At 64.5% G+C, this 57,096-nt stretch carries 56 protein-coding genes and 2 pseudogenes (2 of these 58 running past the window's edge); 27 read left to right on the top strand and 31 right to left on the bottom strand.

Annotated features, from left to right (window positions below; all coding sequences use genetic code 11):
• The 6 genes from eccCa to ABQF30_RS15915 all read right to left on the bottom strand — a co-directional run.
• A protein-coding gene (eccCa, locus tag ABQF30_RS15890) for a type VII secretion protein EccCa (RefSeq protein ID WP_448465367.1) crosses the window boundary here: on the bottom strand, window positions 1–895 show its 5' end (the start). It extends 3,239 nt beyond the left edge of the window; the window shows 895 of its 4,134 coding nt (coding positions 1–895); its start codon is at window positions 893–895; its stop codon lies off the left edge, out of view.
• A gap of 2 nt (window positions 896–897) precedes the next feature.
• Entirely contained in the window at window positions 898–2,478 is a 1,581-nt protein-coding gene (gene eccB, locus ABQF30_RS15895; RefSeq protein WP_448465369.1) for a type VII secretion protein EccB, read from the bottom strand.
• Window positions 2,479–2,495: 17 nt separating this feature from the next.
• Window positions 2,496–4,406 carry an AAA family ATPase gene (locus tag ABQF30_RS15900; protein ID WP_448465371.1) on the bottom strand — a complete coding sequence of 637 codons (1,911 nt, stop codon included), beginning with the start codon at window positions 4,404–4,406 and terminating at the stop codon, window positions 2,496–2,498.
• A 21-nt stretch (window positions 4,407–4,427) separates the two neighbouring features.
• The gene (locus ABQF30_RS15905) at window positions 4,428–4,703 is read right to left on the bottom strand and encodes a hypothetical protein (RefSeq protein WP_448465373.1); all 276 of its coding nucleotides are present in this window, start codon (window positions 4,701–4,703) and stop codon (window positions 4,428–4,430) included.
• 132 nt (window positions 4,704–4,835) lie between these two features.
• Complete coding sequence (locus ABQF30_RS15910) at window positions 4,836–5,810, bottom strand: hypothetical protein (protein WP_448465375.1); 975 nt, start codon at window positions 5,808–5,810, stop codon at window positions 4,836–4,838.
• Complete coding sequence (locus ABQF30_RS15915; RefSeq protein ID WP_448465377.1) at window positions 5,807–8,092, bottom strand: hypothetical protein; 2,286 nt, start codon at window positions 8,090–8,092, stop codon at window positions 5,807–5,809. The genes ABQF30_RS15910 and ABQF30_RS15915 overlap by 4 nt, the downstream gene beginning before the upstream one ends.
• Window positions 8,093–8,875: 783 nt before the next feature.
• Between ABQF30_RS15915 and ABQF30_RS15920 the strand changes: the two genes are divergently transcribed.
• Window positions 8,876–10,324, top strand: coding sequence for an APC family permease (locus tag ABQF30_RS15920; protein WP_448465379.1), 1,449 nt, complete (start codon window positions 8,876–8,878; stop codon window positions 10,322–10,324).
• Window positions 10,325–10,409: 85 nt separating this feature from the next.
• Here the strand turns inward: ABQF30_RS15920 and ABQF30_RS15925 are convergent, their stop codons facing one another.
• The 17 genes from ABQF30_RS15925 to ABQF30_RS16005 form a co-directional block, all read right to left on the bottom strand.
• The gene (locus ABQF30_RS15925) at window positions 10,410–11,837 is read right to left on the bottom strand and encodes an FAD-dependent oxidoreductase (protein ID WP_448465381.1); all 1,428 of its coding nucleotides are present in this window, start codon (window positions 11,835–11,837) and stop codon (window positions 10,410–10,412) included.
• Window positions 11,834–13,006, bottom strand: a complete 1,173-nt coding sequence (locus tag ABQF30_RS15930) for an oxygenase MpaB family protein (protein WP_448465383.1) — start codon at window positions 13,004–13,006, stop codon at window positions 11,834–11,836. Before ABQF30_RS15930 ends, ABQF30_RS15925 begins: the two co-directional genes overlap by 4 nt.
• A 255-nt stretch (window positions 13,007–13,261) precedes the next feature.
• Entirely contained in the window at window positions 13,262–13,600 is a 339-nt protein-coding gene (locus ABQF30_RS15935) for a hypothetical protein (RefSeq protein ID WP_448465385.1), read from the bottom strand.
• A 30-nt stretch (window positions 13,601–13,630) separates the two neighbouring features.
• Window positions 13,631–15,106, bottom strand: a complete 1,476-nt coding sequence (locus ABQF30_RS15940; RefSeq protein ID WP_448465387.1) for an AfsR/SARP family transcriptional regulator — start codon at window positions 15,104–15,106, stop codon at window positions 13,631–13,633.
• A 34-nt stretch (window positions 15,107–15,140) separates the two neighbouring features.
• Window positions 15,141–15,500, bottom strand: coding sequence for a YbaB/EbfC family nucleoid-associated protein (locus tag ABQF30_RS15945; protein WP_448465389.1), 360 nt, complete (start codon window positions 15,498–15,500; stop codon window positions 15,141–15,143).
• Entirely contained in the window at window positions 15,497–15,868 is a 372-nt protein-coding gene (locus tag ABQF30_RS15950; protein ID WP_448465391.1) for a type VII secretion target, read from the bottom strand. The genes ABQF30_RS15945 and ABQF30_RS15950 overlap by 4 nt, the downstream gene beginning before the upstream one ends.
• A 41-nt stretch (window positions 15,869–15,909) precedes the next feature.
• Window positions 15,910–18,273 (bottom strand): hypothetical protein, encoded by a 2,364-nt coding sequence (locus ABQF30_RS15955; RefSeq protein WP_448465393.1) that lies wholly within the window; start codon window positions 18,271–18,273, stop codon window positions 15,910–15,912.
• Window positions 18,274–18,323: 50 nt separating this feature from the next.
• A complete protein-coding gene (locus ABQF30_RS15960; protein ID WP_448465395.1) occupies window positions 18,324–19,349 on the bottom strand; it encodes a C40 family peptidase in 1,026 nt (341 codons plus the stop codon).
• Between the two features lie 157 nt (window positions 19,350–19,506).
• Window positions 19,507–21,822, bottom strand: coding sequence for an FtsK/SpoIIIE domain-containing protein (locus ABQF30_RS15965; RefSeq protein ID WP_448465397.1), 2,316 nt, complete (start codon window positions 21,820–21,822; stop codon window positions 19,507–19,509).
• Window positions 21,823–21,862: 40 nt separating this feature from the next.
• Complete coding sequence (locus ABQF30_RS15970) at window positions 21,863–23,293, bottom strand: DUF4226 domain-containing protein (RefSeq protein WP_448465399.1); 1,431 nt, start codon at window positions 23,291–23,293, stop codon at window positions 21,863–21,865.
• Window positions 23,286–24,236, bottom strand: a complete 951-nt coding sequence (locus tag ABQF30_RS15975) for a C40 family peptidase (protein WP_448465401.1) — start codon at window positions 24,234–24,236, stop codon at window positions 23,286–23,288. Before ABQF30_RS15975 ends, ABQF30_RS15970 begins: the two co-directional genes overlap by 8 nt.
• Complete coding sequence (locus ABQF30_RS15980) at window positions 24,233–26,446, bottom strand: hypothetical protein (RefSeq protein ID WP_448465403.1); 2,214 nt, start codon at window positions 26,444–26,446, stop codon at window positions 24,233–24,235. The genes ABQF30_RS15975 and ABQF30_RS15980 overlap by 4 nt, the downstream gene beginning before the upstream one ends.
• A complete protein-coding gene (locus tag ABQF30_RS15985) occupies window positions 26,446–28,890 on the bottom strand; it encodes an ATP-binding protein (RefSeq protein ID WP_448465405.1) in 2,445 nt (814 codons plus the stop codon). The genes ABQF30_RS15980 and ABQF30_RS15985 overlap by 1 nt, the downstream gene beginning before the upstream one ends.
• Window positions 28,887–29,303 carry a hypothetical protein gene (locus ABQF30_RS15990; protein WP_448465407.1) on the bottom strand — a complete coding sequence of 139 codons (417 nt, stop codon included), beginning with the start codon at window positions 29,301–29,303 and terminating at the stop codon, window positions 28,887–28,889. Before ABQF30_RS15990 ends, ABQF30_RS15985 begins: the two co-directional genes overlap by 4 nt.
• 33 nt (window positions 29,304–29,336) lie before the next feature.
• Window positions 29,337–29,579 carry a hypothetical protein gene (locus ABQF30_RS15995; RefSeq protein ID WP_448465409.1) on the bottom strand — a complete coding sequence of 81 codons (243 nt, stop codon included), beginning with the start codon at window positions 29,577–29,579 and terminating at the stop codon, window positions 29,337–29,339.
• Between the two features lie 41 nt (window positions 29,580–29,620).
• Window positions 29,621–30,592: a conjugal transfer protein gene (locus ABQF30_RS16000; protein WP_448465411.1), complete on the bottom strand. Its 972-nt coding sequence runs from the start codon at window positions 30,590–30,592 to the stop codon at window positions 29,621–29,623.
• Window positions 30,593–30,605: 13 nt separating this feature from the next.
• Window positions 30,606–30,827: a hypothetical protein gene (locus ABQF30_RS16005; protein WP_448465413.1), complete on the bottom strand. Its 222-nt coding sequence runs from the start codon at window positions 30,825–30,827 to the stop codon at window positions 30,606–30,608.
• 377 nt (window positions 30,828–31,204) lie between these two features.
• Here ABQF30_RS16005 and ABQF30_RS16010 point away from each other — a divergent pair, with 377 nt between their 5' ends.
• The 6 genes from ABQF30_RS16010 to crp all read left to right on the top strand — a co-directional run bounded on the left by ABQF30_RS16010 (window position 31,205) and on the right by crp (window position 36,301).
• Window positions 31,205–31,999: a sigma factor-like helix-turn-helix DNA-binding protein gene (locus ABQF30_RS16010; RefSeq protein WP_448465415.1), complete on the top strand. Its 795-nt coding sequence runs from the start codon at window positions 31,205–31,207 to the stop codon at window positions 31,997–31,999.
• A 91-nt stretch (window positions 32,000–32,090) separates the two neighbouring features.
• Complete coding sequence (locus tag ABQF30_RS16015; protein WP_448465417.1) at window positions 32,091–33,227, top strand: hypothetical protein; 1,137 nt, start codon at window positions 32,091–32,093, stop codon at window positions 33,225–33,227.
• A 108-nt stretch (window positions 33,228–33,335) separates the two neighbouring features.
• A complete protein-coding gene (locus tag ABQF30_RS16020; protein WP_448465419.1) occupies window positions 33,336–33,584 on the top strand; it encodes a hypothetical protein in 249 nt (82 codons plus the stop codon).
• Window positions 33,585–33,672: 88 nt separating this feature from the next.
• On the top strand, window positions 33,673–34,875 hold the full coding sequence (locus tag ABQF30_RS16025; protein WP_448465421.1) for a sensor histidine kinase: 1,203 nt from the start codon (window positions 33,673–33,675) through the stop codon (window positions 34,873–34,875).
• Window positions 34,872–35,531, top strand: coding sequence for a response regulator transcription factor (locus ABQF30_RS16030; protein WP_448465423.1), 660 nt, complete (start codon window positions 34,872–34,874; stop codon window positions 35,529–35,531). The genes ABQF30_RS16025 and ABQF30_RS16030 overlap by 4 nt, the downstream gene beginning before the upstream one ends.
• Window positions 35,532–35,626: 95 nt before the next feature.
• Window positions 35,627–36,301 (top strand): cAMP-activated global transcriptional regulator CRP, encoded by a 675-nt coding sequence (gene crp, locus ABQF30_RS16035; protein WP_448465425.1) that lies wholly within the window; start codon window positions 35,627–35,629, stop codon window positions 36,299–36,301.
• Between the two features lie 3 nt (window positions 36,302–36,304).
• Here the strand turns inward: crp and ABQF30_RS16040 are convergent, their stop codons facing one another.
• Entirely contained in the window at window positions 36,305–37,141 is an 837-nt protein-coding gene (locus tag ABQF30_RS16040) for a class I SAM-dependent methyltransferase (protein WP_448465427.1), read from the bottom strand.
• Window positions 37,142–37,267: 126 nt separating this feature from the next.
• Here ABQF30_RS16040 and ABQF30_RS16045 point away from each other — a divergent pair, with 126 nt between their 5' ends.
• The 10 genes from ABQF30_RS16045 to ABQF30_RS16090 all read left to right on the top strand — a co-directional run bounded on the left by ABQF30_RS16045 (window position 37,268) and on the right by ABQF30_RS16090 (window position 45,979).
• Window positions 37,268–37,759: a MarR family winged helix-turn-helix transcriptional regulator gene (locus ABQF30_RS16045; protein WP_448465429.1), complete on the top strand. Its 492-nt coding sequence runs from the start codon at window positions 37,268–37,270 to the stop codon at window positions 37,757–37,759.
• A 16-nt stretch (window positions 37,760–37,775) separates the two neighbouring features.
• Window positions 37,776–38,192 (top strand): DUF5313 domain-containing protein, encoded by a 417-nt coding sequence (locus tag ABQF30_RS16050; RefSeq protein WP_448465431.1) that lies wholly within the window; start codon window positions 37,776–37,778, stop codon window positions 38,190–38,192.
• Window positions 38,193–38,255: 63 nt separating this feature from the next.
• A complete protein-coding gene (locus ABQF30_RS16055; RefSeq protein WP_448465433.1) occupies window positions 38,256–38,816 on the top strand; it encodes a type 1 glutamine amidotransferase domain-containing protein in 561 nt (186 codons plus the stop codon).
• Window positions 38,817–38,867: 51 nt separating this feature from the next.
• Window positions 38,868–40,079 carry an acyl-CoA dehydrogenase family protein gene (locus ABQF30_RS16060; protein WP_448465435.1) on the top strand — a complete coding sequence of 404 codons (1,212 nt, stop codon included), beginning with the start codon at window positions 38,868–38,870 and terminating at the stop codon, window positions 40,077–40,079.
• A gap of 38 nt (window positions 40,080–40,117) precedes the next feature.
• Window positions 40,118–40,318 carry a hypothetical protein gene (locus tag ABQF30_RS16065; protein WP_448465437.1) on the top strand — a complete coding sequence of 67 codons (201 nt, stop codon included), beginning with the start codon at window positions 40,118–40,120 and terminating at the stop codon, window positions 40,316–40,318.
• Window positions 40,319–40,499: 181 nt separating this feature from the next.
• On the top strand, window positions 40,500–41,249 hold the full coding sequence (locus ABQF30_RS16070; protein WP_448465439.1) for an SDR family oxidoreductase: 750 nt from the start codon (window positions 40,500–40,502) through the stop codon (window positions 41,247–41,249).
• A 94-nt stretch (window positions 41,250–41,343) separates the two neighbouring features.
• Window positions 41,344–44,802, top strand: a complete 3,459-nt coding sequence (locus ABQF30_RS16075; RefSeq protein ID WP_448465441.1) for a protein kinase domain-containing protein — start codon at window positions 41,344–41,346, stop codon at window positions 44,800–44,802.
• A 28-nt stretch (window positions 44,803–44,830) separates the two neighbouring features.
• A complete protein-coding gene (locus ABQF30_RS16080) occupies window positions 44,831–45,163 on the top strand; it encodes an MmcQ/YjbR family DNA-binding protein (protein ID WP_448465443.1) in 333 nt (110 codons plus the stop codon).
• Window positions 45,164–45,368: 205 nt separating this feature from the next.
• Entirely contained in the window at window positions 45,369–45,599 is a 231-nt protein-coding gene (locus ABQF30_RS16085) for a type II toxin-antitoxin system Phd/YefM family antitoxin (RefSeq protein ID WP_448465445.1), read from the top strand.
• Window positions 45,596–45,979 carry a type II toxin-antitoxin system VapC family toxin gene (locus ABQF30_RS16090; RefSeq protein ID WP_448465447.1) on the top strand — a complete coding sequence of 128 codons (384 nt, stop codon included), beginning with the start codon at window positions 45,596–45,598 and terminating at the stop codon, window positions 45,977–45,979. The genes ABQF30_RS16085 and ABQF30_RS16090 overlap by 4 nt, the downstream gene beginning before the upstream one ends.
• Before the next feature lie 18 nt (window positions 45,980–45,997).
• On the opposite strand, the gene ABQF30_RS16095 is transcribed toward ABQF30_RS16090, so the two are convergent.
• Window positions 45,998–47,020, bottom strand: a complete 1,023-nt coding sequence (locus ABQF30_RS16095; protein ID WP_448465449.1) for an alpha/beta fold hydrolase — start codon at window positions 47,018–47,020, stop codon at window positions 45,998–46,000.
• 153 nt (window positions 47,021–47,173) lie between these two features.
• Here ABQF30_RS16095 and ABQF30_RS16100 point away from each other — a divergent pair, with 153 nt between their 5' ends.
• Both ABQF30_RS16100 and thiD read left to right on the top strand, forming a co-directional pair.
• Window positions 47,174–47,581, top strand: coding sequence for a pyridoxamine 5'-phosphate oxidase family protein (locus ABQF30_RS16100; RefSeq protein WP_448465451.1), 408 nt, complete (start codon window positions 47,174–47,176; stop codon window positions 47,579–47,581).
• 30 nt (window positions 47,582–47,611) lie between these two features.
• Window positions 47,612–48,406 carry a bifunctional hydroxymethylpyrimidine kinase/phosphomethylpyrimidine kinase gene (thiD, locus tag ABQF30_RS16105; RefSeq protein WP_448465453.1) on the top strand — a complete coding sequence of 265 codons (795 nt, stop codon included), beginning with the start codon at window positions 47,612–47,614 and terminating at the stop codon, window positions 48,404–48,406.
• Window positions 48,407–48,430: 24 nt separating this feature from the next.
• On the opposite strand, the gene ABQF30_RS16110 is transcribed toward thiD, so the two are convergent.
• Together ABQF30_RS16110 and ABQF30_RS16115 are read right to left on the bottom strand one after the other, a co-directional pair.
• Complete coding sequence (locus ABQF30_RS16110) at window positions 48,431–48,991, bottom strand: RES family NAD+ phosphorylase (protein WP_448465455.1); 561 nt, start codon at window positions 48,989–48,991, stop codon at window positions 48,431–48,433.
• A 62-nt stretch (window positions 48,992–49,053) separates the two neighbouring features.
• Window positions 49,054–49,641, bottom strand: coding sequence for a helix-turn-helix domain-containing protein (locus ABQF30_RS16115; protein ID WP_448465457.1), 588 nt, complete (start codon window positions 49,639–49,641; stop codon window positions 49,054–49,056).
• A 62-nt stretch (window positions 49,642–49,703) separates the two neighbouring features.
• Between ABQF30_RS16115 and ABQF30_RS16120 the strand changes: the two genes are divergently transcribed.
• From ABQF30_RS16120 to ABQF30_RS16135, 4 genes are all read left to right on the top strand, one after another.
• Window positions 49,704–49,970, top strand: a complete 267-nt coding sequence (locus ABQF30_RS16120; RefSeq protein WP_448465459.1) for a YdeI/OmpD-associated family protein — start codon at window positions 49,704–49,706, stop codon at window positions 49,968–49,970.
• Between the two features lie 80 nt (window positions 49,971–50,050).
• The gene (locus ABQF30_RS16125) at window positions 50,051–50,623 is read left to right on the top strand and encodes a Uma2 family endonuclease (protein ID WP_448465461.1); all 573 of its coding nucleotides are present in this window, start codon (window positions 50,051–50,053) and stop codon (window positions 50,621–50,623) included.
• Window positions 50,624–50,697: 74 nt separating this feature from the next.
• Window positions 50,698–50,952 (top strand): type II toxin-antitoxin system VapB family antitoxin, encoded by a 255-nt coding sequence (locus tag ABQF30_RS16130; RefSeq protein ID WP_448465463.1) that lies wholly within the window; start codon window positions 50,698–50,700, stop codon window positions 50,950–50,952.
• The gene (locus ABQF30_RS16135) at window positions 50,952–51,356 is read left to right on the top strand and encodes a type II toxin-antitoxin system VapC family toxin (protein WP_448465465.1); all 405 of its coding nucleotides are present in this window, start codon (window positions 50,952–50,954) and stop codon (window positions 51,354–51,356) included. Before ABQF30_RS16130 ends, ABQF30_RS16135 begins: the two co-directional genes overlap by 1 nt.
• Window positions 51,357–51,365: 9 nt before the next feature.
• On the opposite strand, the gene sigJ is transcribed toward ABQF30_RS16135, so the two are convergent.
• The gene (sigJ, locus tag ABQF30_RS16140) at window positions 51,366–52,325 is read right to left on the bottom strand and encodes an RNA polymerase sigma factor SigJ (protein ID WP_448465467.1); all 960 of its coding nucleotides are present in this window, start codon (window positions 52,323–52,325) and stop codon (window positions 51,366–51,368) included.
• Between the two features lie 176 nt (window positions 52,326–52,501).
• On the opposite strand from sigJ, the gene ABQF30_RS16145 reads away from it, so the two are divergent.
• Window positions 52,502–53,377: an ester cyclase gene (locus tag ABQF30_RS16145; RefSeq protein WP_448465469.1), complete on the top strand. Its 876-nt coding sequence runs from the start codon at window positions 52,502–52,504 to the stop codon at window positions 53,375–53,377.
• 33 nt (window positions 53,378–53,410) lie between these two features.
• The gene (locus tag ABQF30_RS16150) at window positions 53,411–54,091 is read left to right on the top strand and encodes a class I SAM-dependent methyltransferase (protein ID WP_448465471.1); all 681 of its coding nucleotides are present in this window, start codon (window positions 53,411–53,413) and stop codon (window positions 54,089–54,091) included.
• A 58-nt stretch (window positions 54,092–54,149) separates the two neighbouring features.
• Here the strand turns inward: ABQF30_RS16150 and ABQF30_RS16155 are convergent.
• Together ABQF30_RS16155 and ABQF30_RS16160 are read right to left on the bottom strand one after the other, a co-directional pair.
• Window positions 54,150–54,578 (bottom strand): annotated as a pseudogene (locus ABQF30_RS16155) (acyl-CoA thioesterase); the annotation flags it as partial.
• Between the two features lie 18 nt (window positions 54,579–54,596).
• Window positions 54,597–54,751, bottom strand: a pseudogene (locus tag ABQF30_RS16160) (acetyl-CoA C-acetyltransferase); the annotation flags it as partial.
• Between the two features lie 242 nt (window positions 54,752–54,993).
• Here ABQF30_RS16160 and ABQF30_RS16165 point away from each other — a divergent pair.
• Entirely contained in the window at window positions 54,994–55,968 is a 975-nt protein-coding gene (locus ABQF30_RS16165) for an NAD(P)-dependent oxidoreductase (RefSeq protein ID WP_448465473.1), read from the top strand.
• Here the strand turns inward: ABQF30_RS16165 and ABQF30_RS16170 are convergent.
• A complete protein-coding gene (locus ABQF30_RS16170; RefSeq protein ID WP_448465475.1) occupies window positions 55,965–56,870 on the bottom strand; it encodes a LysR family transcriptional regulator in 906 nt (301 codons plus the stop codon). The genes ABQF30_RS16165 and ABQF30_RS16170 overlap by 4 nt on opposite strands.
• 136 nt (window positions 56,871–57,006) lie before the next feature.
• Here ABQF30_RS16170 and ABQF30_RS16175 point away from each other — a divergent pair, with 136 nt between their 5' ends.
• Window positions 57,007–57,096 carry the start of a 5-dehydro-4-deoxyglucarate dehydratase gene (locus ABQF30_RS16175; RefSeq protein ID WP_448465477.1) on the top strand. 822 nt of this gene lie beyond the right edge of the window, so 90 of the gene's 912 nt are visible here — the first part of the coding sequence; it begins with the start codon at window positions 57,007–57,009; the stop codon falls past the right edge of the window.

Here is a 57,096-nt window from a genome sequence, read left to right on the forward strand (position 1 = left end):
CGTCGGCGCCGACCCCTTTCGTCAGCGTCGACCAGTCGAAGTACGACATGCGTGCGCTGCCAAGCCGATCGAGTTCGAACGGATGTTGATTGTGCGGCAGCCATTTCAACCATGACCACTGCGCACCGTCGGGTTCATCGGTGAGCGCGACGATCGCGAGATTGTCAGGTCCGTGGGTCACCACCGCGTGCAACAACATTGCCCGCACCAAACCCAGCGCCACGTCGCGGTCTCCGGTGAAGCCGATCACCGGGAACCGCGATGCGGTCAATGCAACAGGCATACCACGCACAGTGGACTGGTGCCGCAGGAAGCGAACGGTGGTGACCCACGAAACCGGCTCGAGGAACTCCCCCGGCGGTGCCTCGGGCACCACGATGCGGGCGGCCAGCTCGACCTCGCCCAACCCGTACCGCAGGGCAGTGAATTCGTCGCTGGTCGGCATCACCTCCCACATTCGTTCCGTACCAATGAGACTCGGTAGCATCACCGGGTCCGGGTAGAAGTACTGCAGACCTTCGTGCATGCTCAGACCACGCGCGAAAGCCTTCTCGCGAGTCACGCTCAACGCTCGGGTCGAAGATTTGCGGTCGGCGAGCACCTGTGCCCGACTCGTGCCGCCGCCGCCTGCACCGTTGAGCGCCATCCCCCCCACGCCCAACAACATCATCATCGGGAACATGATGTACATCGGGTTGAACTGACGTCCGGTGCGCAGCATCAACGCCACCATGGCGATCACGACGACCACCATCATCACCGGCAAGCCGACCGTCCGCCACTTCGGCTGTGGTTCGCCTTCGTCGATCTCGTTCGGAGGTGGGACATCGATCTCGTCGCGGGCAATGCGCGGCGGAGTCGGCCTGTTGGGCGGCCGGAAGAACGAGACGCGCATCGCTACCTCACTGCTTCGGGGTCGATTCCGGCGACGAGCTGATCCGGTGGCACACCGTCGTGTCGGATCAGGGCGTCGCGCTGTGAGAGTGTGGGTCCGATGGCGAACAACGACACCACCACCCAGGGTGCGCGCACGGGGTTGTGCAGACCCAATGAGGACAGTGTCTTCTCTCCATTGGCCCCCGCGCTGTCCAGTCCGAATCGAACGCCGTTGTCGGACAGCCAGAAATAGCTTCCACGGTTGCGAGAATCCGGTGCCGCCCCGGTCACTTGAACGAACCGGCCGGTGGTGGTCGGCATCGACGTGCGGTCTGCGGTGGCGCCGTCCGAGTAGGGCGCCGTCACCAGAGGCACCATCGCGTCCTGGCGTTGCGGTGTCAGTGGAAGCGACCGGCCGGTGAGCACTTCGGTGCTCGCAGTGGGGTCGTCCCGATCGTGCGACCATGACCAGCAGGTCACGGGACTATGCGTGGGCGGCACCAGGTGCACGGCCGCAGCCGGGTAGTAGTCGACGGACAGCTGTCGTGACTTCGGGTAGTCGGCCAGCTCGTCGGGCCCGATCTCAGCCGGTTCGGTGCCTGCCTGACGATTTGCAGCGCGGATCATGGTCGCCGCCGTCACCCCCACCTGTTGGACTCCGTCGGAGAGCACCACGTAATAGCTTGATTCACCGTTGAGTTCGGCAACCTTGAGAATTGTGCCGACCTCGAGTCGGCGCTGAGAGGCAAACCTGGGCACCGTACCGACTTCGGCGATCACCGGCACAATCAACGGCGGCTCGGCCGGCAACGCATTGAACAGGCCCTGGGATATCGGCAGCACGCCGTGGTCGGTGCGCAACCCCAGCGCATCGGCGACCACGGCATCGGTGGGGTCGACTGCCGCGCGGACCACCACGCCGTCGGGGCGCGCATACACCAGCCAGGTCTGGCTGCGATAGCCGACAAGTCGGGCCCAGGCTCCCTCGATCGCCGTAATGTTCTGGTCTCGGTCGAGTGGTCCGCCGATCACGGTCGTGGTCACCGGCGACAGCGCGCTCGAGGGCAATCCCGACACCGGGTCGAGGGGGACTGCTGCGCCGGTGGCAGTGGTGTCACACACGGTCCATACCGACGATGGATCGTTGCTGTCACGGATATCGACCGGGGCGCCGACTATCCCGACCAGCGAACCGCGTGGGAGCTTCGCGATCTCGGAGGGGCGGGCACGCACCGGGTTGTGCGGGGCACCCACGATCAGGCGCGCCGAGGTCAGGTTGGTCACCGGGTCCAGGCGGTTCCCGACGCGGACGTAGAGGGCGCCGGAGTCCTTGTCTGCGACGATCTTGGCGTCAGCGACCAGCCCGGCCGGGGAGATCAGGCCCCACACCAGCGCGCCGACGCCGACGATGACCGCAAGGATCAAACCCAGGGCCAGTGGCGACGCCTGGAACCGCTGGGGATCGTCGATCATCCGGGTGTCGCGACGCACCAGTGCGTGCTGTAGGCGTCGGTAGAGGAAGCGCCAACCCGACACCTGATAGCGAGCGGTCAGCCGGAAACCATGGCGGCGGCGTTTCTCGGGACCGTCGAACTCAGCCACCTGCTGCAGACCCTTCTCTAGCCTGTCAGCGGAACACGTTGCGCCTCAGAGGCTTCCCGAAAAGCCGCCGCCACCTCCGCTGCTTCGATGGTCACCAGTTGGTCCTTGGTCATCGACTGAAAGTCCATGTGACGCAGCCGATCGTCACGGATCTCCGCGGCTTTCTCGGTCACGGTCCGAATGAACCTTGCGTTGCCCGCCATGTTCATCGCTTGCACCATTCGTGGCTCACCACGCGCATCCTGGTCGGGTACGGTCAGCGCGACCAGTTTGCGGACATGTTCCAGCAGCACGTCGTGTGCAGCCGAAGAGAACAGGGAGGAGTTGTCGGCGGCCATCCGGTCGGCGATCAATGCCAGCTCTTCAGCGGTGTACGGCGGAAACTGGATACGGGTGGTGAAGCGGGACGGCAGGCCCTCGTTCATCGTGAGGAAGCGATCGATGTCGGCGTCGTACCCGGCGATGACGACGACCAGCTTCTTTGCGGGGTCGGTTGCCCTGCGTTCGTTGTCCATTCGCGCCAGCAGCGTGGTGACGGCCGCCTCGCCGTAAGCGTCGCCCTCGGAGTAGCCTTTGCCAAAGAGCGCATATGCCTCGTCGATGAACAGCAAACCGCCCAATGCTCGGTCGATCACGGTGTTGGTCTTGGCTTCCGACTTACCCAGGTACTCGCCGACAAGGTCAGCCCGGCGGACTTCCTCGACCTCGGGCCGGGCGATGATGCCGAGCCCGAACAGCAGCTTGGCCAGCACCCGGGCCATAGTCGTCTTGCCGGTGCCGGGCGGGCCGGAGAATATGAACGACAGCGCCAACTCTTTGGTCTGGATGCCCATTTCGGCGCGCTTCTGCGCCAGCATCATGCTCGACTCGAGCCGGCGGATCTGTGTTTTGACCGCTTCCATCCCGATCTGCTTGTCCAGTTCGGTCATCGCCTCGACGCGGATCGTTTCCCTGCGTCGTTCTCGCTCATCGGTTTCGAGCTGTGCCGCCGACCGGCCCGAATCTGGGTCCCACACGTCGCTACGGGTGGCCAGGGATTCGGCGGTGACGACGTCGATCTGTCTGTCCGCTTCGTCGATGGCCTGAACCACGTCGGGGTCGTTGACCACGGCGCGCAATTCCCGGAATGCCTGCATGGCTTCGTCCCGGCGACCCTGTGCACGCATGGCGTAGCCTCTGGCCAGCTGCAACCTCTGATAGACCTCGGCGGGCAGGTTATCCCGACCCAACCCGCTGTCGGCCCACCATTGTGCTTGCGCAGCGTTGCCGGTTCCCAACAGCGCCCACACTTTCCATAGCAGCATCCCCAGGTTCAGATACTCGACGAACAGACGGCGGCGGGCCTTCTCCGCTTCGCTGACCGATGCGTCGGGTTCGAGGCTGCGCCAACGGTGTTGCTGCTCGAAGGTCAGCACGTCGGGCCACCGGCGGGCCAGCCCGAGAAGGCACAACCGCACATACTCCAGCAGGTCGACGTCCATGATGTCGCCGGACTGCAGACTGGACTTTTTCAACTGACGCTCGATCACCTCGGCGGCAGTGGCCAATTGAGGCTGAACTGCCTCGGCCAATGCCGCCGCGTGGGCGATCGCCAGATGCACCTCAGTGTGGGTAGGCAACTGTAACCCGAACGCCCCCAACGTCATTGTCGTCACCACCCCGAGCTGATCCGGTGACATGCGGCCATTGCGGCCCGACACCGACCGCAGGGCGACACCCAAATTACGCCTGGACTCGTAGGCGCCGCCGGTGACTTCCAGCGTCCGCTCCCCGGTGGCCATCCAGCCCAGCCACGCATCACACATCATGGGGTCGGCTTGTACAGCTTGGGCGAATGCTTCTGCAGCACGTTCGGATTCGCCGTTACGCAGATGACGCAGCCCCATGGTGAATACGTCCAACGGTCTGGCAACGCCAACAGCCGTCATCACACGCTCATCTCCGTCATCTCAAGCCCATAGTGGTTTCGTGGGTCGCGACCTGCGCCGACCCTCGACAAAGATCTGTCCGCCGGCCACACCCGTGTAGCGATCGGTGGTCGCTTGGTCCTGGCAGGCGACCCGGATCGGGCATCCGTCGCAGAACACTTGCGCCTCGGCCAGTGCAGCGCGCGCCTGCGCTCTGCTTCCGGTGGTGAACACCTCAGCAGCTGATCGCTCCCAGCGGACGATTGTGTCGCGGTGACGACCACAGTTCGGCGGGGCCAGGTGGTCCGCAGCGGTCAACTCTGTCCTCCCTGTGCGTCAGGTTTTGACCGACCAAGGATAACCCCACACCGGAAAAGTTACCACTCCAGGGCACTTTTGCTCGCGTATCTCGCCGACCCGCGGGATAGCCGGCCGCCCAGGGGCTCGCCCCTAGTCCGCTGCCTTCGATGTGCCGAACGGCGCACTTACCGTTTGGATCTCCGGAGTGGCCCCGAAATTTTGCTCCACGCCGGATGGTGGCTCGAACACTTTGCGGTCCGGGAAGATCCGAGTGTCACGACCGACGCCCGAACTGCTCGAACCGGTACCCCCCATGGGGTGCATCGGGGGCATCATCGGCATCATCGGCATACGACTGGCTGCGGTGCCGGTGGTCGTGGCGGCAGTGGGCGACGAGGGGATGGCGGTCGGCGACAACGCCGTCGACGCGGTAGCCGGAGCGACCGTCGGGCCGGTGAAGCCGGCGGGCAGGGTATCGCCGGCGCCGAGGCCGCCGAGGCCGCCTCCCCCGCCCGCACCCAGCCCGCCCCAATCGCGGTCGGTGCTCTCGTCGTCGAAATCCGCGGACGCATCGTAGGAACCCCCGGACGCCGAGTCGCCAATCGTCTGCACAAGCTGACTGATCGCTTGCCCGACCTGCTGGGAGACCTGGGTCATTTGCTGACTGAGCTGCTGGACTATCGCAGCAGCGACCTGGGCCGCCACCCCAGCCACTTCTGCGGCCTGATACTCCGTCAACATCGTCTCGGCCAGCTCGCGAGCCTCCTCGTCGATGGATGCCAGCTCATCGTCGGTGAAGGAATCATCGGCCGTACTGTCTGCGATCGTTTCAGCGATCATCGAACCGGACTCTTGGTCCTGCGTTTCGATCGCGGCGATCGACGTTTGGGTGGTGTTGTCCAGGCTCTCGGACTGGCTTGCCACGAAGGTGGTCGCGGGCACCAGCGCACTGTGCAGAGCCTGCATCGCCGACGAGATGAGCTGGCCCACAGGGCTGTTCGCCTGCACGGGTGTCAGCGCGGACTCAACACCGTGCGCGAGCTGTGTTCCCGTGGTTTCACCAAGTGAACGCATGCCGTCGCTCAGCGCGCGTTCGGCAGCAGGCTCGAGTTCCAGCGGCTTCATGGTGACACCGTTTCTTTCGCCGTGATCAGTTCCATCAGCATCGACCAGCAATAGAGCGCATCCTCAAGCGCTTGCCGGGCATCGGGATCACTCAGCGCGGCGACGGCCTCGGTTGCGTAGGCGGCGACCAGCAGCTGTCGACAGGGACCGCCGCCGGTGTCGAGTTCACCGACGGCAACGTCGCGCACATCCAGCCGCGCCAGGCGTTCCAGGGAGCGGATCCGGTCGAGTTCTGAGTTCAGCTGCTGCCACCCCAGATCGGCTGAGTTGTTGGGCCGCGGTTGCGCGGCGAGGGTGTCGACGATGGTCCTGGCCGGACCGCCCAGTTCGGCTTGCTGCACAGCGTCGAACGCCAGCCACAACGCTTGCTTGCGCTGCTGTTCGGGTTCGGTGATGTTGTCGGCGAGCTCCTGATGCTGCGGGCTCACCCCCAACGCCTGCCGCGAGACCTGCGCCACCTGCGAGCGCGCGGCGGACGGGACATGCACGAAGGCAAAAGGGATTCCGGCGGCCAATGCCGGCGCGCTCGTGGCCGATGACACCAGCGCTGACAGTGTTGCCCCGGGAATGGCGGCCGCATACTCCAGGACGACTCTGGCAGGGTCGCGCAACCCTTCCCATCGCGTGCAATCGGCGTGGGTCCACGGCGTCACGATGTCAGCCGGTAGCCGGGCGCGTCTCGGAAGCCACGACCGGCCCCGGTCGGTGGTGACCACGATCTGGCGCCGCGCGTCGGTGACCAGCATTCCAGCGGCCCAACACACCTCGCCGCCGCCGCCGGCCGATTCCACCACCCACTGCAAGGCGGCCAGATCGCGGTCGGTCACCGACATCATCGCGCCCGCCCACTGGCCGCCCAGCGGTCCCACGAAGACGCTTGCACTGTCGTCGAGGCCACGCACGAACGGGATCGGTGGCGGGACTGGGGCCGTCGACGTGGGTTGGCCGGTGCCCGGCTGACTGTTCGACGACGACTGGCCGGCATGCATCGGCGTCTGCCCGGCAGCGCTGTGTGCCACGGCCGGTACGGGTGTCCCCACCACAGGTGTCGGCGCGACCACCGGAGTGGGCGAAATCGCCGCAGGCACCGCCGCTCCCGGTACCGCCGCGGGCGGCGATGGCGCCAGCAACGCCGAGCCCGTCACCGGCGAGAGGGGAGTCATCGGCGGCGCTACCGGCGCCGGGGCCGTGGGCGCGGGCGTGGGCGTAGGTCCCGACACCGGTGCCACTGCGGCGGATGCCGATGCCGCGGCCAGGGAACTCGCCGCGGCCAACGGGACCCCTGAGGCCGACAGGTTGGTCACACCCATTCCCCCGTGCCCGGATTCGGATAGCTGATCGGCCGTCGTCGGCCCGGCTGATGAGGACGCACCTTCCGACAGAGCGGCGTCGTTGCCTGGGGCAGTTATCGAGGCACCACCCTGATTCGACCCCGACATCAGATCGGCAGTCGTGTTGGCGGTCGGCATCGCCTCGGGGGTGGACCCGCCACTGACAGGCGTCGAGGGTGCGCTCGTACTGCCGTCGACACCGGTGGGCACCGCATTGCCGGGCGCCCCATTGCCGGCTGTCACGGTACCGGTGTCGGCGCCGGATGCCACCCCGTTGCCGGGCGCTGCCGGGCCCCCAGTCCCCGAACTGCCCGGTAGGGAATCCTGGCTGACAACCGCCTGCCCCGGTGCGGACGCAGGCGCATCGCCCGCCGGCCCCAGGAGGTTGTCCCAGTCGCCGACGAGCATATCCATCGGCGATTGGTCACCTGCACCATCGGATCCGGTGCCCGCCCAATCCGGTAGGGCGGCAAGGCTTGCCGCCGCCGCTGCCGAAATCACCACGACCTGTTCTTGGGCCTCGACGATGACCATGCGGACCATCGCCTCAGGATCCTGACCGGACGCGATGAGCGTGGCTTCACTGGCTTCGATGGTGTCGATCAACGCCTCCGCCGCCCATACGACACCGGCCATCTTGGTCAACATCCCATTGAGGGTCGCAGCCCACGCAGCGAGAAGCGCGGCGGCCTGGCCGACCTGACTTCCGATGTCGCCGACCTGAACGAAGAATTTCTGCCAGCTCGTCGACATGGCCGTCACCAGCGTGCCGTCGCCGTGTGCGAACATCCGGTTGGAGTTCACCTGCCCGTCGAGGGATGCGCTATCGACGCCGTCCGCCACGCTGGACAGCGTCACCGATCGATCCGACAGCAGCCCGGGCTTGAGGTTGTTCTCCCAATACGGCCCCAGGATCTCATCAGCGTGCGGCGTCACCGGCTTCTCGATCATTCACACTCCGTGAATCTCATCGAAAGGTGCAGACGTAAGTTGTGAGCCACGGGCCCAGCCGTCTGGTCACAATCCTTGTACTTGCGAAATCATCGCACAACCCCGAAAACAAAACGACCTCAACGAAACCCGGCTGCAAGCCGAAGGCATTGCAGCGGCATCCGCGGTTTCCGTCGCCGAGAAGCGAAGTGGTGGATAACTCAAATCGCCCAGCGACACTCAGGACCATTCAGCCCGTCCATCGCCGCGAACGAGATTGTGCACAAAGCGACGGAATCGCCTGGTAAATAGCCGCAAATCCGCCCTGTCGCAGTTGGTCACACGGTTTCGAGATCCGCCGGGTTGCAAGTGCGGTCCAGAACACATTCTTGGGGTACCGTGTCGAAACACGTTGGAGGGAGCGGGGGTTCATATGATGGCCAACTCGGAGATACCGTCGAGATGGCGGCATGTCCGACGAGGTCGCTGCCGGTTATGACCGTTACTCTCGCCGGGTTGTGGCGGGCCGGATGAGCTAGCAGGTCCGACAACTGGCCGGACTGCCAATGCTATTCCAGCAGAATCGCATTCTGGAGGCCGGCCAGTAAGCGAGTCCCGTTGCTCAGCGCTGTAGGCGCGACATTGCGCCGTTCGAAGTATTACTTGTGGCGAGTCTGGCCCGCGACTGCGGTGGCGTGAGGAATGCCGGCGCCTCACTTCCAACCACGTGCGGGCCGCTAGTGGGCGCCGATCGGCCTGCGTCAACAGAGACCGACTTTTGCAATTTACGAAGTGGGAGGATCGATGACTGAAACGAATGTGCTTGACGGACAACACCCAAAGGAGGTTGACGAGAAGCCGGGATTACGGCGGGTGATGGGCCCGGGCCTACTGCTGTTGTTCGTCGTCGGCGATATCCTGGGCACCGGCGTGTACGCACTGACCGGCGATGTGGCGGCCGAAGTCGGTGGCGCAGCCTGGCTGCCGTTCCTGGTGGCCTTCATGATCGCCACCGTTACCGCCTTCAGCTATCTCGAGCTGGTGACGAAGTATCCGCAGGCGGCCGGAGCGGCTCTCTACGCGCACAAGGCATTCGGGATTCAGTTCGTGACCTTCCTGGTGGCATTCGTGGTGATGTGTTCCGGAATCACCTCCGCGTCGACAGCGTCGAGGTTCTTCGGCGCCAACATGGTCAAAGGCTTCGGTTTGGAGTGGGGGCCGGTCGGCGTCGCCGCCATTGCCCTGCTGTTCATGCTGCTGCTGGCGTTGGTGAACCTGCGCGGGGTCGGTGAGAGCGTCAAGCTCAACGTCGTGCTCACCATCATCGAGGCCACTGGACTCATGCTGGTGCTGTTCGTCGGGCTATGGGCATTCACCCGCGGCGGCGACATCGATTTCGCTCGTGTGGTGGCGTTCGAAACCGACTCTGAGAAGAACGCCTTCATGGCGGTTACAGCCGCGACATCACTGGCATTCTTCGCGATGGTTGGCTTCGAGGACTCCGTGAACATGGCCGAGGAGACAAAGGATCCGGTCAAGATCTTTCCCAAGGTGCTGCTGACCGGTCTGTCGATCGCCGGTGTCATCTATATCCTGGTGGCCATCGTCGCGGTCGCGCTGGTTCCCGTGGGCACGCTCGCCGCAAGCGACACCCCGTTGGTGGAGGTGGTCAAAGCCGGAGCACCTGGCCTGCCCATCGAGGACATCTTTCCGTTCATCTCAATGTTCGCGGTGTCCAACACCGCATTGATCAACATGCTGATGGCCAGCCGGCTCATCTACGGCATGGCCCGCCAGCACGTACTTCCACCCGTGCTGGGCACGGTACATCCGAGGCGTCAAACCCCGTGGGTGGCCATCATCTTCACCACACTGATTGCCTTCGGACTGATCTTCTACGTCAGCGTATTCGCAAGCAGCAGCGCGATCTCCGTGCTCGGCGGCACGACATCGCTGCTCTTGCTCGCAGTGTTCGCCGTCGTCAACGTCGCGGTGCTGGTGTTGCGACGGGATGTGCGTCACGAGGGTAAGCACTTCAAAACGCCGACAGCGCTTCCTGTGATCGGCTTTATCGCCTCGCTATACCTGGTATCCCCGATGTCCGGCCGACCGGTGCAGCAGTACGTGGTGGCACTCGCGCTCATCGCGATCGGCATCGTGCTCTTCGGCATCACCATGCTGATCAACCGGCAACTCGGCATACGGAATCCCGTCATCACGGACCCGAACCAGCTGGGCGCACCACCGGATTAGAGCCTGAATATTGTTCGACCCCCGCCAGGGCTTCCTTCCCTGACGGGGGTCGAACGACATCGGAAAGAAGACGACCGTGCGGGCCTCAATGTGGGACGGGTGCACCGGCCGCCTGGGCGGGTGTTCGCGGCGGACGAATTGTCGGCTCGTCGCAAACGGGCATGCCCTTCCATTTGCGGATCATGCTGGCGCCGATCACCGTAGCGGTGTGCGTACGCAGCAGACTCGCCGGCCCGGCGAGCATGTGGGCGAGCTTGAGAAAACCGACGTACTGGTCCGGATCTGTCGGCACCGAACTGGTATAGGTGTTCAACAACGTTTGGATGATCCCGTTCGTCGAGAACCGCCGCCCATTGGTCAACCATGCCCGGTCGCCGGCTGTGGACCAGATCCAAGGCCATTTGATGATGTCCATCTGGCGGGATTGGAACGATCGCAACGCACGGTGCGGCGCGGTCCTTCCGCGGTGGGCGAGAATGTGGTCCAGCAGTTCCGCTTCGCACGCGGCGACGGTTATCCCCTGCCCGTATACGGGGTTGAAGCTGCACACGGCGTCACCGATGGCAATGAGGCCGGTGGGCCAGCCCCTCAGGCGATGGTATTCGTATCGCCGGTTTGCGGTGGCGCCGTATCGGTAGATCGGTGATGCGGGTGAGAGCTTGCCGAGCAGGTCAGGTACCTCGCTACGCAGTGTGTCAGCGAAGTCGAGAAACCCGTGCTCGTCGTTGGGTGGGTGGTCTCCAGCGGCGCCCTGAAGGGTGCAAATCAGCCGCTGGCCCTCGACCCGCAGGGCAAAGCATCCGCGGCTGATCGCTGGGGCTTCGGTGAACTCCACCAACAGATCCCAGTCGAAGTCCACGCCGGCTGGAATGTCGTAGATCCGCGTGGCGTAGGCGAGTTGGGCGTCGACTGCGATCATGGCGGGGCGCGGTAGACCCTGCGCCTCTAGCCAGTCCGGCAGGTGTGAGTTGCGGCCGGATGCCTCGACGACGAGGTCGCCGTGGATCTCGGTGATCTGGGCAGAAGAACGCGCCCCTTGTTCGCGGGTGGCGACGCCGATCACCTCACGGCCGCTCGGATCGGTGACGAGGCCGGTAACGACCACGCCCGTTCGGTATTCGACTTCGGGCAGCGCCCGCACGCGGGCCCGGATGGCGTCCTCGAGCGCCGGCCGGCTGATCGACTGGATGTTGATTGCGGTGGCTGTCGCCGGTGCCGGCCCGCCTGAGAAGTACAGGCGTGCGCGTTGACCGAAGTCGAATGAGATGGCACCGAGCTGCGAGAGCTCGGCGCCGATCCCGGGAAACAGGTTCTCGGTGATGGTTCGGCTACGAGCCAGCAGCAGATGGGGATGCCTGGCTTGCGGTGTGCCGCTACGGAACTCACCCTCAATAAGTCTGTCGCGCTCGAGAACTGTGACGTAGTCGAAGTGATCGGCCAGTACCCGGGCGGCCAACAGGCCCGCGACTCCGCCCCCGACGACGATCGCATGCTCACCGCTGTACCGGATCATAACGAGACCAGCTCCCCGGCAACGGCTGCGCCGTTTCGCCCGTTGGTGTTGACCCGGCCGGATTCGACCGGTGCACCGAGATCGTCGTGGCGCGAGTAGGTCCTGCCGGTTGTGAGGCGGGTCTGCATCGAGTGAGTCATTGCGGTCCGCGCCCACATCCCGAGGCGTTCCTGCAACTGGGTCATTCCCGGTATGAGCCTGCGCGGCACTTCTGTTGCGGCGCGCCCTGCCGCGATGGCCACCACCGCAGCTTGGAAATGCTTGTCATCGGGCAATCCGAGGCCGTCGCCGTTAACCTTGCCGAGAAGTAAACGGCTGTAGCCGCATAGCAATCCGGTGGCCGTACGCCTGCCGAGGCTCGGTAGCAAACCTGTGCCGTCACCCATCAGCATGGGCCCAATTGCGTTGGTCAGAGCGTTCGCGAGCCGCCGCGAATCGTCGTCGGGGTGAAACTCGTAGTCGGATTGGATCCACAGCAGTCGCCAGTTGTCCCGCTCGTTGGACGGCAGGATCTCCGGGTCGACGCCGAGGAGATATCCGACGTAGCGCCATAAGTGGTACACGGAGTCTTTCTCGCGGTCGGTGAACCGAATGCCCAGTGCTTGGGACCCTACGATGTTGGCCAGCCCGAACAACATCAACGTTCCGGCGAGGGTGGATTGGTTGATCGGGTGGTCCCAATCCCGGTGGTTCCAATCCGCTCGGCGGCTCATGCCGGCGCGCACCATCGCATGCATCAGCCGCACCCGCAGGGTGCCGGTGAAGCCGGCTTCAAATCGGTTCAGAGCACCCCGTGTGGAGACATCCGACGCCCACATTGCGGTGTCGCACAACCGCCGTACGGCCTTCTTGTCCAGATCCCCGGTCCCTACGAGGGTCTTCGCCACCCGGGATGCTAGGTAGCCGCCCATCAGGGCGAGCATGCCCAGTGAGGTCATCCAGGTGATCGCGCCTGTTCGCCCAATCACTCGGGAGGCCAGGTCCAGCTTCTGCTGGTCCACCCAGTACGGCATGGCATCAACCTGAGCGAAAAACGCGACCAACTCTGCGGGGGGCGAATCCACCGCGTCGATACCGTAATCGACAGCTGTCTCGAACATTCGTCGGCCCTCTCCGACTGGAAGGCTCCGGAACATGTCGACGACGGCGTCGGCCAACGGATCACCCATTTGAGTGAATCGAAGATATGCGTCGCGCTGGCATTGGGTCGGCCGAATGTCGCCGACGTCGAGCATCCGAAGTCCTATGGTGACTGGAAAACCCACCATGAAGGGCGGGTCGGCTAGCGTCTCGACTCGTTTCATTTACCGGTGCTCCCCTACTTTTCTGAGTCGGGCTCTGAACATGTGGTTGGCTATGAGAAGTGTTCACACACAACGGGTCACAAACGTCCGCGCGCACCGTTATTCGTTATGCAGTGCGGTTCAACTCAGGGTTTCGCGTTTGAACTGTTCGAATTCCTCGGCGGTTGGCACTGATTCGAGAAGCTCGTATGTGCTGGCGGTGATTGTGCTGTCGGCCGCTTGGGCGGCTTCGTCCATCTTTTCCCGGATCGCGAGGCGGCCGCGCATGGACGCCACCGCCGCGACCGCCAGGATCTGTCTAGCCAAAGTACGTTCGTTGAGGTAGCGCACGGTTTCACTCAGGTATAGGCCGGTGGTGGCGCCCCCGAATCCCGCCGCCACCCCAATATTGCGATGTCGGTCGAACACCTGGTAGCTGCATTGTTCGAAGGGGATTTCGCTGGCCTTTGCTGTGGTCACCGTGTGTTCCGTTCTGTCTTTGGTATTTCGTCAACGGGTCTGGACCCGGCTGCGGGCCAGTAGGGCCTTGAGTTCGGGTGTTTGTGGCGAATCGATTGCCTGCATCAGGTCATAGCCGAGGGCGGCCCGTTCTTCGTCGCTGACTGTCTGGACTGCCATTTCCCAGAGGTCTTCGCGCAGCGGGTACACCTGGAGTCCCACGCGTGCGGTCCGGTGTGCTGATTCAGCGTCACCGGCGGCGGATTGCCGGCGCGCCAGCTCGAGCGCTGCATCGGCACACAGGTCAATCAGTCGGTCTTTGAGCAGGATCGCAGAGCGCCACTGGTATGCCCCGCCCGGGATGTCGGCGAAAGGCGCACCACGGATGAGGGCCACGGCGGCGGTGAGGTTCTCAGTGCTCGCACCGAACGGGTCGTGGCCGACCAACTGTTGAAACTCCTTCCAGTCGCAGTAGAGATCGGTGTTCAACAGGGTGTGCGGATCGGTGGTGACGGGGTCGGCGCCACCGAACATCCTGCGGATCTGTGTCCGGAGCTGACGGCGGTTGGCCGGTTTGATGTCGAGCATCTGGTCCCATTCAGCAGTGGTGAGCCCGCCTGAGGTGGCCAGCGCCATCAACGCCTCGACTGGTTTCCTGGCACCCATCCTGGTGACCGCGCCGTGCATCACGAGCTCGCCAGTCTCCGGGTCCTGGCCGAGCACGTAGGCGTTGCCGAGCGCGTAGAGCCCTTGCGGCTTCGGAGGTGTCGCGATGGAATCGGACGGCGGTTCGACGGCGGCCAGCGACGGTGTGTCCGGTGTTGAGGTGCCGGTCACCGTGGTCGACAACGCCGACCAGGCGTCGTCATTCAGGTGCAGGTATCGCCACAGCGGCCAATACCGGTTGCCCACGTAGATGCCGGCGACCTCGGCGTCGAGGAGTAGCGCGTTGCCATGAGTGTCGGTGTGCGCTGACACGGTTATGGGAAGGGCGGCGGAGCCGCGCGGTGTCGTGGTGGTGGTGAAGTAGACCGTGGCGGAGGGCGGTGTGTCGGCAGGGTCGTCGACGTGGTGCAGTCGCGGCCCGCCTTCCAGTGCCAGAGCGGTATCGTCCACGACGACTTCTGCTGTCGGGGTTTTCGACAGCACTTGCATCAGCCAGGACCTCATCACCGGGACAGCCTCTCCGCCAACTCCGACCGCCTCGGCCGCCTCGAGGTTGACAATGAGAAGCTCGTCCCTGGAGGTGATTCCGACGACGACATGATGCTCGGCGGTGGCGCTGTGCGGCATGCTCGGCGGATCAAAGGCGTGCCGCCACCCGTTCGGCACTTGCGTCCAGTTGCCAGACACCGGACCGGCATCGGGTTGTTTCGGGTAAGCGGTGATGGCGCCGTCGCTGATGTCGACGGTCGCCGCGATCACGGCTCCTGGACCGAATGCGTCGGTGAGCATTCTCGCCACGTTCTTCAACCCGCCGTGTCCGGCGAGGAGCCACCGAATCATGTTCTCCGCACGATGATTCATGCCGTTCACCAAGCCACCTGCCGAGCCGCCGTTTCTATGGTCCTGCATCACTTATTGCTCTCGCAGGGCCGACCAGCGTGTCGATGTCGGCGATATCGTGCGCTTCGCGGTACAGCTCGCCCACTTGTCCGGCGACATCGGCGCCCACTTCGGTTACCATTTCGGTTATTTCCCGGGCGATGGCGGCGGGGCTTTTGTTGTCGAGCAGACCGGGCTTCAGCCAAAGGTCGATGAGCTGGCCGGAGAGATCGACTTTCACCGCGATATCACCGTCTTTCGACACCCGCTCACCGGTGAGGGCCGTCATCTTGTCGCGGTACGTGTAGAGACGTTCCTTGAGCGCGTCAGCGTAATCGAGGGCGCGTTGGACGTCGGGATGGATGACTACGCTCATGCGCGGGTGTCCGTGCCGAGGTCTGCGGCGCTGCCCTCGTCCGTCGCCTGGATGCCAACCACAGTGCGGCGCAACGTGTCTGCTGTTCGGCCGTTGCGGTCGGCGAACGCCATGCCCGCGGCCAGCTTGTTGGCGACGGCTTCCCTGAGTCCCAGAACGGTGTTATAGGCGACCTTCCCATGCGACTCCAGTACCCGCTCAGGCAGGTCGAGGTTGGACGCCGCCCACACTCTGGCTTGTTCGCCGATGTCGTCATGTTCGGCAGCGAACGTCTCCATGCGGCCGGGATCCATACCGAAAACATGACCCGAGCCGCCGGGGGTGCCATCGTTGGGGTTGCTGTCGCCATAGTTGGTATTCCGAGCCATGATTGGTGCTTCCCTTCGTTGTTGGTGTGTACGGACCGGACTCAAGATTGGCCGGCGACGATGCGTTCCTGTTTGGTTGTCCGCGTCGCCGGCGGCACATCAGGCGACGGCGCGAACGGTGACGGTGGCGCCGGCTGAGGCTCGACCAGTGAGTTCGTTTCGGCGCGTGGAGCAGTCGGTGCTGTCGGTGGCGTCTCCTGTTGTGGAACCGGCGGGTCCTGCGATGGTGGGGGCGACTGCTGGTCGCTGGTTGACGCGGGCGGCGCTGGCTCGTCGCCGCCAGGTGGCACTGCCGGTTGGGACTTCGACGGTGAGTCCGGCTCTCCGGGAGGCGATGTGTCCTTGTTGTCTTCGACCGGCGGTGTGGGCTGCGGGTCAGTCAGCGGCGGCGGCGATGCCGCCGAGGACAGGGTGGGGTCGTCGAATTCGGTGGGACGGTAGAACCCCACGAAGCCGCTGCTACCGCCGCGTGCCTCTTCGCGTGCGTTCTGTTCGAGAGCCTCGGCGACCGTGATGACGGAGTCGGGTTCCCCAGGCACAGCCAGTAGGCCGGGCGCCACGACGACCATGGTCTTGTCCCCCCACTTGGCGATGTCGCCGGGTTGTAGGTCACTGGGGTCGACCTTGGCACCGGGATTCTTGCCGTCGGAAGGGATCTCGACTCCGGTGCCGGCATATGCCTTTTGGGCGGCGTCCCCGCTGCCGTCGGAATCCGCCAACGCATTACGGGCGGCCTCGGCGGCCTGCGCGTTAGGCGCCTCCACCACCCGGCCATCGGGCAAGGTCACTGTCAATTTCGCGCCCGGTCCCGGAGCCGCCACGGCCGATGCCGGCTGCACCGTGCCCTCCTGGGGCTCAACCACGGTGGCCTGGCCTGGGACGGCTTGCGCCTGCGCACCTTGGGTCGGGGTTACCGGCGGCGCGAGTGATTCGACCGCTTCGTCCTTCTCGTCGTCCTCGTCCTTTTCATCGTTGTCGACCCTGTCCCAGCTGTCGGCAGGCCGGGCCGAAGATGCAAGGGACGTACCGAGATTGCTGAGATTGCTGAGGCCGCTCAGACCCGACAGGGCCGACGACAGCCCGCTGCTCCACCCATCGCTTGAGTCACTCGTGGATGTATCCGTGTTGAGCCCGGCGGAAAGACCGGACAGCAACCTGCTGATCTGATCCTCGGTGGAACTGTCGTCGGTGTCCTTACCCAACGTGGAATCGTCACGTGGCGTTGAGGTGCCGTCATCCAACGAGGATGTGCGTGGAGTTCTCCGATCCGTGCCGCCGCCGCCCAGCCCCTGCACACCGGTATTGGTGTTCGCGGGGTTGTCGGGGTCGCCCAGCACGGGTGGCTGTATTACCGCATTCTTGATTATGTTCTCGACGTTGTTCACCAGCGCAGCCTGTGCGTCCAACAGACTTTTCCAGTCTCCCGGGACAGTCATCACAGCGGTTTTGCCGTTGAAAGCGCCGATTTCAAGGTTCATCGCACGCCGCCCATCGTCGCTGATCTTCCATGAGATTTGTGTGGCGATCTTGGTTTCGTGGACCTTAATGTTGAGCGCTGTGATGAACTCGCTGTACTCGGTTCTCAGGCGGCTGAACCCGTTACTCAGTTCACTATTCGTGTCGTAATCGTCGATTCCGAGGTTCGCGCCGGTGACAATATCGACGGGAAATTTGGAGAACGTGTCGGGCACTCGCTCGCCCGTGCCGAGCATGGAGTACAGCTCCACCAGGGTCGTCGCCAGCTTGTCGGGGATGGCCTGGCTTCCGCCGTGGTCCGGGTCGTAGGCCCAGTCCGGGTACTTCGGGGCAGTCATGCCCTTAAGGTCGACCGTCAGTTTCGGTTCATTGGGGTCGCCATTTTTCGACGGCTCTTTTTTGTCTTGATTTTCTGACGGCTGCCGGTCTCTGAAGGTCTCGGGCACCTTCGCGACCTGCGGGCCGATCTGGTTCCCGTGCTCATCGACCGGAAACCATTTGTCGTTGAACTGGTGGTATCCCGCCGGTTCTTTCGGATCCCCTACCGGCTCGCCGTCCGCACCCTGCAGCGCTACTTTCTTACCGCCGTCGTATTGGATCCAAGTCTTGACGTTTTCCGGATCGCTGAGATCGCGGTAGACGATCTTGCCGTCGTCCGGTACCCGCGTTCCATCTCCGAACACCAGGTAGCGATCAAAACCAGGAAAATTGGTGTTGTAGCCGATATTTGGGTCTCCGTAGGCCACCCGGGCCTTGTCCCGCACGTCCGTCCAGTAGACGTCGTCGTCACGGCTGTAATACCTGCTGGGATCGTTGGGCATCTCCCAGCCGATTCGCGACCAGCCCGGGGCATTCGTCAGAAAGTTCCACACGCCCCAGTGCGTGGCCTCACCAAACTGGTCGGGGGCAATCTGGCCTTTAGGTGCCATGGTTTCAGGTGCCTCCGTAGATCCGCTTGACAACGACGTTGTCGGTGTTGTTAAACGTCAATGGCGCCATTGGAACTCCTTTGCCCGTAGATCCGCTTGACGACGACGTTGCTGGTGGACATGTCACTGATCTGGACGGGCTGGCCGCTCTGGGGCGCGTGCACCACCCGGCCGTCGCCAGTGGCGATTTGCACGTGCTCCGGCACTCCGGGACTCGAGAAGTTGCTGAAGACCAGATCGCCGGCCCTCGCGTCGGCCGGATTGACCGTTGTGCCGAGCTTGATCTGCTCATAAGTCGTGCGCGGCAATACATCTCCCGTGGTCTGGGCATAGGCCCACTGGACCAGGCCCGAACAGTCGAAGCCGCCCCCGGTCGGGCCCTCGGAATTCCCGCCGCCCCACACGTATGGGAGCCCTTCCGCCGCCGCCGCCCTCTCGACGATCTTGTAGCCCACTTCAGACCTGCTGCGGATCCCTGACGCGACGCTGCGTTCCAGGGTGTCGGTGCCGCCGCCGTACGCGGACGACGATCCACTGCTCGACTGCAGCGCCGAGGTCGCCGACGAGAGCGGCGATGTCGCGGCACTGGTGAGTGCTTGTGCGGCGGTGCTGAGTCCGCTCGTCGATTGCCCAGTCAGCGACCCGGTGGACGAGCTCGACTTGGCTTGCTCGTAGTAGCGCTGCGCCAATGCTTCGACCAGGGCACGGCGCAACTCGCCACGCGAGTCTTGGGGGCGCACCGATTCGGCGCCATTGCCAACAGCGGCGACTTTGGCTTGAAGTACCCCCAATTGCCCCAACGCCGTTTCCTCGACGGCCGCCAGTTGGTTCCGTATGTCGATGTAGCCGTCACGAGTGCCGCTCAGCGCATCCCGGCGGGCGTTGATGTCCGATACGGACTGGTCGATCAGCGTTGCCATGGCAGGTTCGACCGTCGCGAGGTCGGCGGCAATCCGGGCCTGGTCGGCACGATCGTCAACCAGGGCGTCGGCGATGTTTCCGGTGACCCCATCGGGCAGGACTTGAAGTCGGCGCTGGACGTCGGCGGGAACGTCGGACGGCACGGGTGCAGTCACGGGTGGACCGTCCCCGAGAAGGCCCCGGAAATGGTCCAGGGCCGCAATGACTTCGTCAGCCAACTGAGCACCCCTTTCCCCATTGGGGTTAATGTTTCCACCATTGGTAACTTTCGGCAATGCGGGACGAGGGGTATCGGCATTCGCGCGTTGGTCATCAGATGCTCTCGGTGGCCAGATGGGTTTCGTTGATGTCCCGTACCTGCACGCGGCCTTCGGGCACTCGCACCTCCTCGATGCGGCCGTTATGCACGTCTCTCAGTCGCAGCGTCGCGGGGCCGGCGTGTGGGAGGGCCGGTTTGTCGACCAGGAGCGACCACCGGCCGGTGATCGGATTGCACACGTAATCACCGATTCCCAGGTCGACAACGGGCACCAGCCGGGAATCAGTCAGGTGGCCCTCATAGACAGCGATCAGTTCCCGGGCCGGCCGCGGCTTGGCCGCCGCGGTGGTGTCGCGGCCCGGAATCGATCCGAAAACCCCGTCCACACCGAGGTCTTCGGCTTGAAGCCACTGCGGCGGCTTGTACCGCGGCGAGAGCGGGTCGTACTCGGGATGGTCGGCAGCCTTGATCAGCGGCAACTGCTGGTAGTACCTGAATGGTTGGGATGCCGGATCGGTATCAGGAGGCACGATGACGCCGCGGTCGTAGAGGCTGAGCGCCGGCTTGAGGTCGGCGAGAACCTCGACCTCCGCTGCGCCGTTGGGGTTGGCCGGATCCGGTGTGTAGAAGGTTTGCACCTCGATGTGCCGTCCGGTTACCGGATTGAGTGCAGTGCCCCGCTGGCGGATACCCGGCGGCACAGTGCGGCCAGCAAAGTCGTTGCCGTGGATCAGCTTTGCCGCTTGTGGTGACAGTTTGCCCAGCGATAGCCGGTTGGTGAAGGTTTCGTTCGCCTCACCTTCCAGGAAAGAGCGGTCTGGGCGCTGTACCGAGGCATGGCAGTGCATTCGGCACACGCCACCCTTGCGCAGCAGAGCGGTCAACATGGTCAGGCTTGGGCAATCCGCGGGATCGCCCGGCTGCCTGGTGGCGCCGTAGAACCGCTCGACAGCGGCGCGGATCTCCGTCAATTCGTCCAACACGATGAGAATGGGTTCTTTGCCGCCCAACGCGTTTCGGTTGCGCTTGTACAGGTTGTACCGGACCGTCATCTCTTTGTATAGGACACTGATCAAGGCGACCGCCTCGTAGGGCTCAGTAACGACCGCCACCACGTTTGGGTAACTGCGGTACGAGGTGAATTCGCCTGCGGTGAAGTCGATGACGAAGATTCGGCAGCCGAGACGCGCGGCCGAGACGATCGAACTGTGCATCGACGCGGTCTTGCCGGAGCCGGTTGGGCCGACGATCAGATTGTGCGCATCGCGGGCCAGCGGCCAGGTAATGACGATCCCGTCATTGTCGACGGCAAGCGGGATAGCGGTGTCATGGTAAGCGGCGCAAGCTTGTTCGACGCTGGTCCTGGCGGGCACGATCGGCGGGAAGACGCGGGCCGGCAACTCACGGCTGCGCTCGAAGACCGCGGTGGCGGTGACGTGGTCCCAGCTAGCGGCGCGCCAGCTGCCCGGAAGCAGTGCGTCGAGTTTGCGTTCGATGACGCGAGGCCGGTTAGTGGCAGCGAGCTGCGCGGCGATCTTATGGTGCACGGTGAACCGGAGTGGCTCGTCGTTCACGCTGTACTCGACGTCCGTGATCGTGGCGCCGTCACCGAAAAGGCCCGAAGTCGTGATCTGTTGGCGTAGGTGCTGCACGATCGAGGATTCGGGTTCGGCCCTTGCCACGGTGGCGGCGATAAGCTGGTCGACACTGGAATAGTGCAGGGAGTAGTGCGCGCCGACAGCCTCGTCGAGGCGGCGGCTCAGGTGGTTGGCTTCCAGCTCTTCTCGGCGGCCGGTGTAAGCCAACATGATGGTCTTCGGCAGCGCCGGGCGTCCGTCGGTCTGGGGCTCCCATTCGGAGAAGGCCACCACGCGGTGCTTGGGCAGAGCCTCGTAGCCGAGGTATGGCAGAAGTGTCCGTTCGATCTCGTTGAGATAGTGCGCTTCGGTGCGCCGCTTCCTCAGCAGCCCCGACGACCAGTCGCCAATCGCGGCAGCGGCCACCGCCGCCACCGCGACGGCGACATAGTCGGGGGCAAACGGGACGCCCAAGAGCGTGAGCGCGCCCAATGTGCCACCGGACAGCGCGATCATGGGCGCGGCTACTGGTGGCAGCGGGCGGCGCTCGTAGATACGTTGCAGCACCGTCGGTTCCAAAAGGCGCACCACTGTCACGGCAGCGCCGACAACCGCCGCGACCACCGACAGCAGAGCGGCCGCCGCCGCCAGAGTGGGCCCGGAGCCCGCGGGATCGGCACCAGGCATCGGGAACACCGGTGTGGTGGTGAAATATCCATGACGCAGCGCCCAGGCGCTGACCGCGTCGGCGCGGGTGAACCACCAGGCAGCAATTACTGCTGTTCCGCCCACCACGGCAACTAGGCGCGGATTCGATTCCCGTGTAACGGTTTTAGACATATCTCGGGGTCAGTTCGCGGTACAACTGTGTTGCTGCGCCAGATTGGCTTTGGATCTCAGACAAATAGGCTTGGCGCCCATTGGCGTATGCCGCCTCGGCGGACAGTTCGCCCGGCCGCTGTTGCAGCCAGAAGATCGTTTTCCAGGTGTCCTCAGCACCCGATCCGCCCTTCGCGTCCAGCCGGTCGAAGAACTCGGCAATATTGGCGTTCGGATCGTCGCGGCCGGGATAACTGGTGTCCTGCTGGAAGATCCCGTGCCAGGCTCCGCCACCGCCGATTGCCGTCGGATCCAACCCGCTCTCCTGCATCGCCGTGGATAGAATCGCGATGGCTTGGTCTTCGGAATACCCGCGACGCCGGGCTTCGCCGAGGATCGCCGCAGCCACTTCGCGCGGCGATGACGCTGAGGTCAGATCGCCGAGGGCCGATGGAGTTTCTTGGTCGGCACTGGGATTGAGATCCGATTGGTACTGAGCCGCGATGGCCTGGACCTTGCTGGCGTTGAGCGCGTCGTTGCTGGTGGCGCTGGTCACCACCGCGCCGGCTTCCTGCAACCCCTCGGCGATCGCATTGAGCACCGCTTGTTGGCCCTGGGGGGTGTCGGCGACCGACTCGAGCGCCTGCAGTTTGCTCTTGACCTCGTCGATGATCCGCTCGATCTCGGCGCGGCCCAGGCTGGAGTTGTTGGCGGAATCTTCGAGCACCTTGCTAAGTTCCCGATCCAGGCTGTCAAGCGCTTGGGCCTCCTGCGAATAGCCATCGGCCGTCGACTGGTAACTCACTCCGACATCGCCCGTTACCCCAGAGTCGGCATCGATCGAGTCCAATTGATCCAGCAGATCCGACGACAACCCCGAGGACCCCGCAAGCTCCGGTGTGCCTTCCCCGAATGCCGCCAGGATCGTCGCGAACGGTTCGAGCAGACCCACGCCGGTGGTCAACAATGCGGTCGGGATCGCCACCCCCGCGCTGATGAGGGGTTCCGCCAACCCGGTGGCCAGGTTCGCAGCCTGGTCGGGATCCATGGCGGATGCCTCGGCGTCGGAATCCTGCTCGTCCTCGGCCGCCGGGTCGGAATCCCCCGGTTCCGCTTCGCCGGCGGCGGGATCGGCTGTGGCCAAGCCACTGCCGTTCACCGCGGGCGGGGCTGCCACGGCGGGCGTACCTGCCGTCGTGGCCGGCGCCGCAGCCGGCGCCGCAGCCGAACCCGTGGCAGCAGGTGTTCCTGCGGCGGCCGCAGGGGTCGGCGTGGCCTGAGAAGTCGAGGCAGGTGACGCCCCAGCAGCATTGGCACCGGCTGGGCTGATCGGTAGCCGCGGTGCCACCGCCAGCGACGGGCGGGAGCGATACTCATTGGGGCTCAAGGTGGCCGGGGCCGGCGGCGCAGCCAGTTCCGTGGCGGTGCTGTTCTCGTCAGTCATGTACCTGCCTTGCGCTTGCCTCGAGAGTGGGTCGCCGGATGATCACGTTTCCTGTGGGCAACTCCGCCAGACGGATCGACTGGCCTACCGCGCTCGCGTCGACACCGAGTGTGGGCGAGATGGCGACCATCACCGACGTCGGGCCTGCGGTCGCGGTGAAGGCGTAGAACACCAGATCACCCGGGCTGATGAAGTCGGGGGCGACACGCTCACCGACGGTGATCTGCTCACTGATCTCCGATGGCAGGACCAGCTCTCCCCCGCTGGCCCGAAAGTATGCGTAGCGAACAAGATTGGATGAGGAGAACGCCTCGTTGGTGGGCCCGTCCAACGTCCCATCGCCATCAGTGGCCATCAGCCCGACCTGCTCGTTGGCGGTGACGGCGGCCCGGTGGCCCAGTTCGCCGCCCGGGCGGGTAACGCGGGCACCTACTGTCGGTCCGCTTTTCACAGCGGAGGCACACGCCGCGGCCTCGGCATCCAGTGAGGGCGGGATCGACATGGTGGCATACGGATTCGACGGCGTGGCGCTCGTCGTCGTGGTCGGTGTGGTGGGTGTGGTGGTCGTCGCCACCGGCGATGTCGACGTGGGTGTGGTGGCACTGATGGTGGTCGGCTGCAGTGCGATTGTCTCCTGACGCGACGCCGATACGCTCGGCGACGCAATCAGCACCGACGCGGTGTTGCCGACCGAGTGGCCGAGTTTGGATTCGCATTGGTAGGCAAACTTTTCGCGTTCATGTTCGATATGCGCCGTCATCACGGACAGCATGATCACCACGATGGACACGATGAGTAACACCCCGGCCACCACCCCGAGAATCACCGGCCACCCGATCCCGGCACCGGCGATGTAAGCAGCTTTCGCTTGACCGGCGCGGGCCAGTGCCCGCGACCATGCTGGCCTGCCGTCACTCTCGTCATCTTTAGTGGGTTGCGTCATCGTGTTTCGCCCGGCATCGGGCCCCGCGGGGTGGTGGGCGGTTGATCGCGTGCATGCGGTTCGTTCGAACGTTGGCCAAGGGGCGGCGCCGGCGGCGCGGCACCGTCGGCTGGTCCTTGCGGTTGACCGTTCGGGGCTGGCTGAGGACGTGGAGGTCCGCCATTCGGCGGTGTTGCACCGTTGCCAGGCCCTTGCGGTTGACCGTTCGCTGGCTGAGGTCCTCCACCTGGCCCAGGCAGCGGCGGTGCCGGCAGCGGAGTGCCGGTGGCCGGCTGCGCTCCTCCACCCGGCCCGTTAGGCGGCCCGCCGCCCGAAGGCTGTCCTCCGCCCGAAGGCTGTCCTCCATTCGGCCCGTTGGGATTCGGCGCTCCACCTGTCGGCTGTCCATTCGGCCCGTTGGGAAGCGGCCCTCCACCCGACCCGTTGGGTGGCGGCCCGCCGGGCCCCGGCCCCGCGGGCGGGTTCGGCCTACCGTCTCCGCGTTGCGCTACAGCCGTATTGATTTGGCCGACAGTGGTGGCGACGTTGTCAACCTTCTTGTCGCGGTCAGCCCCTATCTTGGCGGTACTCGCGTCGTCGAGGCCGCGGTAGAGGGTTTGCATGGGACCCGCTGGATAGAAGGATGTGAATCTTCGCGTCACCATCGCGACGGACGGCGAAACTTTGTACAGCGCTTCGCCGGCCAGTGTTCCGCCGATTCCGAAGGCCATGGCGGTGCCGACCCCGTGTCTCGGCTCGTTATAGAGGAAGCCACCCGGTCTGTACAGACTCTTCGCGTTGCCGCCGCCCCCGCCACCCTGCGGCTCTTTGGTGGCGCCCAATTCGTTCAGAATGCCGTCGGTGATCGACGATATCGTCTCGTCTCGCTTGCGGCCCAGCCTCAGTGTCATCCAGGCAGCGATCCACATCAGCACGATGGCCGAGAACTGCGCCACCACGAAGTTGTCCAGTCGGCGGAACTGGGTAATGAACAGCTCGCCGGCGAACATGGTGATGGTCACGTAGCCGAACATTGCGACCGCGGAGTAGCCGAGTTCAACTACCGAGGTGTAGATACTCCGTTGTCCAGGACCGGGAATGAATCCCACCGCCAGGCCCCATAACAGCTTGAACGCGCTGATGATGCAGCGTGCGAACTCGATGGTGACTCGGTAGGCGACGATGATGGCGTATATGAGGAACCACAAGATCAGGACGATCAGGAAGAACCCGTTGGCGACCTGGCCGCCGTTCGGATTGTCGGCGCTGGCCTTCATGCTGCGGGAGTTGGGCGAGCCGCAGTCCTCTACACCGTCTTTGATCCGATCGGCGTCACCGGATTTGACACCCGAGCTCCATGCCGCCGCGCATGCCGGGGTTTCGTCGGGGCGGTCGCCGAAGTTCCATATCTGCAGTGGCCCCCGCACCAGGTTGGTGGCCAACATGCCTTCTAATTGCGCCAGGCGGTCGTAGGTCTGGCCGGAGCCGGCCTGGGAGTTCGTGGCGGCCGCGATGGCGAGGTCACGTCCTTGCATGATGGGTCCGTCCTCGGACACCGCCCAACTGATCGGGGAGTACGCGACGAACCCTGCGAGAACAGCCACCACCAGCGCAGTCGCCGTCAGGCCGACAGCTTTTGGTGTGTCGCCTCGGATGACCAGCGACGCGATGACCAGGGCCGCGATGATCGCCGCGATTGTTGCGACACCGGGAAAGACCTGGCTGGCGTAGCTCTGCACCGCTAAGGCGATCGGCTCCACGAGGACTGTAAGAAGTCCGAAGTCGAGGATCCAGATCAGCAGCCAGATCGCGAAGCCGCCGATGATCACGAACACGGCGGCCTCGATCTGCAACGGGTAGGCAAGAAACAACGCCTGGCTGCCGCCATCCAGGATGTTGCCGTAGTCGGTCGAAAATGCATACTGCGACAATGGAACGCCGTAGGAATCTGTCACGGTAAGCATCGCCAGTATTGCCCCGGCCGGCATGAGAGCAGCGTGGGCCGAGGCGGGAAACATCAGCGCAAGGAGAGTGAGCGCGAGATGAATCATCAATGGCAGCACCGTGAATCGGCGCAGCCGGGTGGCAGTGGAGAACAACCAGACGCGGATTAAGAGTTGGTTCAATACCGGAACCGCGGGGTCCCACGACCCCGGCAACCGAACGCCGATCCTGATAAGAAACAGATCGGTGAACGACGGCGCCTCTACGAGGCCGGTCGATGAGGTCATTATGCCGCCCGATTGGGCGTGGTGATGATCGCCGCCGCCCGGTCTTCGCGAGCGGGTCCGAGAATCTTGCCGCGCCCGATGCGTCCCCGACCGTCGGCGATGAAGCACTCGCCGCGCCGATTCGGCTCGATATATTCCTTCTTACCGATCGGCGGTGAAGTGTTGTGCCGCAACTGCTTTACCAGGTAGCGGTCGCGTTCGATGTCGGCACCGAGCCACTCCAAGGTGTTTTCGGCAAGCGTTCTGTCGCGGTGGCGGAAACCGAACCGGTTGGGCACCAGATCCAGTGCGACTCCCGCATAGTCGGCCTTGGGGTCGTGAGAGGCCAAGATGATGCCGGCCTGGGTCTTTCGGCCGTCCCGCACGAACTCCTCGACGATCTGCTGACCGACCGTGGAGGTGGTGAAGTGATACGCCTCGTCGGCGATCAGGGCACCGAACCGCTCGCGGTTGTTCATGAACTGCTCACGTGCCAACAGCCCGACCAACTCGTACAGCGTGTGGCCGAGTCGCTTGCGCCAGGGCAGGTTCGCGTAGGCGTGCGACAGCGTGAGCTCTTGGGGCTTGGGGAGCGACAAGGTGTGCGTGCGCACGACGGTTGCGGTGGCACCCATCGGCATTGGCGGCAGGCCCCGGCCGAACAGGACGGGCGCTTCAGCGGCGTCCATCGCATCGGCGATACCGCGATGATCGTCGCTGTCGGCCCCGTTGGCGGTGGCCCCGACGCGGGCGCAGTGGTCTCGTAGATCGGCCAGCGTGTGCAGACCGTGTGCGCTGCGGTTCTCGACACGTAGCAGCTTGGACATCAACTTGCCTTGCGCGGAGGTGGCGGGAATGTTCAGCAGCGGCAAGATGGTGTCCAGCGCGATCCGGCGGGCCAGGACCGGATCTGAGAAGATCTGCAATGGGTCCCAGGTGTACTCCGGGGCGCCGAGGTCGATGACCACCGAGTTGGGTATCGAGTTCACCAGTGGCACATACTCACCCGCTCTGGAGCGGTCGATCGCCAGGAACTGACCGCCGAGATCGGCGATGATGAAGCCGCAAGTCATGACGAAATAGCTCTTGCCGGCACCGAGTTCACCGGCGACCGCGATTGCCGGCGAGGTGTCCCGCAGGGCCTTGCCGAGGAAGTTGAAGTGCAGCGGCTCAAACTGGCCGGACAACAGATTCACCCCGATGATCGGACCGGTGTCATCGAGCAATCGGGCCGTGGTGAACGGCACCAGCCCACCCCATGAGCGGCTGGACGTCAGATGCTCATAGTTGCCGTAGACGACGTCGGCAGGCGCACCCGGATTGAACATGTGCCACAACTTGCGCTGGCACCCCCGCGGTGCGGACAGTTTGATGCCCAGCTTGCGGAACCGGGCCTTGAGTGTCGCGACCTGACGGGACATGTCGGCCTCGTTCGTCGCGCCCACTGCCAGCACGGTCGTGAAGTTGATCTCTTCGGCGTTCTCGTTCTCGGCCAGTTCGGCGTTGTACTCGGCCAGTAGCCGTACCTTGTTCTGCAGCTCCTGGGAGTGAAAGCCCACCTCGAGATCGCGCTGATGCAGTTGCACGCCAATCTTTCTCAGCGTCTTCTCGTTCTGCTGCATGGCGGCCTCACGATCAGTGCGCCGCACCCGCATTGCCCAGTCCACGCTGACATCGGGGATGCCGTCGAGCATTGTGAGGAACTCACAGCCGCCCGGAAACCACATGCCTTCGGTCGGAAACGAAGCCGGGATCAGCATGCTCTGGTAACTGGTGACGACATGCCCGTCGTCGAGGCGCACCATCGCCTTGAGGATCGGGTCAAAACTGCGCCACCACGGCTTGTCCGAGCGAGCGCCCTCGTCGAGGACTCCGGGACGAAACTCGGTGTGGGTCGGTGTGGATTCCGGCGCGGCGCGGGCAGGATCCCGCGGCATCACCTCCAGTGCCGCCCCGCGCATGAGGTGGTGATTCCACAGGAACGCCAGCAATCCTTCTGGCACCGGGGTGAACTTGAAGGTGTTCTCGGGGTCGATGGTGGCGATCAGCCGGTCCGCCTTCTCCAGAAGCGGCTCGAACTCGGCCGGGGTGGCCCGAAAGTCGGCGGGTGCCTTCCCGAGCGGAAGGGTCGCTGTGTAGATGCGAGTGGTGGGGGCGATCGCCGCCGTGCGGTGGTAGGACGCCACCGCCTCCTCGATGTGGTCCGGGTGGCGTTCGAGATCGACCTGATCCAACGTCCGGTGCAAGACGTCGACCAGGTCCAGTGGCGCTTGGACGCCAAGGAGCAAGGTGTGGTCGGGCACGGCCAATGCCAGAGATTCGTGGTAGTCCTGAACCGACTCCTTGTCCTCGGGCGGGCGCAGCCCATAGTCGAGGGGGTCGACGAAGTATGTGGCGGTCAGTCCCCCGGAATGAGTCAACTGCAGATTGCGGTATCGGGCTTTGGTGGGCTGCTTGAGTGTCATGTGGTGGCATCCGCGGGGTCGACCGAGTTGAGAGGTTGCTCGCCGTCGGCGATGAGAAAGGCGCCGCCCGCGCGCTCTTGGCGGGCGAGCTCCTCGGCGGCGACGACACTCGGCTTACGGTCGACGAGCAGCAGCGCCAGTCGCGCCACCCGCGCGGTCACCGGGACGTTGTCATACGGAATCAAGCTCAGTACGAACGCGACACCGACGCCCGTTGCGGCCCCCACTGTCAGCGCGGCCAAGGCATTGACCGGAAACACAATTGCGGCAAGACCGGAGGCGGTGAAGCAGACAAGTACGGCCACCACCTGCTCAATCGGACGCGCTCCGCCGATCAACCGGCGTCCGCCGGGCAGCCGACCGACCCAGGTGCGAAAGCGGCGGCTTCCGGTGGCGATTTTGACGACGCTCACAGCAGCAGACCTCGCTGACGTGGGTATGTAGCGTTAGCGGCCAGTGATCTGCGCACCAGTTTCCCTGCCCACGTCAAGCAGTGTGGGGATGAGCGCGAAGGCGGCACCGCCGAGGACGATCATCCCCACCGCGGTGGCCATTTTGACCGGGTCCTTGCCGTTCTCACCGAAGAGGTTGGTGAAGAAGTAGTAGATCGCCCAGATCACCAACAAGCTTGCGCCCACCCGGGTCACCACAAGCGCAATGTTGTTGAGGAGCGTCTCGATACTGGTCAATTTGGTTTCCCTTCCATTGGCGCGTCGACGGGCCTGATGAGTCAGCCCCGCGTGGGCGTCGGCGGCGCCACCGTGGTTGTGGTGGTGGTCTGGGTGGAGTCGCTGGGCTGCGACTGGTCGAGCTGCACCGCTGGGTTGGGCGCGATGTGGAGGACCTGCCAGCGGCCTTCGACCGCCCGCATCGCCAACGGATAGTGCAGTTCGGTGAGGGTGTAGTTCTTGGTTCGGGCGATCACCGTCACATGCACATCCGCGGTCGCCGAATCGTTCGGATCACCGTTGGAGTCGCTCTTCACTTCGACGGCATCCACCTTCAGGTAGGGCGCCGGGTCGATCGGGTGCTCTGTCGAGTCGGCGGTGATATAGCGCGAAAAGTCCGATCCGCCTGTCAGATACGCGGTGAGAAAGCCGGTGGCGGCGCGGGCGAGCGGCCCGTCGAGGGCAAGCTGGTTGCGATAATTCAGGCGCACGTCGACACCGGGTTGCGGCGCTGCCAGTTGCGCGGGCAGATCGGTAGCGCGGCAGGCGCCGTCGAGCATCGTGATCGATACCTGGTAGTACGAGCGTGTCTGGTTGGTGGTGTTGTCGCCGTTGACGATTCCTGAGACGACAGCAGTCCACAGCGACAGACCATCGGCTTCGGCGTATCGCTGCTTCACATACGTCACGTCGGCGTTGGTGAACGCTGATTTCACCGGCGGAAGTTGGAGATCCTTCGCGGTGACGTAAGTGTTCAAGGTGGCCTCCTCTCCGCGCTTGGCGGTCAGGTAGGCGGTGACGAACTCGACGGCGAACGCCTTCACCACGGTGGAGTCCGGGACGCTGCTGTCACCCGGCGTCGGATGCCGCTCGACGCCTCGGTCCGGCAGCACAGCAAGGACCAGCGAGATCACCGCGTACAGGCCACCGACGATCGCGGCTACCGCGATGACCCGTTCCTTGACCTGCTCGCCATCCAAGGGCCTGACGAACTTGGCGAACTGTTCCCTTTGGGAGGGAAGTTTACCTTCCACGGTAAGTATTGTGTCACACTGACCGGTCATGTGTCGCGGTCAAACGGGAGAACGCAGCGTCGGCTTCGGAGCTGTCGATGATCAATCGCACCAGCGCCGACCGTGCCTGCCGGCTGAAGGGATCGTCGTGCAACTCATCGCAGGCCACCTTCATTCGCTGCGAGTACGTCCGCACTACGGCGATGTCGGGACTGATGTCGAGATTTGGCGTGCGGCTACTTCTGCGTCGATTCATGCAGACCTCCTGCTGTCGGCTGGCCGGATCGGCGTGGATGCGTGTCCTACTTCTCCTAGTACCGCGGCGGTTGGGGGATTTCCGTCGCACACCGATCGGACTGACTCGGCAACCGAAACAGGCGGGGATCTATGACATTCCGTCGAGATGACATCAGCGATTACGAAACCCAGACTTCGCAGTCGGTAATCGATGCAGGTCATCCAAGCCTCAACGAACCGACATATGACCGACATCACAGCTCACTCGCGAGTTCTCACGGGCTTTTCACTGCGTTTTCACGTCGAACCTCACGCGACCCCGCGCACCGATTCGGACGGTGGGCAAGCACCGGGACGAATTCCGTTGTCGTCCCCGCCCCATCGGGAGGTTCCGACATGACCCCACTGACCAGATCGACGATCTGCCAGCCCGCCGCTCACCTCGCTGAGCACGTTCGGCTGCTCACGGCCTCACGCACGCATCGCGGCACGGTCTCGGGGTGGCTCACACGCCTTGGGCTGAGCGACGCCGGCCAACTGTTGGACGCGCTGGCCGGGCCGACTCCCACGTCGACATCTTTGCTCATCACCGAGCATCATCAGGGCTGCCCGCTGGCCGCGAAAGTCTTGCTCGGCGCGAAAAGCCGCATGCTGGCCGCGGTGTCCCGGCATGCGTCCGGCGAAGATCCCCAGGACCGGTTTCATACGACGGTGGCTGCCTTCCTGGACCATGCCCTGATCCGGGCAGACGTGAACAGCGAGCATCTGGATGCCCAGCTGTACTGGATCACCTTGCGCACCGTGAGTCGGAAACGGTCCAACGTCGCCCGCGCCGAGATGGAATTGCATACCTGCATTGCCGGCCCCGATGTGGTCGCCAACGCCGACACCTACATCACCGTTTACTCCTTGCTGGAATGGGCGCACAACGCCCGCGTGATCAACGACGTCGACCGGCGGGCGTTCATGCTTCGCTTCTGCGGCGAACGACCCATGCCGGTGCGGCAGGTCGCGGCGATGCTCGGCGTCAGCGAGGACTCATTGGAATCCCGGCTCCGACGGGCACTTCACCGACTACGGAAAGCTGTCGTAGAACGACGTGACGACATGGAATCCGCCTGCATGGCGCACTACTGGACCACCCAAGACCTGCCCCTGGACGACGGTGCTTCGCCGGCGCAGGTGGCTTGAGCCACGCGGTGTTTCGATGTGGCGTTTACGATTCTGTGCGAACCGCGCGACATGCCGGGACAGGCGTGTCCTGACCGGGAAGAGGTGACGCATGACCGACATCTACGCAGCAGTCGCTGACGAATTCACCGACCATACGGTCAGTCAGGCCGCCCTCCTCGACCCGATCGACGACCAGTTCGCCGCTCAATCGGACGTGGGCTACGGCGAGTGGATGCCGGGTATAGCGGAAGACATCCAGACCAACGAGCCGACTGTCGCCGACGACCCTGCTGCGGGGGTTCTGTCGGAGGACTCGCGCGCCGATCTCGACGCACTCACCGCGGTGATGGCCGGCAATGGGATGCCCGGACTGTTGTCGGCCGATCGGCGCGGTGAGTTCGTCCACACGGATGAGCACACCGATGACTATCCCGGCGTCGACCGCCCTGACGATCCCGCGATGTCGCTGGGAGCGTTGACCGACCCTACGGTGCCGCAGAAGTCTCGGCGTTTCAACTGGTCTCGGCGATCGCACCGCATTGCAGCCGCCGTTGCAGTGGCCATCCCGCTGGTGGTGATCCTCTCCTTTCTGACGCCGGGCGGCGGTGAGGAGCAATCCGCGACGCCGGCTTCCACGACCCCGGTGTACACCGTCCCGACGATCACCAAGGCGGCGCCTTCGGTCCCCGCACCACCGCCGTCGGGTTCCCCTGATGCCGCAGACGGTCCCATCGCTATCAAGCGAGCCGACAGTCGCTGCACAGCTGGGTCCACCGATGCCATGCAAGCCTTCGACGTTGATCTTGCCTCCGCATGGCTGTGCGTTCCCGCTTACACCACTGGTGAAGGCACTGTGTTGCGTGTCGAGTTCGACAACTGGTACGTGGTCACGGGTATGTCGATCGTTCCTGGGTGGAACAAGGTCAACGCCGACGGCTCCGACGAATGGCTCAAGCACAGGACGGTTTCGGTCGTGGAGTACCAGTTCAATGACCCCGACCAGACCCGCTTGACTCAGTCCACCCTCAATGTTCGTGACGATGTTGTCACTGCGGTGGAACCGCCTGTGCTCGCGTCCGCCATGACCGTCACGATCCGCGAGACAGCGTCACCTACCGGTCCTGTCGCGGATGTCACATCCGCACCTGGTATCGGTGGCATCATCGCGTCAGACACTCCAGTCACGGGTGACCTCAAAGATTTTGCAGTGTCCTCTATTTCGGCGATCGGCCACCGCGCGCGATAACGGGCTCGCATCGTGCTGCAATCGGTCTACATTCTCCTACCACGGTCGCAAATCAAGATCGGACGTCAGCGCGATGTGAGGCGGCCAGGTTGTTCATAGCGTCGAGTTATGACACCAGCACAACTCTCCGAAGCCAATCCGCTGGCAGGGGCCGCACGTTCCTGGCCCGCAATTGCATTGCCGCGCAAGGAACCTCGGCACCATATCGCTGATCTGTTGTGCCGGATCCGCGCCGCGCTCCTCGTGAGATCTGCTACGTCCAAACCCCGGGCCCGGCCACAGCGGGAGTACACCCCGCCGCTGCGGGAGAGCTTCATGGAGGAAGCCACCATGCGACGGGAGATGTTCCGGCTCTGAAGCGCCAACGGAATACGCCCCTGGTAGGAGATTGCGATACCACCGCAGAATGATGCGGACCGGCGGTGGCGCCTTCTACGATCGGACGATGTGGAGTGCGATGGCGCACTGCGTGCGGAGACAGCTACGCCGACGGGAAGCGGAGATCCCGGTTGGGTACAACTGGGCATTCGTGCTGGCGTTCGACGCCACGGTCGTGGGCATCAGTGTTGTCGCCCTGCTGCAACGGCCCGCAGCCGACCTTCCGGTGGCACTTCTCTCGCTGGTCCTCTCCGTGGCTCCCTTCGCCCTGTTCTACGTCTTCGGTGTCCAGTACAAAGTCATCGTCATCGGGGCAGCCTGGATGGGCGCGACCGCGCTGATGCTTTTCGTGACGTCCACACCCGTCGCCAACGATTTCGCACCCCTGCTCGCTGTGATGATGGTCGGCGAGATCACCTCCCTGGCTGGTATACCGGGCGGTTTCCTGTCGTCGGTCTCCGCGGCCGCGCTGCTGCTGACCGCGTCAGAGCTACACCGTCTCGACTCCCTGCCGCTCTACCTGGGAATCCTCGGAATGGGTTGGCTCGTCGGCTATCTCATGCGAACCCAGCAGCAACTGATGGAGCAGCAACAGCAGGCACAGGCGGCGTTGGCTCGGCATGCCGCGACCGACGAACGGCGGCGCATTGCCCGAGAGGTGCACGACGTCATCGCGCACTCGCTGAGCGTCACGCTGCTAAATCTGACCGGGGCCCGACGTGGACTGCAGGAGGACCGCGACATCGACGACGCGGTCGGGGCGCTCGAGCAGGCCGAGCACCTCGGCCGTCAGGCAATGGCCGACATCCGCCGCACGGTCGGGTTGCTCGACGGTGCGCCGATGAGCATCGTGCCCGAACCCGGCATCGAGGACATCCCCGGTCTCGTCGACGATTTCGTGCGTGCCGGCCTCAACGTGGCGCTCGATGCAAGCGGACACGCAGAATCAGTGTCACCCGCGGTGGGCCTGGCGCTGTACCGCATCACCCAGGAGTCGCTGGCGAATATCGCCAAACATGCGCCCGACGCGCAATCCACAGTGCGGCTGAGGGTCTCGCGGACTTCAGCCACTTTGACCGTCGTAAACGCGCTGCCGGACGACGCACCCGTGCCGGAGGAAGGACGCGGCGTACGGGGCATGCGCCAACGCGTCGAACTGCTCGGCGGGATCATCAGCGTCGGCCCAAACCGCGACGGCTGGTCGGTGCGCACGAACATCCCACTGGACGACAGCGACCAGTCGCTGCAGCCCTGCCCGTGGGTGTCATGAGTGCCCCGGCCCGAGAGATCGCCGTGCTGCTCGTCGACGATCAGGAACTCGTGCGCTCCGGCCTGCGGCGCATCCTGCGACGCAAAGACGGGTTCGTCATCGTCGCCGAATGCGCCGACGGAGACGAGGTGCCAGCGGCGGTCGCCGCGCATCATCCGGACGTGGTGGTCATGGACCTGAGGATGAAGCGCGTCGACGGTATCGAAGCGACCCGCCGGCTGACCGCAGCCGAGGGCCCACCAGTGCTCGCCCTGACCACCTTCAACGACGACGAACTGCTCTCGGGTGCGCTGCGGGCCGGGGCGGCCGGGTTCGTGCTCAAGGACTCCTCCGCCGAAGAGTTGATCCGGGCGGTACGCGCGGTGGCCCAGGGCGACAGCTACCTCGATCCGGCGGTGACCTCACGAGTGCTGACGACCTACCGCAAAGCCGCCCAGCCCAACCGCGTCGACGCGGTCGGTGACCTGACCGCGCGGGAACTGGACGTCTTGACATTGATCGCCAAAGGTCGATCCAATGCCGAGATCGCCGAGGAACTGAGTATTTCCGGCCTCACGGTCAAGAGCCACATCGGCCACATCTTCGTCAAACTCGACCTGCGCGACCGAGCCGCCGCGATCATTCACGCCTACGAAACCGGCCTCGTCTCGCCATGATGACCGCGTTATGCGCGCACGACGGCCGTTCTGATTACGAAATCTGGGGTTCTTGTAGCCTGGAAGTCGACAGCCGGCACGAGACAGGAGACGGCATGGACGAGGTGCTGGCGCGTGCCGGAATTTTTCAGGGTGTTTCGCCGAGCGCGGTGGCGGCCCTGGCTCAACAGCTGGAACCGGTGTCATTCGCGCGCGGCCAGGTCGTGTTCGTCGAGGGCGAACCCGGCGACACGCTGTACATCATCACCTCCGGCAAAGTGAAGATCGGCCGGAAATCCCCAGACGGGCGCGAAAGTTTGCTCACCCTGATGGGCCCGTCGGACATGTTCGGCGAACTCGCGATCTTCGACCCTGGCCCGCGAACGTCCACGGTCACCGCCCTGACCGACGTGCGTACGGTCATGATGGACCGCAGCGTGCTGCGCGGCTGGATCGCCGACCGTCCCGAGATCGCCGAGCAGCTGTTGCGGGTGCTCGCGCGCCGGTTGCGCCGCACCAACGACAACCTCTCCGACCTGATCTTCACCGACGTACCCGGCCGGGTCGCCAAGCAACTGCTCTACCTCGCCCAGCGGTTCGGCAGCCGCGAAGGTGGCTCGCTGCGCGTCGACCATGAACTGACCCAGGAGGAGATCGCCCAGCTGGTCGGTTCCTCGCGCGAGACCGTCAACAAGGCGCTGTCCGATTTCGCCCAACGAGGCTGGATCCGCCTGCAGGGCAAGAGCATCCTGATCGACAACACCGAACGGTTGGCACGCCGCGCCAACTAGCCGTCAGTCCACCCGTTTGGCGACGACAGCGAAGTTCAGCGGGATCCGTGGTGCTCCGGGCCGCAGTTCCCAACCCTGCGGACAGGGCGTGAGGTCGGCGAAGGCCGGCCAGTCCATGTATGGCAGTTCGACGACCGCTTCGATGCGCAGGCCTGCGCCAAGCAGCGCGCCGATGACCTCGCCGAGGTCATGGCGCCATTCGTGGTTCGTGTCGTGCGCAATCTGACCGGTCGAGTTCTCTGTGTAGGTGCCGGAGTCGTTGTAGGTGCGCACCCCTCCGCCCGCCAGGTAGTCATCGGTGATCAACCACGGCTCGTGGTCCATCGCCCCCAGGATCGGGTGATCGTCTCGGATCAGGAACACGCCTCCAGGCTCAAGCAGGTCGCGGATCGACCGGGCCCAGTTGACGAGTTCCGGCAGCCAGACGATGGTCCCGGCGCTGGTGACGATGACGTCGAACCTGCGGTCGATCAGCGCCGAGGCAAACCGGGCGTCACCCTCGATCCATCTGATGTTCCGATCGTCAGCCTGGGCAATGCGGGAGGCATGACTCAGGGAGTTGGGTGAGAGATCGAGCCCGTGGACATCGACAGCGCCGAGGCGCGCCCAGGAGACGGTGTCGGTCCCGATATGGCACTGAAGATGCAGCAACGAGCGGTCACGCACCCCGGTCGACGGCAGGTGCGGTGCCAACACCGACAGATCGTTGCGAACCACCACGGAGATGTCGGTCGGGTCAGCCAGAAAGCCTGCTACGTCATACATTTCGGAACGGGCATGCACATCGGCCCGGTCGTCCCAGTTCGCCCGGTTCGACGCGATGGCATCGGATTCACTCATCATCTGCCCCTTCCACGGCCGCAGTCTTGTGTACGCCACCGCGGTAGGTGGACGCCACGCAATTTCCGGGCCAGTGTGGCCACCCCAACATTGTTTGTGCCCTAACTATTAGCGTACGTTGTAGTTATGGCCGCACCCACCGACGTCGACATCGACCCGCTCGCGCTTGAGCGTCAGGTGTGTTTCGCGCTGGCGGTCACCAACCGGGCGGTGTTGTCGATCTATCGACCCCTGTTGGAGCCGCTCGGCCTGACCCATCCCCAGTACCTGGTGATGCTGGCGCTATGGGATCACCACAGGTCGAACTCAGGCGGAACGCCCCCGCTCTCGGTCAAACAGATCGCCACCGCGCTGCAGCTCGACTCCGCGACGCTCTCGCCGATGCTCAAGAGACTTGAGGCACTCGGTCTGATCACCCGCACCCGCAGCGCCGGGGACGAACGCGCCACCGACATCGGCCTCACCGAGCGCGGAATCGCACTGCGTGACCGCGCGCTCGACATCCCGCAGGCGGTAGTGGCCCGGCTGGGCGTCGACATGGCCGAGCTCGAAGAACTCCATCGAGTACTCACCCGGATCAACGCCGCCGCACTCGCCGCCAACTCCCTCACCGACTGACGCCTTAGGAGTCCTCATGGCCGCCGATCGCCCGAATCTCTTTCAGTACATCGCCTATTCGTATGGCAAGCGCCTGCCCGACTCGATGCGTGACTGGGTCGCCCACGATCTCGCCGACCACGGGGCAATCCGCAGGCACATGATCCGGATGGCGATACCGCCGCTATTTGTCCTCGCTCCGTTCTGGTTGCTGCCTGCGTCCTTGTACGTACACATCGAGATGACGGTGCCGATCTACATCTGGGCGCTGCTGATGTCACTGGCGCTCAACAAGGTGTGGCGCCGCCACCGGCTGGCACAACACGATCTCGACCCCAACCTGGTCGACGAGATCAAGTACAAGAAGGAAGCCCACATTCACGAGGAGTACATCCGGCGCTTCGGCCCCCGACCGGAATCAGGCAAGTTCCAGCAGAACAGCAGCCCCTTCTAACCGGTAGGAATCCGCGTTCAGTGGGTAGGCAAGAAGGGACCCACGAACGAGAAGGAGGCCACCATGTCCCAGCTACTCGATGGCAGGAAGATCGCCATCCTGGCCACCGACGGCGTGGAACGCCGCGAACTGGCCGAGCCCCGCGACGCGATCACCAAAGCCGGTGGACAGGCCGAGTTGTTGTCGCTGAAGAGCGGCTCCATCGACTCCCGCGATCACGACCTCGAACCAGCAGACACCTTCGACGTCGATCGTCCGGTGGCCGACGCGACCATCGACGAGTTCGACGGGCTGGTGATTCCGGGCGGCACAGTCAATGCCGACAAGCTGCGCTCCGATGAGGCCGCGGTGTCGTTCGTGCGTGACTTCGTCAATTCCGGCCGACCCGTCGGAGTCATCTGCCACGGGCCATGGACGCTGATCGAGGCGGGTGTCGCGAGCGGTCGCACACTCACGTCGTACCCCAGCCTGCGCACGGATCTGCGTAACGCCGGCGCCAACGTCGTCGACCAAGAGCTCGTCGTCGACGGCAACCTGATCACCAGCCGATCACCCGACGACCTGCCTGCGTTCTGCGGCGCGATCGTCGAAGCGTTCGCAAAGCAGCCACAGCCGCAAAGGTAGGCCAGTCGGCTCGACTATGGTGAGTGCCGCCCTAGCTCAGGAGTTGAAGCCGTGACGTTCTCACTACAGCCGAGCGACGACGTGATCGAGGTGCGCGACTGGGTGCACCGATTCGCCGCCGAAGTCGTGCGCCCCGCCGCCGCCGAATGGGACGAGCGGGAGGAAACACCCTGGCCGGTGATCCAAGAGGCCGCCAAGGTGGGCCTCTACTCCCCCGAACTGTTCGCACAGCAGGCCGCGGAGCCCAGCGGTCTGGGCATGCTGACCGTGTTCGAGGAGCTGTTCTGGGGAGACGCGGGCATCGCGTTGTCGATCCTGGGCACGGGATTGGCAGCGGCGGCGTTGGCGGGCAACGGGACTCCAGAACAGCTCGGCCGGTGGCTGCCCGAGATGTTCGGCACTGCCGACGAACCCAAGCTCGGCGCATTCTGCTCGTCTGAGCCCGACGCCGGGTCTGACGTCGGCGCGATTCGTACGCGTGCACGCTTCGACGAGGCGACCCGCGAGTGGGTGCTCAACGGCACCAAAACCTGGGCCACCAACGGTGGGATTGCCAACGTGCACGTCGTCGTCGCGTCCGTGTATCCCGAGCTCGGGTCACGGGGTCAGGCCACGTTCATCATCCCGCCGGACACCCACGGTCTGGTGCAGGGGCAGAAGTTCAAGAAGCACGGCATCCGGGCGTCACACACTGCCGAGGTCGTGCTCGACAACGTGCGCCTCTCAGAGGATCTGATCCTCGGCGGACGGGAGAAGTTCGAGGAGCGGATCGGCCGCGTCCAATCCGGTGCGTCAACCGGCGGACAGGCCGCCATGAAGACGTTCGAACGCACCCGGCCGAGCGTCGGCGCGATGGCTGTGGGTGTGGCACGCGCCGCCTACGAGTACGCGCTCGACTACGCCTGCCAGCGTGAGCAGTTCGGCCGCAAGATCGGCGAATTCCAAGCCGTGGCTTTCAAACTCGCCGACATGAAGAGTCGCATCGACGCGGCACGGCTGTTGGTGTGGCGAGCCGGCTGGATGGCGCGCAACAACCAGAGCTTCGACTCCGCCGAGGGCTCGATGGCCAAGCTCGTCGCAAGCGAGACCGCGGTGTATGTCACCGACGAGGCGATCCAGATCCTCGGCGGCAACGGCTACACCCGCGACTATCCCGTCGAGCGGATGCACCGCGACGCGAAGATCTTCACGATTTTCGAGGGCACCAGCGAGATCCAGCGCCTGGTGATCTCACGCGCGCTGACGGGTTTGGCGATTCGTTAGCAGGGCCTCGCAGGGCTCTCGGTAGTACCGTCGGCGGTGTGCGCAACACTGTGGTCGTCGTAGGTGTCATCGTCGGAGTGTTTCTCGCGCTGTGCGGGCTTCTGTTCTCCCTGCAGGGGTTCGGTGTAGTCGGCGGAAGCCCGATGAGTAACACCACGACGTGGTCGATACTCGGGCCGATCATCCTGCTGGTCGGCGCAGGCATCGCATTCGCCGCGTGGCGGTCCCGGCGGCCCTGAAGGGCGCCGCGCTTCCGACCGTTCCGTGACTTTCGTGGGGTTGGAGAACACCGCTCTGCGTACCTTACCGTGACCTTATTTTTGCCTTATCTTTCTTAGATTGGGTGTACGGTTGGTCCTCATAGCGGTCGTGGCCTCGAGCCGGCCTCAACCGCATCGGCAGTGACGGAAGGAACCCGATATGCAGTCGAACGCATCCACTCGGATCGCCCTCGTGACCGGTGCATCGCGGGGGATCGGCGCCGAAGTCGCGCAGCAGCTCGCCAGTCCGGACACGCACGTCATCGTGAACTACCGGGAAAAGGCCAAGCGTGCGAATGCCATCGCCGACGCCATCCGCAGCGCGGGCGGTCAAGCATCCACCGCAGGGGCCGACATCTCCGACGAAGCGGCCACGGCCGCGATGATCGACGACATTGCGCATCGCTTCGGACGGTTGGATGTGTTGGTGCTCAATGCATCCGGTGGACTCGAACAGGGCGCGGACCGCGGGTACGCGATGCGCCTCAACCGCGACGCCCAACGACGACTCGCGCAATTGGCCCTGCCGCTCATGCCTGCCGGCGGTCACATCGTGTTCGTCACCAGCCACCAAGCTCATTTCTTCCCCAACAAAGCGGTACCCAAGGGCTACGGGCCGATCGCCGCGAGCAAGCGCGCCGGCGAAACCGCGCTGTACGGGATGCGCTCCGAATTCGACCACAGGGGCATCCATTTCACCGTGGTATCCGGCGACATGATCGACGGGACGATCATCATCAAGCTCCTGGAACGACGCGATCCGGCGGCCGTTGAAGCCCGTCGCGGACAGGCACCGCTGCCCACCGTCAGCGAATTCGCGGCTGCGATCGCCAACGCGGCAACGGCACCGAGGCCTTCTGGGATCGTGTACGTCGGCGGCCCCGACTACCTCGCAAAGATGTCTGCGTAACCACCGATCTCCACGCTTACCGGCAAAGCCGGCGATATCCTGGGTCAGGCGGCTGTGCTGCTGCCATGACGCCATTGGAGTTTCGAGGCGAACGATGGGCCGCAACGATCCGCTGCCGACGCAGCGGGATCTGCCCGCCGGCATTCCGGCGGAGCTTGAGGCAGCCGGTTTCGAGGAGCCCGAGGAGATCGGGCGGGGCGGATTCGGCGTGGTGTACCGCTGCATGCAACGCACGCTGGACCGCACCGTCGCGGTCAAGGTGCTGACCGCCGATCTTGAGCCGGACAATCTCGAGCGGTTCATGCGTGAGCAGGTCGCGATGGGCAAACTGTCCGGGCACCCGAACATCGTCAACATCTTTCAGGTCGGCAGCACCGCGACCGGCCGGCCCTACATCGTGATGCAGTACCACCCGCACGGCTCGCTGAACTCCAAGATCCATGACAACGGCCCGGTCGGCTGGCGGGACGCGCTGCGCGTCGGCGTCAAGATGGCCGGTGCGTTGGAGACCGCACACCGGCAGGGCACGCTGCATCGTGACGTCAAACCCGCGAACATCCTGCTCAACGAGTACGGCGAGCCACAGCTGACGGATTTCGGGATTGCGCGGATCATCGGCGGTTTCGAGACCGGGGATGGCGCGGTCATGGGTTCGCCTGCCTATACCGCCCCCGAGGTGCTGCTCGGCGAGCCACCGAGCGTGACCTCCGACGTCTACAGCCTCGCGTCGACGTTGTTCACCGCAGGCACCGGCCACGCGGTGTTCGAGCGCCAACAGGGTGAGCAGATGGTGGCGCAGTTCCTGCGGATCACCAGCCACCCCATGCCCAATCTGTTGGACTCGGGTCTACCGGCTGACGTGTGCGCGACGATCGAGCAATCGATGTCGCGCGAGGCCGAGGACCGCCCGGCGACCGCCGAGGCATTCGGCGAGCAGTTGCGCGAGCTGCAACGTCGGCACGGCTTGCCGGTCGACGACATGCCGATACCGATCCCAGCGCCGGCGATCCGGTACGACCCGACGACGCTACAGGGCACGCCGTCCAGTGGGTACCCGGTGCGGACGTTGACCCCGCCGGCGCCGGCCACCCGGTTCCAGCGACCGGTCTCGACGAAGGCACAGGTCGAGCGGGCCCGCCTGATCGACATCCTGCGGGCACAACGGACCAAGAAACTCACGGTCATTCACGGACCGACCGGCTTCGGCAAGAGCACACTGGCCACCCAATGGGCCAAGCTGCTGGCCGCCGACGGCGTGGCCGTGGCCTGGCTGACCGTCGACCACGACGACAACAACGTGGTCTGGTTCCTGTGCCACCTGATCGAGGCCATCCGCGCCGTCGCTCCCGAGCTCGCGTCCGACCTGGGGGAAGTGCTGGAGGAGCACGGAGACGAGGCCGAGCGATACGTGCTGACCTCGCTGATCAACGAGATCCATCAGAGTGACATCCGGATGACGTTGGTGATCGACGACTGGCAACGCGTCACCGACCCGGCGACCATCGCGGCGTTGCGCTACCTACTGGACAATGTCGCTTCCGGCCTGACCGTGGTGGTGACCAGCCGCAGCCAAAGTGGTCTACCGATGAGCCGCATGCGGATGCAGGACGAACTGGTCGAAATCGACGCCACCGCACTACGTTTCGACGTCGACGAATCCGAGAGTTTTCTGGTCGACCTCGGTGGGCTTGATCTGGATCACGCCGACGTCGAGGAGCTCACCGACAAGACGGACGGCTGGGTGGCCGCGCTGCAGCTGGCCTCGCTATCGCTGCGCGACCTCGACGATCCCGTCCGGATGATCGGCACGATGACCGGCCGCCACCACGTCATCAGCGAGTTTCTCGCCGAGAACGTGCTGGACACGCTGGAACCGTCGATGCTCGACTTTCTGCTGGCCACCTCGATTCCCGAACGGATCTGCGGTGACCTGGCCTCGGCGCTGACCGGCGTACCGGACGGCTTGGCGATGCTCGAGCAGGTCGAGGAACGCGACCTGTTCCTGCACCGGATCGACGATCAGTGGTTCCGCTACCACCAGTTGTTCCGCGACTTTCTGCGGCACCGGCTCAGCCGCACCTCACCCGACCGGGTGGTACAGCTGCACTGCGCCGCCTCGGACTGGTACGCCGAACATCGGTTGGTCAGCGAGGCAGTCGATCACGCGTTGGCCGCAGGCGACGAGCAGCATGCGGTGAGCCTCGTCGAGCACGACGGCATCACGCTGGTGGCCAACTCCCAGATGGCAACCCTGATCGGACTGACGGACAAGCTGCCCGCCGCCGCGGTGCGCTCGAACCCACGCCTGCAACTCGCACTCGCTTGGGCGAACATCGTGCTGCACCGGATCCCCGCCGCAGAGCAGGCACTCGCATTGGTGGAATCCACCGTGGAGAACTCCGGCCTGTCCGCCGACGAGATCGCAGATGTGCGTGCGGATGTCGGTGTGGTACGTGGTGTAGCGGCTCTGCGTTCCGACCGACTGGCGGGCATCGATGAGCACATCGCACCATGCCTGCAACGACGAGACCGGATGCGTCCCTTCACCGTTGCGTCTGCCGCCAATGTGGCAACATTCGCCGCGGCCTACCGCTACAACCTGGGCGAGGTGGAACGGATTCAGGCGTGGGCCGCGCCGTTCTACGAGCGCAGCGGGGATGCGTTCAGCAGGGTCAACGGCCTGTGCTTCACCGGGTTGGCGCACCACTTGATGCTCGACAACACGGCGGCCGAAAGGTACTTCCGCAAGGCGCTGCGCATCGCCAAGCGTTCGGGTGGTCTGCACTCGTACACTGCCCGGCTGGCCAGCTCACTCCTCGGCGAATTGCTCTATGAGCGAGGGGATCTCGACGAGGCCGAGCGATTACTGGACGAGGGTTACAAGCTCGGCCCGGAGGGCGGGTCTGTCGACTTCAAGATCGCCCGCTACGTCATCAACGCCCGGATCAAGGCGCTGCAGGGCGACCGTCTGGCCGCCGCTCAACGGCTCGACGAGGCGACGCGTGTCGCACGCACCCTGTCGTTGAACCGGTTGCGAGCACTGGCCGAACACGAGCGGATCCGCCTCGGACTTCCGCCGCATCCGGAATTCGGTGCGATGCCCGTGACTTCCTACGACGAGCGCCGTCAACCGGTGGATGCGATGGACGGGATCGCCGTGCAATTCGAAGAGGCCTCCGCGATCCGCACACTGATGACAGGCGACGATCCGGCCGAACGCGAACTTGCCTGCCGCTGGGCCCGCGAATGGGTGGATCGACTTACTGTGTTGAACCGCCCGCAGGCGTTGTTGCGGGCTCGTCGGCTGTTGGGCGCATGTCTGGCCGCCGACGGGCGAACGGCCGATGCTCAAGCCACAGTCGCCACCGTGGCTGCGCAATGCGCGCAGTTGCGAATGCTGCGCTACCTCGTCGACGGCGGTCCTCATGTGGTCGCCGTTTTGGCACAGCTTCGAGCAGACCAGCAGGCCGGACGATGGTCCCCGCACTGGCCGGAGGTGCCCGCTGAGTTCCTTGACCAGGCGCTTAGTGCGTCAGTGCCGCAGCGGGTTTGATGTCTCCGCTGCGCAGTAGGCTGCCACTGTGCTCGATGCCGACGATGTGCGCCGCGTCGCCCTGTCCCTCCCGGAGACCACCGAGAAGGAGCGCTGGAACCATCCCACATTTGATGTGGCCGGCAAGATGTTCATCACCGTTCCCGATGATGAGACCTCATTCGCGGTGCGCTGCCCCAGGCTTGACCGCGAGGAATTGATCGCCTCCGAACCGCACAAGTTCTGGGTACCGCGGCATGAGGCGTTATCGGCCTGGGTCCGGGTTCGGTTGGCCGCGCTCGAGGATCAACAGGAACTACGCGACATCCTGTTCGACTCCTGGCGGCAGGCTGCTCCCAGCAGGCTCACCGCTTCTTCTTAGTACCCGTCGCGAACGGTCGGGTCTGTGATGTCGTGAGCCGGCCCTGTGGCGAGTGTGTCGCTTTTGCGGATTTCCTTCATCGATCACACCGATAACCTGCACGCTCGACACAGCGCCCACAGCTGACATTGCCCAGGACGCGCCCAACAAGTCCGGCCCGGCGACGGGCCTAGTCCGACTAGACTAAGTCCGATAGAATGCCAACATGGCGACAGTCAATATCCACGACGCGAAGACACACCTGTCACAGCTGCTCACGCGTGTTGAGAACGGCGAGAGAATCACGATCGCGCGTGCCGGCAAGCCTGTCGCCGACCTTGTACCGCACACCCGCATCGACATCGTTTTCGGTGGATTAGCCGGCCGATTCGATTACGACACAGAGCATTTCGATGACGTCGACAGCAACCTCAACACTTTGTTCGGATTCGAATGAGTGATCTGTTACTGGACACCCACGTCGTCCTTTGGCTGCTCGAAGATAACCCGCGGTTGGGGATCCATACGCGGGACCGAATCACCGAAAGCGGGTCTGTGTTCGTCTCCGCCGCAAGCACGTGGGAGCTTGCCATCAAGGCCACTCTCGGCAAGCTCACCCTTCCCGACGACCTCGACGGTGCCATCGACCGATCCGGTCTGCGCGACCTACCCATCACACGTCGCCACACGTTGGCGTCGGAAATCACCGCATTACCCCACAAAGATCCGTTCGACGCGCTCCTCGTCGCACAGGCAACCGCGGAGCGGCTCACGCTGATCACCGCCGACGCGAAGCTGTTGAGGGCACTGCCCGATGCTGTCGACGCCAGACACTGAGAATCGTCGTTGTGGGCCTCACATCCGCACGACATCGACAATCGCGGAGGTGAACTCGGTGGGCGCCTCCTGAGGGACGTTGTGCCCGATGCCGTCGAGGACGCGATGCTCGTAAGGGCCGGTATAGAGATTGCGGTAGCCGGCACCGTCCTTGGCGGCGCCGTCGAAGTCACTGCCGATCGTGATGGTCGGGACGGTGACCGGCGGTTTCGCGGCCAGGCGGCGCTCGTCGGCGTCGTAGCGGGCTTCGCCGGGAGCCAGACTCAGCCGCCACCGGTAGTTGTGCAGCACGATGTCGGCGTGGTCGGGATTGTCGAACGCCGCAGCGGAGAGGTCGTAGGTGGAGTCGTCGAAATCCCAGAGCGGCGAGGCGTTCTGCCAGATGAGCCGGTTGAACTCTTTGGTGTTCTGCCGGTACCCGAGTTCGCCACGCGGCGTCGCGAAGTAGTACTGGTACCACCATCCCTGCTCGGCTTTCGGCGGCAGCGGTTGGGTGTTGGCGGCCAGGTTGACGACGATGTATCCGCTCACTGCGACCAATCCGGCAACCCGTTGCGGCCACAGTGCGGCAACGACATTGGCGGTGCGCCCACCCCAGTCGTAGCCGCCCAGGATGGCGTTCGGGATCTTGAGCGCATCCATCAGGTCGATCACATCGTGGGCGAGCGCAGCCTGCTGACCATTCCGCACGGTGTCGTCAGCGAGGAATCGGGTGGTGCCGAACCCGCGGGCGAACGGGACGATGACCCGGAAGCCTTGGGCCGCAAGGTCAGCGGTGACATCGGCGTAGCTGTGAATGTCGTAGGGCCAGCCGTGCAACAGGATCACGGGTTGGCCGTCGGCCGGGCCGGCTTCGACGTAGCCGACATTCAACAGTCCGGCATCGATCTGCTTGACCGGTCCCAGCTTGTGCGCGGGCGCGACGGGTGGAGTCGGCGTGTTCGCCGGGCTGCCGGATTCCGACGTGCATGCCGCCAAGGCGAGTGCACCTGCAGCGACAGTTGTGATGCGGCCGAAGTTCCGTCGGCTGATGGCGGTCATGAGAACCATCAGACCGCCCCCCGGTCTTCACGTCCAACGATCAGTTTAGATAGCTTCCATCTCTTCCATTGATGGCCGCGAAGCGGTCGGCGGAAATATCCAAGCGCCCTGACGAGTTCGGAAGGGAGACGAACGGAGAATGCGGTGGCGACGATGTCGGAAACCGAACGGCAGTCCTTTCTTGCGGCGGTCCATGTGGGGGTGATCGCGGTCGAACGCCCTGACCGTGCACCCCTGGCAGTTCCCATTTGGTATGGGTACGAGCCCGGTGGCGACGTTCTGCTGTGGACCGAGGCGGGTTCGGTCAAGGAGAAGCTCATCCGGGCCGCCGGCCGGTTCGTGATCACCGTGCAAGATGAGCAGCCGCCCTACCGCTACGTCACGGCCGAGGGCGACGTCACCGCGATCGAACCCGCCCAGGATGCCGAAGTGCGCGCCATCGCGATCCGCTACTTCGGTGACGGCGAGGGCAATGCGTTCACCGACGAAAACTTCACTGACACATCGGTCATCATCCGGATGCGTCCCGAGCGTTGGTTGAGCACCGACTACACGAAATGACCAAGTCGACGTTGTCGTAGGCTCGGTGACGTGGTTGACCTCGCATACGTCATAGCCGGCTCCGAAGCCACCGGCGGCGCAGGGCTGCAGGCGGACCTGCGGACCTTTCAACAACTCGGCACCTACGGCGTGGGCACCGTGACGTGCATCGTGTCGTTCGACCCGAAAGCGAACTGGGCTCACCGCTTCGTGCCCGTTGAACCGCAGGTGATCGCGGACCAGATCGAAGCAGCGACATCGGCTTACGATCTCGGCGTCGTCAAGATCGGCATGTTGGGTACCCCGGCCACGATCGACGTCGTCGCGCAAGCGCTGGCACGCCAGCCATGGCAACACGTCGTCGTCGACCCCGTCCTGATCTGCAAAGGCCAGGAGCCCGGCGCGGCCCTCGACACCGACACGGCACTACGTCGGCAGATCCTGCCGCTCGCCACCGTCACCACACCGAACTTGTTCGAGGCCCGCACTCTTGCCGGCATGGACGCCATCTCGTCGGTCGACGACCTCAAAGAAGCGGCCCGACGCATCGCCGACCTCGGGCCCCGGTACGTCGTTGTGAAAGGCGGCGTCGATTTCCCCGGCGACGACGCTGTCGATGTCTTCTTCGACGGCAGCGACGCCGAGATCCTGCGCGCCCCGAAAGTCGGACACGCCCGCGTCGCCGGAGCGGGATGCACTCTGGCGGCTGCCATCACAGCCGAACTCGCCAAGGGGTCCGAAGTCGGCGACGCGGTACGCCTGGCCAAACAGTTCACCACCGCCGGAATCATCGATCGGGTCAGCGGAAACACGCCGTTCGACGCCGTTTGGCAGGGCGCGGGCTGACCCGTGCGGCGCGCTCGTCGACGATCAGACGAGTCCATACCGGATTTCGGCGGTCGCCGCCGCGACAATCGACCATACGAGCGGGTGAGAAAGCGGCCGTGTGAACGCCGGAGCGGCGGGGAATGAATCGGTAGCGGCCGTCCAGAGCACCACGTTCGGCCTGCCGGTCATGGTCGACGGGACGTGCAAGCCATCGAGATCGGGCCAAGTGCGGTAGATCGCACGAGCCCACGCCCGGCAGGTTGATCTGGGCGCCCCAAGAAATGCCGCCGATGCCTGATTACGGAGCGGCCACGTACCCGAAAGGTCGAGCAGTCGCAGCGGTCGCTGGGGAGACCAGGCCGTCAATGTCGGAGCGCCGGCGCGCGTGTCGACAACGCGGGTTGTCTGATAGACCTCCGCGAGACCGGTCGCGGCATCGGTGGCGGCGTAGAGAACGCCGTCGCCGGTGGCGCAGGGCTGCGGCCCCGGGTGCGGGTCGTAACGCATCGAGGGCAGTGGCCCCCATGTGCGCAGCGCGTTCCAGGGCAGAACATGCTCGCCGGTGGTCCGATGAATCCGCCACAGCACTCCGCTGTATCCCAAGACGTCATCGGATCCGATGACGAGCGGATTCGGCGGAGTACGAGGGACTTTCGACTTCGGCCTCACCAGCGAGCGAGGTCGGCAAGGAACTGGGCGACTGCTGTGGCGTCGCCACCTGCGGCGAGATGCTCGATCGGCGTTCGATCGTCAAGGTCCGGCTGGGCACTGTGCATGAACGAGTCGACGGCAGCGGGATTGGCGGTGTGGGGAATGGCCGGGACGATCACGTCGAGCCCGGGCAACAGGTCACGCTGCAGAAACTGCCAGCGCGGAATGCGACGACTGCCGTTGATGTCAAAGGACCACAATGCATTTCGACTGAGCCGACGCGATATACGGGAGCGGTCGATGCCAAGGATTGCCGCGGCTTCCTTGATGCTGACCGATCCGGCGAGAGCGTCGGTGAGCTGCCGTACCGCAGTCCGTGCCCGAGCCTGGCGTTCGCCTTCGGCGGTCCAGTCGTCTACGACGGCGGCAGCGCCTGCTCCACCATGCTCGCGTAGGAATCTCAATTCCGGCCCCGAAATCGGTGCGGCTCCGGCACCGGGAATCGCCGCAAACGCCGTGTCGAGCTCGTGGAGAACGTCCTCTCCCGTCATATCGATGTGGTGCCTGGCCAGCATCTCGTCCAACTCAGCTATACCACTCATGCGCACACAATAGCATTGTCGTGCCCCTATGTGCGCCCAGGTTTGGGCGTTACCCTGGCCCGGTGACCAGCCAGCGAGTGCCCGGCGGAGTGGTGCACGAACTGCCCGCGGACTTGCGCAAGGCGCTGATCGCCAACGCCCCGGCACTGGATGCCTGGAAAGACATCACGCCGTTGGCCCGCAACGAGTTCATCTGCTGGGTCGAAGATGCCAAGCAGGAGGCGACTCGAGAGCGCCGCATCCGCCGGACCCAGGAGGAACTGGAAGAGGGCCAACGCCGACCCTGCTGCTGGCCGGGATGCAAGCACCGCGAGCGCACCGGCAAGTAGGCGTTGTCTGGTGCGTGCTTCGTCCCGAGCGGAGCTGCGAGCAGGCGTAACCTGCTCCCAAAGGGATGTGGAGGTGCACGGTGGCGGGGTTGGCCGAGTTTCCGCGTGACCTGGTGACGCTCGAAGAGTGGGATGCGCTAGAGCTGGACGAAGCGCGTCGCTGGGAGCTCGTCGAGGGGGGCATCGTCATGACACCGCGGCCACGTCCATTGCACCAAGTCGTGTCATTCAATCTTGCGCAGGAGATCCGCGCGGCTCTGCCTGCCTCGCTGGTGGTGCTACAGGAAGTGGAGATCACGGTCGAGGCGCGCTTCCCACCCACGGTGCGCGACCCCGACCTTGTGGTGGTCAACCGCAGTGTCGTGGATCGCAACCCGGTGCGGGTCGACGCGTCGGACGTCGTTCTCGTCGTCGAGATCGTGTCACCCGGTTCTCGTCGGACCGACAGAGTGATGAAGGCCTACGAGTACGCCAAGGCCGGCATCGAGCACTATTGGATCGTCGATCTCGACACCGACCCTGATGAGCGATTCCTCGCGCACGTGCTCCGAGACGAGACCTATCACCGGGTCGAGGCTCTCGTCCGTGACCGAGTACGCACCAAAGAGCCTCTGGCGCTGGACTTTACACTTGCCGAGTTGATCCAGCCGTGAGCTGGACGCATCACGGACGTATCTGGGTAAAGCATCAGCTGTCTAGAATCTATGAGATCGTCTAGAATCTAGACATGGCGCTGAGCATCAAGGATCCCGAGGCCGACCGGCTGGCACGAGAACTTGCCGCGCGCACCGGCGAAACCCTCACCGAAGCAGTTGTCGTCGCGCTTCGTGAACGGCTTGCTCGCGAGACCGGCCGTGCCGGTGCTCATCCACTACGAGAAGAGCTCGCCGCGATTCGCCGTCGGTGCGCAGCCCTGCCGGAGATCGACACCCGACCTGCTGACGAGATTCTGGCCTACAACGAGCGCGGCTTGCCTGCCTGATGGTGATTGACACATCCGCGCTCGTGGCGATGCTCAGTAACGAACCGGAGGCAGCGCAGTTCGAGGCGGCAGTTGAAGCCGACCCCGTCCGAATAATGTCGACGGCGTCCTACCTTGAGACCGCGATCGTGATAGAAGCGCGCTTCGGTGAACCCGGCGGGCGAGAGTTGGATCTGTGGCTCCATCGAGCTGCGGTCGACCTCGTTGCCGTTCACGCCGACCAAGCGGATGCCGCACGCACCGCCTATCGCAAGTACGGCAAGGGACGACATCGCGCGGGACTGAACTACGGAGACTGCTTCACGTATGGCCTGGCGAAGATCAGCGGCGAGCCTGTGCTGTTCAAGGGCGAAGACTTCCGCCATACCGACGTCACCGCAGTCGCGCTACCCACTCAACCATGAACTGACGCATCACAGTTCGCGACGAGATCTTGGCTGCCAGTGCGTGAGCTTGTCGGGATTGCGAACAGCCCAGATCCGTCTTATGCGATCGTTCACGATGTCGAATGCGAATACCGTCACGGTGGCGTCGCCGTAGCGCATCGCCAGACTGGGTTGGCCGTTGACCGTGCATTCGACAACGGTCACCTCGTCGGGCATCTGGGCTGCGAGCGCGAGGTAGTGCTGTGCGATACCTTCAGCTCCCTCGATCGGGCTGAGCGCCGCCCGGGCGACGCCCCCGCCGTCAGCGACCGCGGTCGCGTCGGGATCGAGCAGGCCGAGCAGGGCGTCGATGTTTCGGGATTCCCAGGCCTTCTTGAACGCCCGGACCGTATCGGCCTGACGTGACCGCGGGGCTGGGACCGTCGTGTGCGCGCGAGCGCGCTGGCGCGCCGAGGAAGCCAGCTGCCGGCACGCACCAGCTGTGCGGCCGACGATCTCACCGACTTCCGGAAACGAGAAACCGAACACGTCGTGAAGAATCAGCGCGACACGCTCTGCCGGAGTCATGGATTCCAGTGCGACAAGGAAAGCCATCGTTATCGACTCATCGAGGGTGATGCGGTCAGCAGGGTCGTCATGGGATGTGTCGGCTCTTTCGCCGGCACCGATCCAGTCGGCTTTCGCGGGCAGCGGCTCGGGAACCCATTGTCCGACATAGCTTTCCCGGCGCACCCGGGCTGAACCGAGTAAATCGAGGCAGATCCGACTGGTTACCGTGGTCAGCCAGCCGCCAGGAGATTTGATGGCGTCGCGCTGTTCGGGCTCCATGGCGTACCAACGGACGTAGGTCTCTTGCACCGCGTCCTCGGCATCCGTCACCGACCCCAGCAGCCGGTAGGCCAGGTTGATGAGATGGCGCCGTTCTCGCATCACCTCGGTCAAGCTGGGATCCTGGCCGTCCGGCGTCGGCATGTGATCGGTCATCATCGTGCGGCCAGTCTCCCTCCTTCGGACGTCACCTCTCAAGGTCTCGTCTTCTTCGACGAAATACGACCTCGATGTGTCCGGTTCAACTTCGACCTGACACATCGCGTCGCTGTGTCGTCGAAATGGTTAGGAGCACCCCGACGAAACCGTTCAACGACCAGAAGGCGGATCAACCGATGTCAACAGTGGTCTGGATCGTCACCGCCGTACTGGCCGTGGCATTCTTCGCTTCCGGCGCGATGAAGGTCATTCAATCTCGCGAAAAGCTCCTTGCCCGCGGGTACGGATGGGCTGCGGACTTCACGCGATCCCAGATCCGATGGATAGGCGCCGCAGAGTGTCTGGGGGCCATCGGACTCATCGCCCCGCCGGTCTTCGGCATCTGGCCCGCAGTGAGTTTGGCGGCAGCCGTCGGGCTCACGGTCCTGATGGCCGGCGCGGTGATCGTGCATCTGCGCCGCCACGAACTCACCCATACCGCAGCGCCCGCCATCCTCGCCGCCCTCACCGCCGCAGTTGCCGTCTTCAGTTCAGGTCTATTCACGCCGAGCGGTCACACGGCCATTCCAGACCACGCGAATCAGTCCACCCACCAAGTAGTCCCCAAGGAGAGCACCATGGTCACGCCCGAAGAACGCACCAACATCGCCACCTTCGAGCGGTTCACCGATGCCGCCAACAGCGGTGACCTACAGCGGATCTCCACGTTGATCGATGAAACCTTCCAACCAGATGCGATCTTTCACTCGCCGGCACCCACTGACGGATCGGGACCGCAAGCGATGAAGCAGGTTTGGGCCGTCCTCTTGCAGGCATTCCCCGATATCCACGTCACAGTCAACGACGCCATCGCGCACCACGACAAAGTCGTCCTCCGAAACACGGTCACGGGGACCCATCAAGGCGACTACCGCGGTCTGCCCCCCTCCGGAAAAACCGTCAACTACAACGAGATCTTCATCGCCCGGTTCACCGAAGGGAAAGTCACTGAAATCTGGGGCGTCGTCGACGTCTACTCCCAGTTGCGTCAACTCGGTGCGATACCCGCCTAGTCGCCCGCCCCGCAACGAAGGAGCCACACCGTCATGTTCGAACCGACAGCCGAAATGTTCGAATCTGCCTACCGGGGCGAGAACTCAGAGACGGGTGCGGGAACAAAACCCATGTGGAGCATCGGCGAACCGCAGCCAGAGCTCGCCGCGCTGATCAGGCGGGGAAAGTTCCACGGCGACGTACTCGATCTGGGCTGCGGTGAGGCCGCCATCTCGCTGCATCTAGCTGAATGGGGGTTCACCACCGTCGGGCTGGACCTGTCACCCACTGCCATCAAGCTCGCCACCGCCGAAGCCAAACGGCGGGGCCTGACCAACGCCAGCTTCGAGGTTGCCGACATCAGCGCATTCACCGGCTACGACGGCCGGTTCGGCACCATCGTCGACAGCTCGGTGTTCGACGCCATTCCCGTCGAGGCTCGCGAGGGTTACCTGCAGTCCATCGTGCGTGCCGCCGCGCCAGCAGCGTCGTACTTCGTCCTGGTTTTCGACAAGGCGCGCCTGCCCGACAACCTTCCCGCCAACGCCGTCACCGAAGATGAGCTGCGCGAGATCATGGCGAGCTACTGGGTGATCGACGACATCACGCCCGCGCGCATCCACGCCGAATTTCCCGAAGGCATCGAAAACATGTTTCCGATGGCCGATCTCAGAGATGAGCCCAACGGCCGCCAGTCTCTGCCGGCAATCCTGCTTACCGCGCACCTGGGCTGAGGGTTGCGTGGATTGCGCTAAAGTGAGGGATTCCGAACGCCTCCATGGAGGACGCTTGTCACACCGAGCGGGAATCGCGCGGTCCAGGCGTTTGAGGCGGCCCCAGATCACGGAATGCGCTGCGCCGCTTGCCGGCCGATTCGTAACGCTGCCAGCCGACGTCGGTGGCGGGGACCAGTGGAGTCACGGCGTGTGCTTGACCGGCAGCGTCCATCGCCACGATGGTGAAGTAGGACTGTTCATGTGACGGTGATCGTCCGTTTCGATATTCTCGGCGTCGATGCGGATGCCGACTTCCATCGACGTACGTCCGGTGTAGTTCACCGACGCCGAAAAGGCGACCAGTTCCCGACATGGACGGGCTCACGGAAGACCACCCTGTCAACGGAAAGTGCGACAACGTATGAGCGCGAGTACTGGGCTGCAGACGTGTACGCCACTTGGTCGAGGAGCTTCAACAGGGGCGCCCGCCATGGACATTCCCCGAGAGACAGGATCGAACTTATTTCTCCGTGGCCGGAATTGGAGCGGTCAGCATGAACAGTGGGCTAGCCCCGTGGGGGTGTGCACCCGTGCGATTGGCGTGAGACCGCAGCGCTGACGCCTCTCGGGCGGACATGAAGAGCACTGCGCTGCGCCGTCGGAGATCTGAGACGAATTTTTGGTGTCACGCTGCGCTCGGTGAATGCCGGTGTGAGCGGGCCAGCCTGGCGCGGTGCAAAACCATCGGCCGATGCGCGTAGATGCGCGGGGCCGGGGGTCGTATCCAGATGCCTTCACTCGGAGCGCCACATCGCCTCCCAGCTGGTCAGGGCGTCCTAAATTGCATCATCGGTCGCAGATGCTTCGAGAGTGCCGCGGCGCGCGTGGGCCTGCTTCGGCGCGCATGTAGCCTTGTGACTGTGTCTCGACCGAACGTCCATGTGACGCAGCCGATTCACGAGGACGCTCTCGCATTGTTGCGCGCCTCTGCCGACGTCAGCGTCGGCTTCGGCCCCGAAGCCGTGACACTCGACGCCGTCCTTCCGTACGTAGAAGGCCTCCTTCTCCGTTACGGCGGAGTGAGCAGGGACGTCGTCGAATCAGCACCGAAGCTGCGTGGCATCTCCCGCGCCGGCGCCGGCTACGAGAGCATCCCCGTCGACGCAGCCCGGGCACGCGGTATCCCCGTGCTCATCCCGCAATCCGCGAACTCTCGCAGCGTCGCTGAACACGTCTTCGCTCTCCTCCTCGCTGTCTATCGGGCGATCCCCCATTGGGATGCGACGTCCCGCAGCGGCCGAACCGACCTCTTCGAGTTCCGCGAGAGCTCGCTCTCTCATGAGCTCTCGCGGAAGAGACTCGGCCTGGTCGGCCTGGGCGCCATCGGCACCGAGGTGGCGCGCATCGGGCGCGACGGTTTCCTCATGGACGTCTTCGCCTACCATCCACGCCGCAGCCCCGACGAGATCCGCGCGATGGGCATCACACCCCTGACCGGTCTGCATCAGCTTCTCGACCAGTGCGACGTCGTTACGGTCCACGTGCCGCTCACGGACGAGACACGGGGCATGCTGGGTCCAGAGGAATTCCGCGCCATGCGACCCGACGGCGTGCTCATCAACGTCGCGCGCGGCGGCGTCGTCGACGAGGCGGCCCTGGCCGACGCGCTCGAAGCCGGCGAACTCGCGGGCGCGGGCATCGACGTCTGGGCCGACAAGGTTCCGAGAGCGGACAATCCGCTACTCGCACAGGGCGCCAAGGTGGTCGCTTCGCCGCATCGGGCGGGGCGCACCGAGGAGGCGCAGCGCCGAGCCGGCGTGCTCGCAGCGCAGGGCTTGCTGGACGCGCTCGGCGGAGCCGAGACAACTGGCGTCGATGACGTCACGCTGCGCTAAACGGCCTCGTACTCGTCGACGACGCGATCGAGCAGCGACAGGGCGGCGGGCATCGCGACGTTCGTGCTGTCCGCGCGCCACACACAGTGCAGCTCGACGAGCTTCTCCTGAAGGTCGGCGATCTCGAGGAACCTCACGCGCGGGGGGCGCAGTCTCGAGGCGGAACGCGGGACGAGCGCGATGCCGATGGCCGCGTCCACGAGCACCAACTGGCTGTTGACCTGGCTTACGTATTGCACGTAATCCGTTGTGTGGCCTGCATTTAGGAAGAGCGAGACGACGAGCTCGTGGAAGTACCGTGAGGGCGCGGGGCTGTACGTGATGATGTTGTAGGCCGCCACTTCCGCGAGCAGTGGATCGCGCCCGAGTTCGGTGAGCGGATGCCCGTCCGGAACGGCCACCACGAACCGTTCGCTGAAGGCCAGTCGGCCCGCCAGCACGTTGGAGGTGGGCAGCCCGCGCATGAAACCCACGTCGATCTCGCCGGCCAGCAGGGCGTCGACTTGCACGGACGACACCATCTCGGTGAGCACGAAGTCGATGTCGGGCAGTTCGCGGTGCACGGCTCTGATCCAGTCGCCGAAGACGTTGAGCGCCGCGACCGCCGTGAACCCGACACGGATGCGCCCCGCGGTCCCGCGGGCGACGCGACGGGCCATGAGCGCGGCGGCGTCGGCCATCTGCAGGATCCGCCGGGCCTCGGTCAGGAAGATCTGGCCGGCCGGTGTGAGCGTGACCGTTCGCGAGGTCCGCACGAAGAGCTGGAACCCCACCGCCGCCTCGAGTCGCTGAATCTGCCGGCTCAGCGGAGGCTGCGTCATATTCAGCCGGGCCGCGGCCTTGCTGAAGCTCTGCTCCTCGGCGACGGCGACGAAGTCGCGCAGTTGTTCGAACGTGTACACCGCGCGACTCTATGCCATCAGGGTATAGATCAAGCCAAAAACGGTGTTCGACATCACTTTTTCGCCCGCCTAGCGTAATCGAGGCGCCGGTCACCCGGCGATTGACCAACTCCGCGATATCGCCTCGAAAGTGCCCATGACTCGGTTCTCGCCTGTCGAACTTCAACAACAGCTGGCCTCAGGCCTCGCCTGTTTCCCGGTCACCCACGCCACCGCCGACCTGCAA

Source organism: Mycolicibacterium sp. XJ870 (assembly GCF_053483975.1).

Bases quoted from the DNA above. Each gene is read 5' to 3' on its own strand.
- ABQF30_RS15900 (WP_448465371.1), bottom strand. From the start codon at position 4,406: ATGACGGCTGTTGGCGTTGCCAGACCGTTGGACGTATTCACCATGGGG.
- ABQF30_RS15910 (WP_448465375.1), bottom strand. From the start codon at position 5,810: ATGAAGCCGCTGGAACTCGAGCCTGCTGCCGAACGCGCGCTGAGCGAC.
- ABQF30_RS15915 (WP_448465377.1), bottom strand. From the start codon at position 8,092: ATGATCGAGAAGCCGGTGACGCCGCACGCTGATGAGATCCTGGGGCCG.
- ABQF30_RS15920 (WP_448465379.1), top strand. From the start codon at position 8,876: ATGACTGAAACGAATGTGCTTGACGGACAACACCCAAAGGAGGTTGAC.
- ABQF30_RS15925 (WP_448465381.1), bottom strand. From the start codon at position 11,837: ATGATCCGGTACAGCGGTGAGCATGCGATCGTCGTCGGGGGCGGAGTC.
- ABQF30_RS15930 (WP_448465383.1), bottom strand. From the start codon at position 13,006: ATGGGTGATCCGTTGGCCGACGCCGTCGTCGACATGTTCCGGAGCCTT.
- ABQF30_RS15940 (WP_448465387.1), bottom strand. From the start codon at position 15,106: ATGAATCATCGTGCGGAGAACATGATTCGGTGGCTCCTCGCCGGACAC.
- ABQF30_RS15945 (WP_448465389.1), bottom strand. From the start codon at position 15,500: ATGAGCGTAGTCATCCATCCCGACGTCCAACGCGCCCTCGATTACGCT.
- ABQF30_RS15950 (WP_448465391.1), bottom strand. From the start codon at position 15,868: ATGGCTCGGAATACCAACTATGGCGACAGCAACCCCAACGATGGCACC.
- ABQF30_RS15955 (WP_448465393.1), bottom strand. From the start codon at position 18,273: ATGGCACCTAAAGGCCAGATTGCCCCCGACCAGTTTGGTGAGGCCACG.
- ABQF30_RS15970 (WP_448465399.1), bottom strand. From the start codon at position 23,293: ATGACTGACGAGAACAGCACCGCCACGGAACTGGCTGCGCCGCCGGCC.
- ABQF30_RS15975 (WP_448465401.1), bottom strand. From the start codon at position 24,236: ATGACGCAACCCACTAAAGATGACGAGAGTGACGGCAGGCCAGCATGG.
- ABQF30_RS15980 (WP_448465403.1), bottom strand. From the start codon at position 26,446: ATGACCTCATCGACCGGCCTCGTAGAGGCGCCGTCGTTCACCGATCTG.
- ABQF30_RS15985 (WP_448465405.1), bottom strand. From the start codon at position 28,890: ATGACACTCAAGCAGCCCACCAAAGCCCGATACCGCAATCTGCAGTTG.
- ABQF30_RS16005 (WP_448465413.1), bottom strand. From the start codon at position 30,827: ATGAATCGACGCAGAAGTAGCCGCACGCCAAATCTCGACATCAGTCCC.
- ABQF30_RS16010 (WP_448465415.1), top strand. From the start codon at position 31,205: ATGACCCCACTGACCAGATCGACGATCTGCCAGCCCGCCGCTCACCTC.
- ABQF30_RS16015 (WP_448465417.1), top strand. From the start codon at position 32,091: ATGACCGACATCTACGCAGCAGTCGCTGACGAATTCACCGACCATACG.
- ABQF30_RS16020 (WP_448465419.1), top strand. From the start codon at position 33,336: ATGACACCAGCACAACTCTCCGAAGCCAATCCGCTGGCAGGGGCCGCA.
- ABQF30_RS16025 (WP_448465421.1), top strand. From the start codon at position 33,673: ATGTGGAGTGCGATGGCGCACTGCGTGCGGAGACAGCTACGCCGACGG.
- ABQF30_RS16030 (WP_448465423.1), top strand. From the start codon at position 34,872: ATGAGTGCCCCGGCCCGAGAGATCGCCGTGCTGCTCGTCGACGATCAG.
- crp (WP_448465425.1), top strand. From the start codon at position 35,627: ATGGACGAGGTGCTGGCGCGTGCCGGAATTTTTCAGGGTGTTTCGCCG.
- ABQF30_RS16040 (WP_448465427.1), bottom strand. From the start codon at position 37,141: ATGAGTGAATCCGATGCCATCGCGTCGAACCGGGCGAACTGGGACGAC.
- ABQF30_RS16045 (WP_448465429.1), top strand. From the start codon at position 37,268: ATGGCCGCACCCACCGACGTCGACATCGACCCGCTCGCGCTTGAGCGT.
- ABQF30_RS16050 (WP_448465431.1), top strand. From the start codon at position 37,776: ATGGCCGCCGATCGCCCGAATCTCTTTCAGTACATCGCCTATTCGTAT.
- ABQF30_RS16055 (WP_448465433.1), top strand. From the start codon at position 38,256: ATGTCCCAGCTACTCGATGGCAGGAAGATCGCCATCCTGGCCACCGAC.
- ABQF30_RS16070 (WP_448465439.1), top strand. From the start codon at position 40,500: ATGCAGTCGAACGCATCCACTCGGATCGCCCTCGTGACCGGTGCATCG.
- ABQF30_RS16075 (WP_448465441.1), top strand. From the start codon at position 41,344: ATGGGCCGCAACGATCCGCTGCCGACGCAGCGGGATCTGCCCGCCGGC.
- ABQF30_RS16085 (WP_448465445.1), top strand. From the start codon at position 45,369: ATGGCGACAGTCAATATCCACGACGCGAAGACACACCTGTCACAGCTG.
- ABQF30_RS16090 (WP_448465447.1), top strand. From the start codon at position 45,596: ATGAGTGATCTGTTACTGGACACCCACGTCGTCCTTTGGCTGCTCGAA.
- ABQF30_RS16095 (WP_448465449.1), bottom strand. From the start codon at position 47,020: ATGACCGCCATCAGCCGACGGAACTTCGGCCGCATCACAACTGTCGCT.
- ABQF30_RS16100 (WP_448465451.1), top strand. From the start codon at position 47,174: ATGTCGGAAACCGAACGGCAGTCCTTTCTTGCGGCGGTCCATGTGGGG.
- ABQF30_RS16115 (WP_448465457.1), bottom strand. From the start codon at position 49,641: ATGAGTGGTATAGCTGAGTTGGACGAGATGCTGGCCAGGCACCACATC.
- ABQF30_RS16130 (WP_448465463.1), top strand. From the start codon at position 50,698: ATGGCGCTGAGCATCAAGGATCCCGAGGCCGACCGGCTGGCACGAGAA.
- ABQF30_RS16135 (WP_448465465.1), top strand. From the start codon at position 50,952: ATGGTGATTGACACATCCGCGCTCGTGGCGATGCTCAGTAACGAACCG.
- sigJ (WP_448465467.1), bottom strand. From the start codon at position 52,325: ATGATGACCGATCACATGCCGACGCCGGACGGCCAGGATCCCAGCTTG.
- ABQF30_RS16145 (WP_448465469.1), top strand. From the start codon at position 52,502: ATGTCAACAGTGGTCTGGATCGTCACCGCCGTACTGGCCGTGGCATTC.
- ABQF30_RS16150 (WP_448465471.1), top strand. From the start codon at position 53,411: ATGTTCGAACCGACAGCCGAAATGTTCGAATCTGCCTACCGGGGCGAG.